Source organism: Qipengyuania sp. JB2-7 (assembly GCF_055693485.1).
Genome location: NZ_CM146335.1, coordinates 2,034,457 through 2,091,017 on the forward strand (window position 1 = coordinate 2,034,457; position 56,561 = coordinate 2,091,017).

Here is a 56,561-nt window from a genome sequence, read left to right on the forward strand (position 1 = left end):
GGAACAATGTCGCGACCAGCAAGATCGAGGGAAAGGTCGAGAACTCGACCGGTTTCGCGACGTAAAACGTCAGAAGCAGGATGGTGAAAGCGAAGCCGAAGTTCAGAATGATCGCGAAGTCCAGCATCGCCGGCGGGATTGGCGAGAACAGGATTGCCAGGATGAGGATCGTGCCGAAAACCAGCACCAGATCCTTATTCCCATCAAACATCTTACCGAGCATCTGCGATTATCCTTCGGTGGTGGCCTGCTGCGAGGCAGCAGGAGCTTTCGCCCGCTGAGCAGCGGGTGGATTGGCAAGGCGGCGATAAAGATGCGCGACCTCGTGATAATGTTGCGGCCCGATGGCCTGCCCCTTGGCGCAATCAGCAAACAATGCGCGGGCAAGCGGTGGGCTGGAAATGACCGGTACCGCGTGGAGCCGCGCCTTGCGCTTCATCAGCTGGGCGAAGTGATTTCGCCCCTTGGCGCGAACTTCTGGCGCAGACATGGTCTCCGCATCATACCTCAGCGCAACCGCATAGTGTTCCGGGTTGACCACCATCAAATCTGATCCGGGAACGGCGCCTAGCCCTTCGCTTTGCTCGCGCATCTGCTGATGGATTTCCTTTCGCTTCTGCTTGAAGCGTGGCTCACCTTCGCGGTCCTTTGTCTCGCGCGTTACTTCGCGGCGGCTCATTCGCATCTGCTTGTGAAATTCGCGGCGAACGATGATCTGGTCGATCACCATAAAAACGAACGCCAGAGCGATGAATACAAACAACAGACGTGATGCGCTTTCCTCCATCGCGCGAACCAGCCAACTGGCGTCCACCAGCCGTGTGCCCCATGTCTCCAGAGCGCCAACTCCGATGAACCAGGCGGCAGTACAATAGGCGAAGAATTTCACGATATTTTTCAGTGTCTCTTTCAGCATCCGCATGCTGAACAACTTCTTTAAACCCTTCGCAGGATTGAGTTTCTTGAAGTCAGGCTTGAGTGGTTGCGTGGTGAAGATGAACCCGCGCAATTGGATCAATTCTAGCGTGACAAGCACGATGATGATGACCGCACCAAGAATAATGAGTGGCTGAAATGCGCCCCAATAGGTCGCAGCGACCACACCGAGCGCCTCAACCGGATCGCCCTTCCCCGTTATCCCTGCGGCAAAGCTATACTGCATCATATCGGCCAATCGACCGAAGAACATCTTACCTGCAAACATTGCCACGGCGGCCAGCGCGATCAGGCTGCCCACAAAGCCGAGATCCATACCGCGCGCGACTTGCCCCTTTTCCCGCGCTTTCCTGAGCTTGAAGGGGGTTGGCTCCTCACTCTTATTCTGTTCCTGGCCCTCTTCGCTCATGGTATCACCCAGAACTTGCCTGGCTCTGTCACCGCCATCCGCATCAGGCGCAGGAACAGCGCCCCTGCAAAACCCATCGCAATAGGCAGCGTCACGACCATCACCATGGCCTTTGCCTGAAAGCCGAGGAGCAGCACGTTCATTTGCGGCAAGGTGCGGCTTAGAAATGCGATCACAATGTCAGTGAGGAAGATCGCCAGCATAGCGGCGCCGATCAGGCCAACGGCGAGGAAAAACACGCCAGCCAGGTAAGTACCGACCGCCGCCATATCCGGCTGAATAATCCCGTATCCGACTGGCAGTGTCTCTACAGAGGCAAGCCACAATGCGAGCAGATCATATTGCGCACCCGTCGCGAAGAAAATCATCGCTGCGGTGTAGGCCAGAATAGTTCCGGCCAACGGGATTTGCGCGTTCGTTGTCGGGTCAGCCAGCATGGCCAGACCAAAACCCGCCTGAATGTCGAGCGAGCGCCCTGCCCACAAAATCGCCGCGAATGCGAGTTGCAGGCCAAGCGCAATTGCGATGCCGAGAACCAGCTCACCCATTACCAGACCGGGTAAGCTTACCTCTGCAACACGAGCACTGGTCAATTCAGGGCGCGCTGCGACCAGCCAGAACGACAAACCAATCGCCAACAATACTCGCACTGTGACGGGCACCCGGAGAAACGTGAACGGGTGTGCAAACGCGAGCGCAGGAGCGATCCGCAAGGCCACCAACAGGCTGGCGATCCAGATGTTGACGATTTCGCTCACACGCCCCGCCCTGCCGCTATTGCGCTAGCGACGGGATTGTCAGGTAGAGATCACGAGCAAAGCTTGTGAGCTTGGCCACCATCCAAGGCCCCAGAATGACAAGCATCAATCCGGCTGTGACGATTTTTGGGACGTAAGAAAGTGTGATTTCCTGAATCTGGGTGGCGACCTGAAATATCGACACCGTCAGCCCAACCAGCAGCGTTGCGAGCATGACCGGTCCACCAATTACGGCGGCTGACCACAGCATGTCATTCATGAAATCGAGCGCACGATCCGGTGTCATTCGCCACCCCTCCAAGACGGCCCCCTGCCGACAGATGTCAGGTTATGCTGACACCTGGTCGTCCTTTTCAAGGAAAGTTAAGACTACCATGTGGGTATCCCTGTGGATAATGTGTTGATGTTGAATGGGCATGAACAATACTTCTTTCCGTACGATTGTATTGCAGCGACGAGATTCGATCGAACCAAGTATTTTTTGCCACTTTGTCGATCCGCCGACAGTATTTGGGCGATTCGGCATCGAAAGGGCCGTGGGCGGAACTGCCCGGGACAGTTTTCGATCGCTTCAGCTTGCTTGCGTTCACGGTTGATCACCCCATTTGGAGCATGTGAGTAAGCAAGTAACAGTCTGGTTCGATGGTGCATGTCCGCTATGTCAGAAGGAGATCGCAGTCATGCGTCGGCTGGACAGCCGAAACGCAATTGAGTTTGTCGATGTGTCCGGCGGTGCTCCGTCGGCATGCCCGATTAATCAGATAGATTTGTTGGCCCGCTTTCACGCTAGTGAAGGTGGGAAAATCCTGTCGGGAGCTGCTGCGTTCGCGGCGATGTGGCGAGCGATCCCAATGCTGCGCCCATTGGGCCTGGCGGCGCGCAATGCAACGTTTCTGTCAGTGCTGGAGCGGCTTTATGTGATTTTCCTGCGCTATCGGTAGAAATTACAGCGGATGTTGGCGCGGCGATAATAATTGGAAGAAGGTGAGGGTTTCTGTTGCTAGCTACCCTCGGAGCCCCGGAATCCGCTTCTGTTGCCCGGTGGGTCCAACCGCGCATAGGCTTTGTAAATTCAGGCCGTTAGGCCGTCACATTACGCAGCGATTGCGAGTGCTTCGTTATCGTTTGCACTTATAAAGGTGAGCCTTAAACAGCTTACTCAGGCCGGGCAAAAACACTGTCTTTCAATACACGTCGATCCTAGTTCGGCCCCTTCAAAACGTGCGCGAAAACCGCATATTATGGTGGAGCCGCCGGGTACTGCCCCCGGGTCCGTTGTATCTATTACACAGCGCAATTTATCGCCATATCCCGCAAAAACGGGCAGAGCCTATATAGACCCTGCCCGCTTAATGTGAAGTGTATGTAGTTTTGTCTTAGACCCCAACCACCCGCGCCCTCCACCGTTTCAGCCGGATAATGTCCCGGTAGACTCCGGGTGGAAGGGTGGAGGGCGCGGGTGGCTGGGCAAGCTCGGAACGAAGGTCCCGAGCACACCAGCAAAACAAACCTTTACTTTTTCAACGCATCCCGGATTTCGGTTAGCAGATCGATCTCGCTCGGGCCTGCCTCTTCCTCTTCCTTTGGTTCTTCCAGCCGTTCTTTCACCTTGTTCGCGTAACGAACCAACATAAAAATTATGAAAGCGAGGATCAGGAAATTGATAATTGATGTTACGAAAGAACCCCACGCCAGCACGTTGGCCCCGGCTTCGCGCGCCGCTTCGAGCGACATGCCTGGCTCAACCAGTTCCGCGCCTGACAGCACAGTGTATTTCGCGCTAAAATCAACGTCGCCGAAAATCATGCCGACGATTGGCATAATCATATCATCCGTTAAAGAAGCAACGATCACCGCAAACGCGCCCGCGATGATAACCGCAACGGCCAGTTCCATCACATTGCCCTTGGCAATAAAATCCTTGAATTCACTCAGCATTCTCAACTCCCACAACCCACTTGAACTCGGCGGTGTATTGCCACGCCCGCCTTGCGGTAACAACCCCTCGTTAACCTTGAAACGGGGAGTAGGCGTGCTATCTAAGTAAGACAGTTATTTGAAGGGGAAGGACCATCATGAAACCTTTTGTTGCATTTCGCACATCCATTTTAGCCGCCGCCGCGCTCGGTCTTTCCGCTTGCGGGATCAATTCTGTTCCAGCCGCTGAAGAGAACGCTAAAGCGAAATGGGCCGATGTTGAGGCGCAGTTTCAACGGCGTGCAAACCTCATCCCTAACCTGGTTGAGGTTGCGCAGGGTGCTGCTGATAATGAGCGTGCGATCCTGACCGAGGTTACCGAGGCGCGCGCCCGTGCGACCGCGATCAATGTGGACGCCTCTGATCTGGGTGATGCGGACAAAATGGCAGAGTTTGCTGCGGCACAAGGTCAGCTGGGCCAAGGGCTTGGGCGTCTGCTTGCTAGTTTTGAGGCCTATCCGCAGATCCAATCGAACCAAAACTATCTTGCGCTGCAAAGCCAGTTGGAAGGCACAGAGAACCGCATCGCCGTGGCATTGCGGGACTACAACGAGTCCGTGCGCCAATATAATACGACAATCCGGACCTTTCCCGACACGATCGGCGCAAATATCATTCACGGTGCTGAACCGCTTGCACCGTATGAAGCCGCAACCGAAGGCGCAGAGGTTGCTCCTGAAATCGATCTATCGTCTGAATAAGAGTGGCCCAACGTCTCCTTGGCTTACTGTGCTTGGCGGCGACGCTCATCGCGTCGCCTGCTTTTATTGGGCCTGCCTACGCGCAGGCATTCCCCGAACTGACCGGTCGTGTTGTTGACTAAGGCTGATATCCTCTCGCCCGCAGAGGAACAGCAGATCGAACAGAAACTGGCAGCTCTAGAGGCTCAGTCACAAAGGCAGCTAGTCGTCACAACCATTGCCGATCTTCAAGGCTATGACATTGCCGACTATGGATACCGGCTGGGTCGGGAATGGGGCATTGGCGATGCGGAGCGCAATGATGGCGCGCTGCTGATTGTTGCGCCCAATGAACGCAAGGTGCGCATCGAAGTTGGCTACGGGTTGGAGGGGTATCTGACCGATGCCCTGTCTTCGATCATTATCCAAAACCAGATCATCCCGCGCTTTCGTGAGGACGACTATCCCGGCGGGATTGTCGCCGGCACCGATGCGATTGTCGCACAGCTTTCATTGCCAGAGGATCAAGCGCGCCAGATTACGGTTGAGGCAACACAACAGCGCCAGAGCGATGGTGGCTTTCCCTTCGGTGCGTTGATTTGGCTAGGCTTCCTCTTTTTCTTCTTCATCCTTCCCATGATGCGCGGCCGCGGGCGTAAGCGGCGCTATCGCGGTGCGGGTGATACGGCGCGCGACATCATCCTTTGGGAAGTGGGCAGCGCAATCGTTCGCGGCGCTCTTTCTGATGGAGATGACTGGGGCGGTGGCGGCGGCTTCGGAGGAGGAGGCTTTGGCGGCGGCTTTTCTGGCGGCGGTGGCAGTTTCGGTGGCGGTGGCGCCTCGGGAGGGTGGTGACACATGGCGTATCTTAACGAGGCGCAGCACAAAATCGTTTCTGACGCGGTCGCGGAAGCAGAGCTAACCACCAGTGGCGAAATCGTCACCGTTTTGGCTGACCGCTCTGATGAATATAGCGACGTGGTGCTGTGGTGGGCCGTTGGCGCGGCTTTCACTGCCATGAGCGTGTTCGCGCTCGTCCCCCAGCCCTTCATGGACTTATGGGACGGTTTGATCGGCGGTTGGACCCACGAATGGACCACCGGCGAGCTGGCCAGCATGACTATCGCTCTGGGACTGCTGAAATTCATTGGGGCATGGCTGGTGCTAAGCTGGGACCCGTTGCGGTTTCTCTTCACCCCCAGCCCCGTGAAAACATCGCGCGTACATGTGCGGGCGATCAAGCATTTCAAAGTTGGCGCTGAACGCCGCACTCATGGCCGCACGGGCGTGCTGATCTATCTTTCCATGCAAGAACATCGCGCGGAGATTGTTGCGGACGAGCCAATCGCAGAACAAGTCAATGCGGAAGTCTGGGGTGAGGCGATGGCAGATATGCTGGCCGAGATAAAACAGGGTCGCATCGCCGAAGGTATGGCCGCCGGAGTGCGTGATGTTGGCAAAGTTCTGTCCGAGCACTTCCCGCGCGCGGAAGATGATCAGAACGAGCTGCCTGACAGGTTGATTGAGGTCTGATGCCTATTCCAGATGCCCACGCGCCAGAAGAAATCGTCTGGCAAGGCAAGTTCGTCGCAGCCAAAGTTCGTGGTCGCTGGGAATATGTCGGTACGAACGCGCAATATCCGCGCAGCCGTCATCCTGGCCGTGGAGGACGGGCATGTCCTTCTGGTTGAGCAATATCGCGTGCCAATGGGTAAGCCGTGCTTGGAGCTGCCGGCTGGGCTCATTGGTGATGAAGATGGCGTGGAAGACGAAGACGATCTGGCTGCTGCAGGTCGCGAGCTCGAAGAAGAGACAGGCTATCGCGCTGGTAAACTCGAAGATTGCGGTGAGTATTACTCCTCGCCTGGGATGGTGAGTGAGAGTTTTACGCTTGTGCGGGCGAGCCAACTAACAAAGATGGGTGAAGGCGGCGGGACGGAGAGCGAAAACATCACTGTTCACCGCGTCGCGTTAGACAGCCTCACAGAATTTATTGCCGAAAAGCGCGCTGAAGGTTGCGGGATTGATGTGCGCATGCTCATGCTGCTGGGAGAGAGAATTCTAGCGGGAGAGTGGAGTATGGCAGCTAGCGATAGTGGTCGTGTTGCGGGCAAAATGGCATTGGTAACCGGTGCTGCGCAGGGCCTTGGACGCGCGCATTCCATGAGGTTGGCTGAGGAAGGCGCGCGTGTTCTGTGCACTGACGTGAATGGTGCCGGTGCTGCTGAAACGGCCAAGCTGATCAATGCAGAGCTTGGCGACGGGACCGCCTATGCTATTGCGCATGACGTAACTGACCCTCTGCAGTGGGAAACCGCCATTGATGCCGCAAAAGAGCAACTTGGCGGCCTCAATGTCCTGATCAACAATGCTGGCATCGGCGTGCCTGGAAATATCGAAGACTGCAATTTCGAAGACTGGCAGCGCTGCTTTTCGATCAATGTCGATTCCATCTTCCATGGATGCCAGAAGGCACTGCCGTTAATGCGCGAGCATGCGCCCGGATCGATCGTAAACATCAGCTCTATCGCAGGTCTGATTGCAAGCGACACCATGCCCGCGTACAATGCCAGCAAGGCGGCGGTCTGGATGCTGAGCAAATCGATCGCGCTGCATTGTGCGAAGAAGAATATGCAAATCCGCTGTAATTCGGTGCACCCCACGTTCGTCGATACGCCGATCCTTGATGGAACCGCCAAGGCCGCGTCGCTCGACAAGGATGTTTTGCTGGATAAGCTTGCCCGGCAAATCCCACTGAAATTCGTCGGAGAACCTAACGACATCGCAAATGCGATTGTCTACCTCGCTAGCGATGAAAGCCGCTTTATGACCGGAGCGGAGATCAAGCTCGATGGCGGTATCAGCGCTATGTAGTTTTTGTGCGACTTGGGCATCCGCCCAGTTGTAAACCGACACAAAAAAGAGGGGCCAGATGGCCCCTCCCGGTTCTATTCATCAATGTGTGACTTGCTTAGCGCAGCGACCTAAAAACCGGGATCCGCTTTTCTTGTGCTACGCTCAATCTGCGATCAGACCGATGGCAAGGTAGATCAGTATTGGCATGCCGAAACCAAGAAGTACCGATGCAACGAAGCCAAGACGTACAACTGTCGTATCAACATCGAAGTAGCGGGCGAGACCTGAGCATACACCCATGAGCTTGCCATTGTGGCGGTCCAGCTGGAATTTGTTCGACGGCGGACCGCCCTGGTTCACTGACTTGGGGTTGGTTTTGTTCAGATTGCTCATGCGATCAATCCATTTGGGCTGGCAGGAATGATGGCTGTTGCCATGAATGCGGCAGATACGGCCAGCGAGAACGCTGCGGCGACTACCTTGCTGCTGTTGAACTCAAACGGTGACATTTCGATGTTTCCTTTCAATTATTGTGTGGTGTGGTGGCTTAAGCGATCAGGCCAGAAGGGCTTGCAGGGATGATGGCAAAGGCCATGAACATTGCTGAGATCGCGAAAGCAGAAACTGCGGCAAATGCGCGATTGTCGATCAGGTTGGTCATTTTCAAATTCCTTTATGTTTAAGTGTGGTGTTGGTGAATTATGCGATCAGGCCCGATGGGCTTGCTGGAACGATGGCGACGGCCATGAACATTGCTGAGATCGCAAAAGCAGAAACTGCTGCGAATGCGCGGTTGTCGATAAAGTTTGCCATGATAAAGTCCTTTTTTGTGTGTCTCCCCTGAGGTCATCCCCGGGTTGCCCAATACAATGCAACCAGCGTGCCAAACTCAAAAAACCTCAGGATTCAGCCATTCTTAAGCATTTCATACCTGCGGAGATTGTTCATCAATCCGAAAGGTTGGGAATTTTCACCAATATTTGGAAACATGAGTTTACAACTGGCATGGTGACGCTGGGACAGCTAACAAATCTGCGTCCATGAGCCTTTCCCGCATCACCCTGTCCAACTTCCGAAATCATGCGGAAACGAGCCTTGATGGCACGACAAAGCTCAATCTGCTGATTGGCCCGAACGGTGCGGGCAAAACCAATGTGTTGGAGGCTTTGTCGCTCTTTGCGGCCTGGTCGCGGGCTGAGACGCGCCGCATTGGCTGATATGGTGCTGGCCGATACGAATAGCGGCTTTGCCATCGGTGGATCGCTTGATGGCGATACTGATCCCGTCAGGATCGGCACCTATACGGAGGCCGCCCAGCCCGAGCCGCCGCAAGGTTCGCATCAACACTGCCGATAGCTCCGCCATCGCACTTGGGGAATGGCTCGCCTTAGGTTGGCTGACCCCGGCGATGGATGGCCTCTTTACAGGATCTGCGCAGGACAGGCGGCGCTACATGGACCGGCTGGCCCTCGCGCTCGATCCAGAGCACGCCCGCCATGCCAGCCGCTATGAAAATGCGCTGCGCGAGCGCAACCGGATATTAGCCGATGATCGCAGTCCGGATGCAAAATGGCTTGACGCCATAGAAGCGCAATTGGCTGAGCATGGCGCAAAACTGGCTGAGGGGCGCGCAGCCCTGGTTGATGCCATGATGGCGCAAATCGTTGCGCAGGAAGAGCAGCCCTTCCCTCGCCCGGCTCTCACATATGCCGCAGGTGGACCCGTGGGTTTCGAACAGTTGAGCCAGGCGTTGCATGACGGGCGCGCTCGCGATCGCGCTGCGCAAAGGACCCTGACAGGGCCGCACCGCGATGATCTGGAAGTGCTCTACGCGGCGAAACGCGCACCGAGTCGCGCAGTGTTCGACGGGTGAGCAAAAGGCGCTGCTGCTGGCTATGACCTTGGCACATGCCGCTCTGGCCGAAAAAGGGCGCGCGTCGCTACTATTGCTGGATGAGGTTGCCGCTCATCTTGATCCAGATCGCCGTGCGGCCTTGTTTGACCGGCTGCGCGCTGGGGCCGCGCAAGTATGGATGACCGGCACTGAGGCCGCCCCCTTCGAAACTATCTTGGATGAAGCCGCGATCTGGAATGTGCGGGATGGCGGAGTTAGCCCCCGCTAGGCTCAACCTCTGGCAATGCCGCAACTACCGCATCCTTGGTCGCAACAACCAGTTCCCCAAGCCCTTCGGTACGTCGGGTGAATACGATCATTCTGAAACAACTCTGGCCGTTGATAGATGGTTTCCAGCCAAAACGGGACCAAACCGACGCCATACTCTTCGGCCAGTTCTCCGTACAGCGCATCAAACTTTTGTTGAAACTCCGGCCCATAATTGGGCGGCGCGCGCATACCCATAAGGAGGACGGGAATCTCGCGCGACTTTAGTTCATCAAGCATCGCCTCAAAATTGGCCCGCGTCGCATCAGGCGATAGCCCGCGCAGCAAATCGTTGCCGCCCAGCTCCAGCAATACCAGCTCCGGCTTTGTTTCCTGCGCATCCAGTGTAAAGGCCAAACGCTGCAACCCAGCCGCCGTTGTATCGCCAGACACGCCAGCATTTATTATCTTGGCATTGATACCCCGAGCCCGCATCGCTGCCTCTAACTGAGCGGGATAGGAGTTCTCTTTACCCACACCATAGCCCGCAAACAGGCTGTTCCCGAACGCCAGAATCGTTCGTTCGGGGCCCATAATTGGCTGCGGTTCGGAACGAACTTGCTCCTCAGGCTTTGGTTGAGGGTCAGCCGCCCCACCGCATGACGCGAGCAAAAGCGCTGAAATAGGTATCGATAAACAACGTATCACCATCGGCGAGCTTCCTTGTACCACCCTTCAGCCTATGCCATCGCAGCCAAGTGACAGATTCTCAACCCGCAATTTCCGCCCGAAACCTGACGCTTACTCTGGGGACTGAAGCCGCCCCGGTAGAAATCCTCCGTGGTATCGACTTAGAAATCCAGCATGGCGAGACAGTTGCCCTGCTCGGCGCATCCGGTTCCGGCAAAAGCTCGCTTATGGCGGTCTTGTCAGGTCTCGAGCGCGCCACGAGCGGAGAATTGTTGGTGGCTGGCGCCAATTTCTCCTCAATGGACGAGGATGCGTTGGCCCGCGCTCGCAGAGGTCGTATTGGCATCGTTCTGCAAGCATTTCACTTACTGCCGACCATGACTGCGCTCGAAAATGTTGCAACGCCTATGGAGCTTTCAGGCGATACGGACGCACACCCGCGCAGCAAGAGCGAGCTCGAAGCGGTGGGATTGGGACACCGTCTTGATCACTATCCTCAACAGCTTTCCGGCGGTGAGCAGCAACGCGTTGCCATTGCCCGCGCCATCGCGCCCCGCCCCAGCCTGATCTTTGCTGACGAGCCCACAGGCAATCTCGATGCCACTACGGGCCATGAAATCGTCGAATTGTTGTTTGGACGGCGTGAGGAAACGGGTGCAACTCTGTTGGTCATCACGCACGATCCAGAACTCGCCGAGCATTGCGACCGCGTTCTACGTATGGAAGACGGCCGGATCGTGGATGACAGCTCCAAATGAGCCCTTCTGATATGACCTGGGGCGAAGCTTGGACGATTGCACGTCGCGACCTCAACACACGGTTTCGCGGCCTGCGGCTGCTATTGATCTGCCTGTTCCTCGGCACCGGCGCGCTCGCCGCCATCGGCACCCTGACGTCAGCGATTGAGCGAGAGCTCGCCAATCGAGGGCAGGAATTGCTCGGCGGTGATCTGGAGGTTGAGCTGTGGCAGAGACCCTTAAACGAAGAAGAACGCAGCGCGCTGGGCGAGTATGGCAAGCTATCCGCTGGTTACCGCTTGCAGGCAATGGCACGCAAGGGCGAACAAGCGGCACCAGTTGGCCTTAAGGCAGTCGATGACGCATACCCGCTTTATGGAGCACTGACACTCACAGATGGTCGTACGGTGGGTGCGCCAGGCACGGATGAAACTTGGATAGATCAAGGCGCAGCGGATCGTCTCGCCGTTGATGTGGGAGACACCATCTCGGTCGGCACGCTGGAACTGATTGTCGGCGGCATTATCGAGGTTGAGCCCGATAAGTTGAGCGAGGGATTTCAGCTCGGTCCCACGGTAATTGTCGCGCAGGATACGCCCGAGCGCGCCGGCCTGATTGCGCCCGGTTCAATGTATGAAAGCAAGACGCGGATCGCGTTTGATAATCCCGCGCAAGATCCGCAAGAAGTGCGCGATGCGATAGAAGAGCAGTTCCCGAGTGTTGGCTTTGATTTCCGCACGCGCGACCGGGCCTCCCCCGGCGCAGATCGTTTCGTCAGCCGTATGGGCGAGTTTCTAACGCTTGTCGGACTGGCCGCTCTGGTCATCGCGGGGATCGGTATTGGCGGCGGCGTTACCTCTTACCTTGATGCGCGGCGCAAGGCGATTGCGACGCTCAAGATACTTGGCGCGACAAGTCAGGATATCGCGAAGATCTATGCGCTTCAGATTGGCGCCGCCGCGCTAGCTGGCAGCGTGGCTGGCCTTGCTGTCGGCGTTGCTATTACTCCTCTGTTGGGTGCCGCACTGCAAGGGCTGTTACCGGTACAAGGCGGCGTGGTTGTTGATCCGGTATCGCTACTGGTTGCGCTCTCTTACGGATTGCTGGTGGCCTTGGTATTTGCCGCCCCTCCATTGATGCGCGCGCGCCATTTCCCGGCAATGGCATTGATGCGGGCACGCGTCGCTCCGTTAGCGCAAGACCGCAAAGCCTTAGCGATCGTTGGCGCGGGGTTGGCCGCAATTGTGGCGCTTGCGCTACTGACAGCCAGCCAGCCCCTGCTTTCCGGTGCATTCCTTGCCGGCGCAGCAGCAACACTTGCCGTGCTCGGCCTTATCGGCGCCGGGATACGCAAGGCGGCGGCCTCCGTGCGCAGCCCAAGCAACCCGATTGTTCGCAACGCTCTGGCCAACCTGCACCGCCCGGGGGCCTCCACCGGTGCGCTCGTGACCGCGCTGGGCTTTGGCCTCGCCGCGTTCGTCCTGCTGGCGGCCATTCAGTCGGCACTGGATGGCAATATTCAGCAGCGTGTACCCAATGAAGCTCCTGACTATTTCGTACTCGACATACCGCGCGATGGAATTGAACAGTTCGATACGCTGGTAAAAGATGTCGATAGCCAGGCGATCATCCGCACCGTGCCAGCCTTACGTGGTTCGGTGCTGGCGTTCGGCAGTGAAGGCGACATGCAGATCACCGCTGAGTTGGAAGAGATACCTGATGGCGCATGGGCGCTGCGCGGCGAGCGCGGGCTGACTTACGCCGATGAGGTGCCTCCGGGCAACGTCATCACCGAAGGCGACTGGTGGGGCGCGGATTATGCTGGCGAACCAACCGTCTCTGTCGACGAAGAGTTTGCCGAAGCCGCCGGGCTGGAGATCGGCGATATGCTGACCTTCGGTGTGTTGGGCGTGGAAAAGACTGTGCGTATTGCAAATCTGCGCCGGATCGATTGGGAAACGATGGGCTTCAATTATGTCTTCGTGCTCAGCCCCAACGCGCTGGCTGACACGCCGCATAATCTCGCGGCAACAATCGATCTGGCCGAAGGGACGCCGACAGCGCCGCTCTTGCAGGGTCTGGTACGCGAGTTTCCATCAGCGTCAGTCATTGAGGTCGGCAATGTGTTGGCACAAGCCCGCACGATCCTGGAGCAGGTTGGTCTGGCGACACTCGCTGCGGCCAGTGTTGCAGTCCTCGCGGGCCTCGCCGTCCTTTTGGGCGCGATAGCCGCCGCCCGTGCCGCGCGGACCTATGACACTGTGGTCTTGCGCGTACTTGGCGCTGATAGACGCCAGGTCTTGATGATGCAGCTAATTGAATACGCGCTGCTAGCCACTGCACTTGCGATTGTCGCGCTCGCTTTAGGTAGCGGTCTTGCATGGCTGGTCGTCACGCAAATGTTTGAATTTGATTGGCTGCCAAATTGGGGGAGGTCCTGGCCGTCCTTGGCGTAGGACTTTTGGTGGTGTTCAGCTTCGCACTTGGCGGCTCTCTGCCATTGCTGAGAGCGAAGCCAGCGCAAGCGCTCAGGGCGCTTTAGGCCGTCGCAAAAAGAAAAGGGGGCCCGAAAGCAGCCCCCTTCCCATTGTCAGTATGTGATCGATTAGATCAGAACTTGAACCGTACCACACCGCCATAAGTGCGTGGTGCGTTCGGATAGCCTGACACTGTTCCCGACTGCGCGACGCCATCGAACACTGTTGAGATGAACTGATCATCCAGCAGGTTACGAGCAAAAGCGCCAATCTCTAGGCCGTTGTTTAGAGCCAACGTGACCGATGCATTCACCAGATTCACCTCGCGACGGAAGATCTCGGTGTTGCCTAGCGCGGTATTAAAAGTCGGCAGGCCGTTGTTGATCGGCGTGTTGCTTTCATGATTGTAATCAACCCGGCTGGTCAGGCTAGCACCACTGTCAAACTCGTGCGTATATGTCGCAGAGGTCGCAATGGTAATTTCTGGAATACCACCCGGCTGTTCACCGGTAAGATCGCCCAGAACGCTGCCTGGGAAATCATCAAAGATCGGATCAAGGACCGTCGTAGCGAAGGTGAATACCAGGCCATCAGTCGGCGTAATCGTCGCATCAAACTCAAGACCCTTCACTGACTGCTCACCTGCATTACGCAGTGCAAAGCCAGTGCCGGTGAAGGCAAAGCTCTGGAAACCTTCGATTGACTGATCGAACACCGCCAGATTGAAGCCGAAGCCATCAAACTGAGCTTTCATACCGAGCTCGATAACCTTTGCCTCTTCAGGACCCGCAAAACGCGATCCTGTCACAAGGTTCGGCACTGCAAGACCTGCATCCAAAATCGGTGATGATGGAGCGAGGATTGTTGAGCCAAGGGGCCCCGCGGTAAAGTCTGTATTCAACGGTCGGCTATCGCGCGAGAGATTGACCGAACTAGCTTTAAAGCCGGTCGCATAGCTTGCGTAGACATTGATATCCGGCGTCACTTGATACGCAGCGCGGACCAAATAAGTGAATTTGTCGTCATTCGTCTCACCAGGCTCAACCGCGTTTGGAATGGTCAGGAATGGCGGTTGGAACTGGAACGCCTGGAGGCCAAGCAGTTGGTTCTGTGCAGGATCCTGAGCAGCAGCTGCGATACCAGCAAAGATCGGGGCCGTAGCCGGATCGTACCGCAAATGCCGCGATTGTTGCCGCATCGACATCACCCGGGGCCACCATCAGAGCCTGTGCAATCCCGCCAACAATAAACGCGTCGACCAGATTGATCTGACCCAGCGGATCAAAAGACTGCTGCGCAAGTGCGAAGTCTTTTGAATCGTCAGTGTAGTTGAACCCACCAGTGATGACGAGGCCATCAATCGGCTCAAAATCAACCGTACCGAAGATTGAATAGGACGTGTTGTCCATCGAAAAGGTTTCTTGGGTCAGAAGAGGCGTCGTGAAGATGCTCTCTTGCGGAAGCCCAAGACCCGCCTCGACCCCATTGAACAGGCTTGGTTGGTTTGTCAGTACAGCGACTGGATCGGCACCGGCCAGAATTTCAAAGAAATTGCGGATCTGGCTGCCGTTTTGAATGGCGCTGTCCTGCGTAATGCTTTCATCGAAATAGTAACCACCCAACAGGAAGTTGATCGGCCCATCAAAGTCAGACGCTATCCGGATTTCCTGAGTGAAGGTTTCTACTGCCTGATCGCGCGTTTCCGTCGCGATATCAGCACTGGTGTAGTCGATGTCCGACAGGAAGAAGTTTTCCAGCTCACGATATGACGTAATAGACGTCACAGAAATCGGGCCAGTGTTCCAGTCAACTTGAACTGAACCACCATAATTGTCGACGGTGTTCTCGGGTACAAAATTCAGAAACGCTTCGTAGCCAAAGCGGTCGGTGCTGAGTTGACCACCAACGGTACCGCAATGCCCGCAGCAGTTGGCCCGGCCACCAGAGTGGTGACCTGGCAGCAAACCTCGTCGATCTTCGAATAGTCGCCGATTGCCCGGATTTTGAGGTCAGGGGTTGGCTCAATCAGCAACTGAGCGCGTGCTGACCAACGATTGCGATCGTTCTGCTCTTCATCAAGGTTGACGATAGTCGCATAACCATCGCGGCGCTGATAGCTGCCATCGAGTGAGAACGCGATGCTGTCGCTGATCGGGCCAGTTACATCGCCCTTCAGCACGACGGTGTTGAAATTGCCGTAAACAGCTTCGACGCTGCCGCCGAATTCAAACTGTGGTTCGCGTGTGATAACCGAGATCACACCGGCAGACGCGTTCTTACCGAACAGTGTAGATTGCGGTCCGTTCAGAACCTCGATCCGCTGAACGTTGGGTAGATCGGACAGTGCGGCAGCTGAGCGTGAGCGGAACACGCCGTCAATGAAAACGCCAACTGACGGCTCAATACCGAAGTTGTTATCGCCATTGCCGAAACCGCGAATGATAAATGTTGAGGCTGATGACGTTTGCAGCTGGCTGACGCGCAGCGATGGCGTAACTGTTTGCAGATCGAGAACGTCGCGAATTTGCGCTTGTTCCAGTGTCTCGCCAGTAGTCACGGAAACAGAGATTGGCGTTTCTTGAAGCGTTTGCTCACGCTTCGTCGCTGTGACGATGATCGTGTTGCCTGTATCAAAATCGTCTTCGCTGAACTCAGTATCTGCGTCTGCATCCTGAGCATAAGCGACGCTTGGCACCGCAAGCGATGCTGCGCTCGCCAATAGGGAAGCGCGCACGATTGATGAACGACCGTTAGCGGTAAATCGCATGGAAAATCCTCTCTCCAGTTTTCGTTTCCGTTGGAGTTCTGCTGACCCCAATTGGTTAAAGACCTACTTTGGAGAACGAGATCTGCTCAAGGTTTGGCGAATCCCCGCCTCTGCGCGAGTCGCCGATTGTGCTTTTCTGGTAACACCTTCCCCTAGGGAACGCTTGCCTTGCTTCGCATCTCCGCCACAACCTTGGTGTGGCTCACTTAACTTGCCGCAGCGCAGCAAAACGGTTAGAGGCGCGCTCGATACAGGAACGCGACGTTCCTTCTACACTTCGAAAGCACTATTACACTATGTCTCACGCGCTCCGTAATGTCGCGATCATCGCTCACGTTGACCACGGCAAAACCACTTTGGTCGACCAGCTTTTTCGCCAATCCGGCACTTTCCGCGACAATCAGCGCGTCGAGGAACGCGCGATGGACAGCGGCGATCTGGAAAAAGAACGCGGCATCACAATTCTTGCCAAATGCACCAGCGTTGAGTGGGAGCATACCAAAGAAGATGGCACGAGCGAGACGACGCGCATCAACATCGTCGACACCCCAGGCCACGCAGACTTTGGCGCAGAGGTCGAGCGTATTTTGAGTATGGTAGATGGTGTGATCCTGTTGGTGGATGCTGCCGAAGGCCCAATGCCACAAACCAAGTTTGTGACCGGCAAGGCGCTGGCGCTGGGCCTCAAACCCATTGTGGTCGTTAACAAGATCGACCGTAGCGATGCGCGCCCCGACGAAGTGCTGGACGAGTGTTTTGAATTGTTCCTCAGTCTGGATGCCAATGACGAGCAGCTCGACTTCCCATCGCTGTGGGCCAGTGGCCGCGATGGGTATGCGAGCGAAGATGCGACTGCGCGCGAGGGGAACCTGGAGCCGCTATTTGACCTGATCGTCAATCACGTCCCCGCCCCTGGCCTCGACGCCGATGGGCCGTTCAGCTTCCTTGCGACGCTGCTTGATCGCGATAACTTTATGGGCCGCGTGCTGACTGGCCGCGTGCAGTCGGGCACAATCAATGTAAATGATCCGATCCGCGCTATCGATGCAGACGGCAATGTGATCGAAACGGGTCGCGCCACAAAGCTCCTCAGCTTTGATGGCCTAGACCGTGTGCCGGTTGAGAGCGCGCAGGCTGGCGATATCATCGCGCTTGCAGGCCTTGAGAAAGCAACGGTGGCGAACACCATCGCTGACCCCGCTGTTGCAGAAGCAATCCCCGCGCAGCCTATCGATCCACCGACACTGGCGATGCGCTTTTCAGTCAATGACAGCCCACTTGCGGGCCGCGAGGGTGACAAGGTCACCAGCCGCATGATCCGCGATCGTCTGCTGCGTGAAGCGGAAACGAACGTGGCTATCCGCATCACAGAGAGCGACGACAAGGACAGTTTTGAAGTCGCGGGCCGTGGTGAATTGCAGCTTGGCGTTCTTATCGAGACGATGCGCCGCGAAGGCTTTGAGCTGGGTATCAGCCGCCCACGCGTGCTGTTCCGCGAGGAAAATGGCGAACGTATGGAGCCATATGAAACCGTAGTGATTGACGTTGATGACGATCACTCTGGTACCGTCGTTGAGAAGATGCAGATTCGTAAAGCCGAACTGGTCGATATGCGTCCATCAGGCAGCGGCAAGACCCGCATAACCTTTTCCGCGCCATCACGTGGCTTAATAGGATACCATGGCGAATTCCTGTCCGACACGCGCGGCACCGGCATCATGAACCGTCTGTTCGAAAAGTACGGACCTTACAAAGGCGCCGTTGGTGGCCGCCAGAACGGTGTCTTGCTGTCCAACGCCGACGGCGAAGCAACTGGCTATGCCCTGTTCGCACTCGAAGAACGCGGCGAGCTGTTCGTTGGCGCTGGCGCGAAGGTTTATGAAGGGATCATCATTGGCGAGAATGCGAAGCCCGAAGATCTTGAGGTCAACCCGCTCAAATCCAAGCAGCTGACCAACTTTCGGTCGACCGGCAAGGACGATTCAATCCGCCTGACCCCACCACGTGTGATGACGCTGGAGCAAGCGATCGCTTACATCGACGATGATGAAATGGTCGAGGTAACACCGCAAAGCATCCGCCTGCGCAAAACACTCCTTTGCCCGCACGAGCGCAAGAAAGCGAAGCGCCGGGCAGACGCCGCGGCCTAAGTGCAGCCTAAATCAACAGCGGCTCAGCCGAAGAAGTTCGGCTGACCGTTGCTGGCGTTCACCCCTCCGTCGACTGGCAGATTGACTCCGTTCACGAACCCAGCATCATCGCTGGCGAGGAACAGGGTCGGTCCGGCAATCTCATCTGGCTCTGCAGCACGGCCAAGCGGCATGCGGTTAGCAAGCATCTTCATCGCGCCAGGGTTTTCAGTAACGCCGGTGGTCATGTCCGACCGGGTCATTGATGGGCAGATGCAGTTGACGCGTACGCCCTGCCCACCCAATTCCAGCGCCATCGCGCGCGTCAGGTTACAAACGCCACCCTTGCTGGCGTTGTAGACACCCAAACCCCAATCACCGCCAAGCCCGGAAACGCTTGAAATGTTGACTATGTTTCCGCGACTTTTAAGCAGATGCGGGATCGCTTCCCGGCTCATGTAGAGCAGACCCTTCAGATTGATGTCGATGATCGTGTCAATCAAGTCATCGTCCGCGTCCGCAATGCGTCCGCTGCGCCCTACCCCGGCATTGTTAACCAGCACATCGATCCCGCCAAATGCGTCGACCGTCTTGTCCATAATCTCTGTGGCGAAGGCTGACGATGAGACATCGCCCGGAACCACCAGCGCGCGTGTATTGCCAAGAGCATCGGCCACTTTCTGGCAATCCTCAGCTTTGCGAGAATTGAGCACGACATTCGCACCTTCATCATGAAAGCGCCTGGCGATGGCCTCTCCAATACCCATCGACGAGCCGGTCACAATCACGGTCTTGTCTTCGAAGCGGTTTGAAGTGGCCATTCTTATTTCTCCTGAATTGTTTGTTTTTCTGTGATGTACACAGTCGAAACGCCCTTGTCTGAAATTTGTGCCCCAACCCTGTTGCGCCCCAGACTCTGGTGGCAAAATCACGATAGTGGTCAAAGACGCCCCGCCCTGTTAGCTGCGCTGCGATGCAGACAGGCACTCTCGTAACGCTCGCCCTATATTTCATCCTGATGATCGCCATCGGGCTGTTCGCCTGGCGAAAGTCCACCGACACTAGCGAGGGCTACCTCCTTGCTGGGCGCAACCTGCCACCATCGGTCGCTGCGCTCAGCGCGGGCGCATCGGATATGTCAGGTTGGTTGCTTTTGGGTCTTCCCGGCGCACTCTATGCCAGCGGATTGGTCGAGGCGTGGATCGGCATCGGTCTATTTGCTGGCGCAGTGATCAACTGGATTGTGGTGGCCCCGCGTTTGCGCGAGCAGACCGAGGCGCGCGGCAACGCCCTGACCATTCCAGAATTTCTCGCTAACCGCTTTCCAGACAAGGCTGTCGCGCTACGGGTGATATCGGCGATTGTTATCGTCGCGTTCTTCACCGTCTACACGTACCGCCGGTCTGGTCGGTGGCGGAAAGTTGTTTGAGACAGCGTTTGCCGGTCTGCTACCCAATGCCGGAATGTCCGACTACATGCTGGGAATCTGGATCACAGCGGTGGTGGTGTTGGCATATACCATGATCGGCGGATTTCTGGCCGTAAGCCTCACAGACTTCGTCCAAGGCTGCATCATGGTGGTGGCGTTGGTGCTAATGCCGTTTGTTGTCATTTGGGGTGGCAAGGATGTTGGCGGCTTGGGCGAATTCGCCGCAGTATCCGGCATGCTGAACGAAATTGATCCCGGACTACTCGATCTGTTCGGCGGGCTGACGCTGCTCGGCTTCATCAGCGCGGTGACTTGGGGCCTTGGCTATTTCGGTCAGCCACATATCATCGTGCGTTTCATGGCGATCCGCAGCGTGGAGGAGGTCAAAACCGCCCGAAAAATCGGGTTAACATGGATGGGCATTGCCCTGGTCGGTGCAATTGGCGTTGGCATTTGCGGTCGCGCCTTTGCAGAAGCGAACGCTATCACCGTCGACGATCCCGAGACGATCTTCATCGTGTTATCCGAGCTGCTGTTCCACCCGCTCATAACAGGCTTTCTGTTTGCCGCATTGCTCGCAGCAATCATGAGCACGATCAGTTCGCAATTATTGGTCAGCTCAAGCTCACTCACGGAGGATTTTTACCGACTGTTCTTGCGTAAGGAATGCTCTGAACGCGAAGCAGTGAATGTCGGACGCGCCTGCGTCGCGCTGGTGGCATTGGCTGCGATAGCCATAGCCGCCGACCCTGAAAGCGAAGTACTGGGCCTGGTTGCCAATGCCTGGGCCGGGTTCGGAGCCGCTTTCGGGCCGCTGATTATCCTATCGCTGACATGGGGCAAGATGACGGGGGCTGCCGCAGTAGCCGGTCTGGTCACCGGAGCCGGGGTCGTCGCGCTGTGGATCGCGGCAGGCCTCAACGCCGACTTTGTGGGCGGCCAAGGCCTTTACGAAATTGTACCGGGCTTTATCGCAGCATGGATCGCAATTGTCGTTGTGAGCCGAATGACTTACGCTGAACCCGCTGAAACCGTCGCAGGAGAATAATATGCGTTTGATTGCTGCTGCAGCCATGCTGCTTGCCGGAGTATCGACCCCCGCTATAGCTCAGAACGCTGATGAGCCGCAGATGCGTCCAGTCGAGGAACAGATTGGCGCTGGCGGTCGTCCGGTTGGGGCGAAGTGGTCGCGCAGCCCGGTCATGGCCCGCAACGGTATGGCCGCCACCGCGCATCCGATCGCTACTCAGATCGCCTTGAACATCCTGCAAGGCGGCGGAAATGCAGTTGACGCGGCAATAGCGGCAAATGCAGCACTCGGCCTGATGGAGCCGACCGGTAACGGGATTGGCGGTGACCTTTATGCGATCATTTATGATCCGAAGACTGACAAGCTGTACGGAATTAATGGCTCTGGTCGCAGCCCGAAAGGGCAAACGCTTGAGCAACTTTTGGAGAAGCTTGACGGCGCAGACGCCCTCCCTCCCGTAGGTCCTTTGCCAGTCACCATTCCCGGCACCGTTGATGCCTGGTTTGAAATGCATGATCGGTTTGGCAGCGTGCCGATGGAAACGATCCTGACACCGACCATCCGTTATGCCGAGGAAGGCCACCCTATTGCTCCGATCATCGGGATGTATCTCGATCGTTCGCTACGCGCCTACGAAAGGCGGCAGGAAACCTACGATTTTGATTTCTCCAACGCACGCGCCACCTGGTTTGCAAATGGTGCGCCCAAAGCAGGCGAGATGTTCAAGAACCCTGACCTGGCCGAGACGCTGACCAAGATTGCCCGCGACGGCTCTGAAACCTTCTATGAAGGTGAACTGGCGCAGGTGATGGTCGATTACCTCCAGCGGCAGGGCAGCGCGTTTACGCTGGAGGATTTCGCCAGCCATACCAGCGATTGGGTTGAACCCGCCTGCGTTGAATACAAGGATGGCTATGAGCTGTGCGAGTTGCCGCCAAATGGCCAAGGCTTCGCCGCGCTGCAAATGGTCAACATCCTCAAAAACGTCGACTTGTCGCAGTGGGAGCGTGGCAGCCCCGAAGTCATTCACTACATCACCGAGGCAAAGCGGCTCGCCTATGCCGATGTCGCGCGGTTTTACGCAGACATTGAATTCGCGCCCTTCCCCATGGATTTGTTGAGCGAGGAGTACGGCAAGGAGCGGTTCGCGCTGATTGATCCGAGTAAGGCAACAGCCGAGTTCGCGCCCGGTGAACCTGCGCCAGAACCAAAGTTGGAGGGTCCGGGCGACACCACTTATCTGACTGTGGCCGACAAGGACGGAATGATGGTCAGCCTGATCCAGTCAAACTATCGCGGCATGGGCGGTGGTCTAACGCCGGATGGTCTGGGCTTTATGTTTCAGGATCGCGGCGAGCTGTTCAGTCTCGATCCCGCGCACCCCAATGCGTATGAACCGGGCAAGCGACCATTTCACACCATCATCCCCGCCTTCGTTAAAAAGGATGGCAAGCCGTTCATGACGCTTGGCCTGATGGGCGGCGGTATGCAGCCACAAGGGCATGTGCAGGTCCTGATTAACATCGTCGATTATGGGATGAATGTGCAGGAGGCGGGCGATGCAGCGCGTATCAATCATGATGGCGGACGTCAGCCGACCGAGGCACTTGCAGGACCGTCAAAAGATCCACTTGGCACACTCAACGTCGAACCGGGTATTCCCGCTGCGACCATCGAGGCGCTTGGGGCCATGGGCCACTCGGTGCGCGTGGTGTCGAACGGAATCATGTTCGGTGGCTATCAGGCCATCGCCCGCGACCCGGAAACCGGCGTGCTGACCGGCGCAACCGAAATGCGTAAGGACGGCCAGGCGCAGGGATATTGATCCTCAGATTCTTTGCTGCAAGCCAGCGGTCGATCAGGCAATCACGCGGTCTTTCACGAGATCGCGGGTTTCCTTGTTCCATAAGAACCGGAGCATGAGAGCATTCAGCTCTCGCCGTTCCTGCGGCACCAGGTCGCCGTCGACAAGTTGCCGCCCGAGTAGCGACGCGGCGGTCTCAACCGGCCCCTTGGGATCAACTACCTTTCCGCGATTGCCAATTCTTTTCGCGAGTTCCAGATCATCTGCAGCAATCGCTGCGACCATCAAATAGACATGCAAGAGCGGATCGGGATTGGGGTTCTGTGCGAAAATTTCCTGAATTCGCTCGACCGAGCGCAATTCCGCGATGTCACTGACTTTGCAGGCAGACGCCTCAGCCTCCATCGCTGAGACCAGCACGGGGTACGAGCTGCCTCGTCCCATGGCTCGGCGTATGAACGCTTGCGCTGCCCCGCAATCGCCCTGAGACAGTTCGACTTTGGCTGCGACAAATGCGGCAAATGCATTGAAACGATCCTGATCCAACGCCGCCTGAAGGTCATTCCACTCAGCACCGCTACGCGAAACTTCGCCACTCGACGCGATACGGCGCTGATATCCCTCAAAGCTGCGCCTTGCGAGCCAGAACGGTGAGAAATCGCTTTCGGGATACTTTGCAAGACACGCATTGACCAGAGGACCCGTTGCCTCGCCATTGGAGCGTTGATTTTCGATCGTCAGGAAGCACGCAAATGGCGACGCTTGTGGGTCGGATACCTTTGCGAGTTCCTCCGATGCAATAATGCCAGTGGGCGCGGTAAGATAAACAAGGCTACCCTCTAGCCTTGTCAAGAACGGGTCCAGATTATCGAAATCCAGCGGCTTGGTAGATGTGAAAAGTGCCCGGCTCTCCTTATCTACAAGAGACACCAGTACTGATGCCTCGCCATCCTCAATCGTCCGAAAACTCATTTGCAGAAGATAGTCAGGTTCATCCTCGGAAATCTCTTTGACATCCAGCCGAGAGACGAACGAGTTCAGCAATTGACGCCGAGCAACCTGCTGGGCGCTGGCTACTGCCGCCTCCACCCGTGCGGTGTCACTGCGCAAGCCATCATCGCGCACCACGATCTTCACCAATGGCCGGTCAATGGCAGGTTGAGAAACGATCGATTGCGACATCGTGCGCTCGGAAAATAACCAGCCACCGGCCAAAAGCAGAGCCAGCGCCGCGAGCATCATCACAGCCAGTTTAGCCACACCGCCACGTCTCATTCCATGCGAGCCATCCACGGGTTCAAGCATCTGCGGTTGAGGTTCAGCGGCAGCCTCCACAACCGCCGGGATTTCAATCATCGCCGGTCCATCGGCCTCAGTTTCTCCGCCCAGCTCCTCAATCGGCTCAAGCGACAATTCATAGAGACCGGCATCCAGGGCAACACGCATCCCATAAGCGGGCAAATTGCGCTCATAATAATTTGTGAGGTTCTTCCTCAGTCGAGAAATCTGGACCCTGGGATAACTGTCGCTGGCGATGTCATAATTCGCGGAGCGACCAAGGGCATCTACCGCAATCTCGTATTGCGTGGGCGGCGGCCCGCTCGCAAGAGTGCTCTCAAGCAGGTAGCTGAGCAGCTTGGCTTGACTTGGTGAACGCGCGAAAATGACATCATCGAGGATGCGGCCAACCTCAATGCGCAGCTGTGCTTCAAAGTTAAAGGCAGCCAAATTCGTCATTTCACGCTTTTCCAAATCCTTTCAAAATACTAATACGCTGATAACCTTTCTTAACAAAATACTAATCTACGAACATTTGTCGTTTGTTTTCAGCGATAGTGTTTTGTGTAACGTTACAGGAACCGTGAAAACGTTGTTTTAGTTCCTCAACATTGTCAAAAAGTGTCTCGGCGGGACATTAGGAGCCAAGACATGCTTCAGGCAGTGAATACATATGATGCGTTTTGTAAGAACCTGAATATTGGTGTTGAAGAGATACCGCATTCAGAACGTCGTGGCGACAAACGAGCTACGCTATCGTATCGACCATGCTGCGTTTCTAGTGGCGACACCGTTTCGCTGGGCGTGATCCGCAACCAGTCTGTTTCCGGTGCAATGATCGAGTTTGTGGACGCTGAAGAGGATGCAAAGGCCTTTCAGCCAAATGATCGCGTGTCATATTTTTGGAACAGTGAGGTGCGCGTTAAGGCGATTGTGATCTGGTCCAAAGAAGGAAAGATTGGCCTCGCCAATGTCGAGCAGGTGGATCCGTTTGAACGTAAATATCCACAGCGTTCGGTGCGCGTACCATGTCGGCTTATGGCACAATGCTGGATCGGCGACATGTCCTATGCGGCCCCTATCGAGAACATATCGCTTGGCGGCATGCAAGTGCGCGGCTTGCCAGACCTTCCTGCCGGAACTCCCATGACTGTCCGGGTTGGAAAGCTTGAGATTTGCAACGCTATCGTGGTGTGGAGCGACAAACTGAGAACCGGTATCCGCTTCGATTGCCGCATAACAAAATCTGATATCGCAGGCTTGTTGCGCCAGAACGATACTTCGCAACCAAGGCACGATGGTGCAGTAGGCGTGGCTGGGTGGCCCAATGCCACGCCTACATCCATACGAAAACGACCCACCCTTCCTCTGAGCGCGGGACCGCTGTATAAGGCGAAACACGGGAGGATTGAGGTATGTCGAGCAAATCTGAGGCCAAGGTGACGGGACTTGGCGGCGTTTTTTACGTTGCCGCTGACCCCGAGGCGACCCGCGCATGGTATCGTGACACCCTGGGCATTGATGGCGAATACGGACCACAGCTCAACTGGTCGGAGGAGACCGGGGACAAGCCGTATTCCCTCATCAGTCACTTCAAAGACGATGAGTACATCAAACCGGGCAAAGGCGGGTTTATGATCAATTTGCGGGTTAATGATCTAGATACCTTTGTTGATCAGCTCAAAGCGAAAGGCGTCGATGTTCTCGACAGCGTTGACGAGGGCTATGGGAAGTTTGCTTGGTTGCTCGATCCCAACGGCGTCAAAATTGAGCTGTGGCAACAGATGGAAGCCCCAGAGTAGGCCGCATGTTTGCGCTATCGGTTCGGGGCAGATTCATCCTGATGAGCGGATAGCAGTCGGTATGCGAAACGTGCTTACATTGATGTGTAGCGTGATCGGGTTGAGCGCCTGCGGTTCTACAGTTCCGCGATCAGATCCCGCCGAGAGACCTCAACCAGCTGCCACAGCTGCACCTTCGCTGTCTCCACAAGCCCGACAGTGCCTGACAAGATTGGGCGATAGCGGGGCACGCTATGCACCGCTACCTGATCGATATTTCGGCAATGGCTGCGCGACTAGGAATACAGTCCGACTTAGCGCACTTCGCGGAGACAACAGCGATTTCGGGCTCTCGAACCTCGGCCCAGTTGCATGCCCATTGGCGCAAACCTTTACCGCTTGGACCCGCTATGGCGTCGATCGAGCCGCGCGACAGATGTTGGGTAGCGGCCTTGAACGGATCGAAACCATGGGCAGCTATGCATGCCGCAATGTCGCAGGCACTGCGCGCCGCTCAGCACATTCACGCGCAGAGGCCATCGATGTTGGCGCGTTTGTTCTGAAGGATGGGCGCCGTGTCAGCGTCAAAAACGACTGGAACTCATCTGATCCAAACGAACGTGAATTTCTAAGAGTCGTTCACCGGAGCGCATGCAAGCGTTTTGGGACAGTATTGGGGCCGGACTATAACCGCGCGCACGAGGATCACTTCCACCTTGAACATGGCGATGGGCGCTTCTGTCGCTAAGGATGTTCACGACCTCGGGAAATCTGATCTTAGCCGATCATGATATGCGCCGGATCGAATGTTTCCTCGACGACTTGTGTAGGTGTCGGGCTACCCTGCTCCTGCGGACTTATGTGTGCTGCACTCTCAGTTGGATTGATAACCGCTCTCGCCACATCGCGTGCCATAAACGTGCCCGAAGGTGAGGTAAGTTTTGCTTCAATCGAAAACCGTACAGCCTGTGCTGAGTGGCTTGCCCCTATCTTCGCCATCATATTGGCGCGGTGAATTTCCACCGTCCGCGGACTTATACCGAGCTCGCGTGCAATCATCTTGTTGCTCCGCCCCAGTGCCAGCCAATCGAGCACTTCGCGCTCACGGGTCGTCAGCCTCGAGATACGCTTGCGCGCCTCAATAACGCGCTTGCGAACCTCACCATAAGCAGAGACTTCTTTCTCCACCTTCTCCAATGACCTTAACAGATGCTTGGAATTGAGAGGGAGTGGCAGATAATCTAACACCCCATCGTGAATCGCTGCTACGATATTCGCAGCCTTTGGTGCTTGGCTCGTCGCGATCACCGGCAGCCATCGACCGTAACGTGCAAGGAGCTTTACAATGTGCCCTGCACGACCCGGTTCTTCATCCTCGCTGATAATCACGATACCGCGTTGAGGGGGCCGCGTCATAAACTCGCTGACATCACTATAAACTTCGCAATGCCGGCCAATTTCCAGGCCTAATCGCGCATGTTCGGCGCGCGCTCTCGTCGAACTTTCAATAACGTGCAGGGTATGAGCAGGGTTCATCGGGGGTTCCTCCTTACGATGAACCCCTTAGGAACTGTCCTGAATATTCGCGCTAGTAAGAATAGAGCGAATTTCGATATTGTAGCTAGAACATCAAAAAGGAAAAATTATTTATTTTCAGCCTCTTATTTTCCTCCACAATGAACATAATAATAATATGCGTATAGGTACGTAAAGGATCGAATTATGGTGCCAAATACTTATTCTTTATTATAGAAGCTGTAGTCTGGTAGAGAGTGAAAAGCTGACTTTAGTGCATCACCCCAAGTCGACGAGATCGCTTGAAAGTAAGGGTCATCAGCATTGATCCGGCGAACATGGCTCGCCTCGAATGTGTCGCGCTCAATCACCATCAAATCCAGCGGCATGCCTACCGACAGATTGGCCTTCAATGTTGAATCGAATGACACCATGATTAACTTCACGGCGTCTTCCATACTCATAGTATGATCATAGCCGCGCAGAATAATCGGACGACCATACTTGGTCTCACCAATCTGGAAGAACGGTGTGTCATGCCCCGCCTCGATAAAGTTGCCTTCGGGATAGACCATGAACAGCCGCGGCTGCATGCCTTCAATCTGGCCTGCCACGATGATGGAAGCGGTGAACCGCCCCTTTCCCCGATCGCCATTTGCCATCTGTCGCTCTGCTATGGTCGTGCGCAGTAGCTTTCCGATTTCGGTCGCGACTTGAAACATCGTTGGTGCAGTCAACAGTGAGTTGCTGCGATCATCCGGTGCTTTGACGCGCTCCTCCAGCAGGCTGACAACCGCTTGTGTCGTAGCCAGGTTACCCGCTGTCATGACGGAAATGACGCGTTCGCCCGGAACAGTCCAATGGAACATCTTTTTGAATACAGAGATGTTATCAACGCCCGAATTTGTTCGAGTATCGCTCATCAAAACCAGGCCCTTGTCGAGCAGCATGCCTACACAATATGTCATGGAGATCGCCCTTACTGTTGCAGCGCGCGCTGCTCAACCGAAACAGCGACATCAAGAACCGTATTCCCTGAACCAAAGGTCACGCCGCTGATCGGTGCAGCTTCTGCGTAATCAAGTCCAGTTGCGACACGAACATAGCGGGGATCGGGGCTGATACCATTCGATACGTCAAATCCAACCCAACCCAGACCGTCAGTATGAGCCTCTGCCCACGCATGCGTCGCGTCCTGGTCAATGCGGTCGTTCATCATCAGATACCCGCTGACATACCGGGCGGGAATGTCGAGCAAGCGCGCCACTCCGATAAAGATATGCGCATGGTCTTGGCAGACACCTGCGCCAGCTTCTAACGCTTCTTCGGTACGTAGTTGTGACATTGGTTGCGCCAACCTGATAGTCTACCTCAGTCGCGATCAGCCGAGAAAGTTCATGCAATTGCTCAAGCACTGGGCTGTCGCTGCCGCCGATTTCACGCGAAAGGGCGCGCGCTTTTGGACCAGGCTGCGTTAATTTGGTCTGCGCGCCAAAGCTCCACAACGGCATATGGCCTGAGTGACGCCCAATCACTCCGGCATGATCATGCGTGTCGACCTCACCCGAACAGGTAATAACTACCTCCTCTGCGCCCGGCTCCGCTGCAATCAATGTCACCGTATTATGATGCTGATCCTCAAAGGAAAGCTGTTCAATCGCATTCTCATATCGCATTTCCCACGAGAGAATCTGTTGGCCCTGAGTCTGCTTTGGCGTCAGCCGCAACCGTTGCAACGCATGCGGAACGGGACCGTCAAAGCGGTACCGTGATGTGTGGGAAACCGAGAGACGCATTAGTCCAGAAACCTGTAATCAACGGCAATGGCATCAGCAATTGCGGCGTTGGTGGCGATGAAGCTCACCAAGAATTGGTGCAAGCCGCCATCAAAAATGGAATCGATAGTAAGTTCCGCTCGTTCCTGGTCCGCTTGGCGCATCAGGGCATTACACTCCCCTTCCCGCCCATGAATGCGAGCGAGCGCGGCAAGATGTTCGCGCAATGCGCTATGGCTAAATGCCAGGCTGCGTGGAAATCTATCGTCCAAGATCAGAAACTCCGCGATCCCCCGCGCGTCAATTCGGCCCGCATTGATCCAGCGATAGGCGCGGTCTCCAGAGACCGAACGTAGAAACGTATCCCATTGACTACGATCGAGACTTGAACCGATGTAAGAGGGTGCCGGAAGCAGTAGATGGTATTTGATATCCAGAATACGTGCGATGCTATCGGCGCGCTCAATGAAGGTACCAGCGCGAGCGAAATGAAAGCCGGCATCGCGCAGCATTGAACCGGCAATCGCGCCATGTACCAACATGCCGGCACGGCGGATCATGGCAACGACTTCGCCGACTTTCTGCTCCGATACCTGGCGGCTCAGCAGATCTTTCATCTCGATCCAACTGTCGTTGACCGCTTCCCAAACTTCGCCAGTGATTGAGTTGCGAGACCCGCGCGCATTGGTGCGAACCTCGCGAAACATATTCAGCACGCTTTGAGGGTTGTCACGGCCACGCAGCATGAAGTTCCAGACCTGCAACCCCGTGTAATCTTCATTATAAAGCTCATATGCGCTCTTCTGACCCGCCGTTGCGACAACAGAACGCCATTCATCGCGCGCTGTGGTTGGATCGCGTGTCAGCGCCATGCGGAGGCCCGCATCAACCAAACGTGCAGTATGCTCTGCCCGCTCAAGATAACGGAACATCCAGAATAGCGAGTTGGCTGTCCGGCCTAGCATGGCCCTGGCCTGTCAGAAATCTGGAAAGCCGCGCTCATTCCTTGAGCACCCAAGTATCTTTGGTTCCGCCGCCTTGACTGGAATTGACCACCAGAGAACCCCTCTTCAACGCCACCCGCGTCAGCCCGCCCGGCGTAATGTCAATCTTGTCTGGTGACACGAGAACGAAGGGGCGTAAGTCCACATGGCGCGGAGCAAGGCCTTCCTTCGTGAAAATCGGGCATGTCGACAAAGAGAGCGTTGGCTGAGCGATATAATTTTGCGGCTTTGCTTCCAGCTTCTTGCGAAACTTGGCGATCTCTCTCTTGCTGGAGGTCGGACCGATCAGCATCCCATACCCGCCCGATCCGTGCACTTCTTTGACCACCAATTCTTCGAGGTTATCGAGTACGTAGGCCAAGCTGTCGTCATCCGCGCAGCGCCACGTTTGAACATTGGGCAAAAGCGGCTTTTCGCCAGTATAGAATTCGACGATCTCGGGCATGAAGGAGTAAATCGCCTTATCATCGGCAACGCCTGTGCCCGGTGCATTGGCGATAGTGATGCCTCCAGCGCGGTACACATCCATAATTCCGGGGACACCCAGCACGCTGTCCGGGTTAAATGTCATGGGATCAAGAAAGTCATCATCCACGCGCCGATACAGTACATCGATAGGTTGGTAACCGCGGGTACACCGCATCTGCACGCGGCCATCAATCACGCGCAAATCACCACCTTCGACAAGTTCCGCACCCATTTGATCAGCAAGAAACGCGTGTTCAAAATAGGCAGAATTATAAATGCCCGGGGTCAGAACCGCGACGACCGGCTTTCCGTCAGTTGCCGGGGTGCGCAGGCGGCGAGACTAGCCGCCAGCTTGCGCGGGTAGTTTGAGACGCTCTCGACCCCAACCTGCATAAACAGCTCGGGGAACATCGCCATCATCGTCTCGCGGTTTTCCAGCATGTAAGAAACACCGCTGGGCGTGCGTGCATTATCTTCAAGAACATAGAATTCGTCCGGACCGGTTCGCACCAGATCAATCCCGACAATATGGGTGTAGACGCCACCCGGCGGGGTGAAACCCACCATATTCCGTAGCCAAGCCTCGTTGTTTCGAAACAGACGTTCTGGAATCTTGCCTGCCCGGATAATCTCTTGCCGGTGATAGAGATCGTGCATGAAGGCATTTAGCGCTGACACGCGCTGCTCAATTCCGCGTGAAAGCCGCCGCCATTCACCCGCGTCAATGATGCGCGGAACCATATCGAAAGGGATTAAGCGTTCTTCGGCTTGCTTCTGCCCATACACATTGAATGTAATGCCTGTACGGCGAAAAGATCTCTCTGCATCGCGGTGCTTGCGCAATAGATACCGGGTATCTTGCTCATCAAACCAGCCGTTGAAATCGCTATACGCCGGGCGGACAGCATCATCGCCGTCAAACATCTCGTCAAAGTTATTGGCGTCGCCTGCCATGTGTCCCCAGTGTGAGAGCGCATCAGTTTGCGTGCGACCCTACACGAATGAATGAACTTAGCCCCTATCAAGTTCCCGTAATACCGCAGAGAGCGCCAGAGGCGACTCTACAAATCCCATATGTGTACAACGGACTGAGATCGCTCTGTCGCGTTCTCCCGGCTTACCACATGCGCTGCGGGGCACCACAACGCCATCCATCGGGCTCCATAACGCGACGGTTTCGACCGGCGGTTTGACAGAAACTTCCGCCTCCACTTCGGGTTCATCGACCCTGTGCCCCGCAATCGCCTGATAAGCGCGCCATCCATTGTTCGCTCGGGGGGAGCCAGAGAACGGCGAACCCATCGTGATGACTTTGCAGACCTTTTCAGGGTGCTTTTTGGCAAGCTCGCGAGCCATAACCCCGCCAAGGCTCCAGCCAACCAGCACGATCGGTTCCCCAGCATCGTCAGCAATGCCGCACAATCGCTTTTCGACCCTAGCAAAACGCTCTGCGGTTGCCCCCAGATTGAACCCGCGACCCCATTGCTTTGCGGTATGGCCAGCAGCTTCCAATTGCCGCGCCATGCTGCGCATCCGCGTGGGATGTGAGCCAAAGCCGGGCAACAGCATGACCGTCTTTGGATTTTTTGCGGCGACAATTGCTGGCGGATTAAGAACCCGTTTGATCGGATCAGCGATCCAAGTAAATTCATTGAGCAACAAAGACGTACGTGGCCCGCCCGCATCGTCAGGGCGCGGCTCACTGGCCAAGGCCCAGCGCCGTACAATATCAGGCCGCGACCAAGGTTTTATGTCTGCTTTGTTGCGTGCTCGACCGGCCATAACGCTGTGTATCAGCCGGTCGAACTTAACGCCACCTTATCAAATCGCTCAGGCGCAGTCGCCAATCCGCTCGCTGACGATCTTCATGGTCATTTTGGCAGGTCCCATCCCAGGCATGTCACCTTCCATCGTCATGGTCATGTCCATGCTCGTTGAGGTCCCGGAGCCATCCATGGTCATTTTCATTTCGTTGCCTGTTGGGTCTTTGCACGTCATCTCAGCGTCGATGTCACCGCCATTCACAACGAATTTGTTGGTTGTGCACTCGCCGGTCTGCGAGCCCCTGGCCATCTCTTCGAAGCCCTTGTCAGCCTCTTCCTGAGTCAGGCATGTTTCATTAGTTTGCTCACCCATGCTACCCCGCATCATCTCGACGACGTTGTCAGGTGCACCTGGGATTTCGGCATCCACGAGCGAGACGGTGGACTTATATTTGCCGGGCTCTGGCTTTACCGCATCTTTGGCGGCCTCCGCCATCTCTTCATTCGACACCACACCGTCACCATCGACATCGGCATCAGACTCACTTGAACAAGCGGCCAATGAAAGAGCAGCAGCAGATACAGCCAGAGTAACAAAACGCATAAATTCCCTCCTAGATATTACAGTATTCAGCATGGATTCGCCCAGAAAAACACTTGAGAATCCCACTTTCCCTTTCGCGCAGCCTAGGCAAGCCATCACCACTTCACAAGCACAGTTCTGCAGCGCATATACCCCGCATGTCAGAATTGGTAATCAGACGCGGACTGGACGAGCCAGAAACCGGCGAAGAGTTTGTCCCGCATAAGCCTGCACGACCCGAAAAAAGCGACGGTGGAAGGCCTTTCGAGATCGTTTCCGACTATTCGCCAGCGGGCGACCAGCCAACCGCGATTGCAGAATTGGTGGCAGCGGCAAAGGAAGGCGAGCAAACTCAGACGCTGCTGGGTGTCACCGGCTCGGGCAAAACTTTCACCATGGCCAAAGTCATCGAGAAACTTCAGCGGCCTGCCCTGATCCTTGCGCCGAACAAGATTCTCGCCGCGCAGCTCTATGGCGAGTTCAAGAGCTTCTTCCCCAACAACTCCGTTGAGTATTTCGTATCCTATTACGACTACTACCAGCCCGAAGCTTATGTCCCACGCTCCGATACCTATATCGAGAAGGAGTCGAGCGTAAACGAGGCGATTGACCGCATGCGCCACTCGGCCACGCGCGCCCTACTCGAACGAGATGATGTGATTATCGTTGCATCCGTTTCGTGCCTCTACGGCATCGGCTCCGTTGAAACGTATTCGGCGATGATCTTCGACATAAAGAAGGATGAAACGGTCGATCAGCGCGAGCTGATCCGCAAGCTTGTTGCGCTTCAATACAAACGCAACGATGCTGCGTTCGCGCGCGGTAATTTCCGCGTTCGCGGTGATAATCTTGAGATTTTTCCGTCGCACTATGAAGATATGGCTTGGCGCATCAGCTTCTTCGGCGATGAAATCGAGGAGATCAGCGAATTCGACCCGCTGACGGGCAAAAAAGGCGCATCGCTCGACAAGGTTCGTGTCTATGCAAACTCGCACTATGTGACACCCGGCCCAACGATGAAACAGGCGACCGAGGCAATCAAATTCGAGCTGGAGCATCGCCTCAAAGAGCTGGAGGAAGAGGGCAAATTGCTTGAGCATCAACGGCTAGAGCAACGCACCAATTTTGACCTCGAGATGATTGCCGCGACGGGCAGCTGCGCGGGCATAGAGAACTATTCCCGCTTTCTTACAGGTCGTTTGCCGGGCGAGCCTCCGCCGACACTGTTCGAATATCTTCCCGAAAACGCTTTGCTTTTCGTCGATGAAAGCCACCAGACCGTGCCGCAAATCGGCGCGATGGCACGCGGGGATCATCGCCGCAAGATTACGCTGGCCGAATATGGATTTCGCCTGCCGAGCTGTATCGACAACCGTCCACTACGCTTCAACGAATGGGACGCTATGCGCCCACAAACCGTCGCGGTATCTGCCACTCCAGGCGGATGGGAGCTTGAGCAAACTGGCGGTGTCTTTGCCGAGCAGGTTATTCGCCCTACTGGACTGATCGACCCGCCCGTGGAAATCCGCCCGGTCGAGGATCAGGTGCAGGATTGCATTCAGGAGTGTCTCGCGACCGCGAAGAAAGGCTATCGTACGCTAGTCACCACATTGACCAAACGCATGGCGGAGGACCTCACGGAGTTCATGCACGAAGCGGGTGTGAAGGTCCGCTATATGCACTCAGATGTGGAGACGCTTGAGCGGATTGAGTTGATCCGCGACTTGCGGCTTGGCGTGTACGACGTGCTGATCGGCATTAACCTGCTTCGCGAAGGTCTCGACATTCCTGAGTGCGGATTGGTTGCCATTTTGGACGCAGATAAGGAGGGCTTCCTCCGCAGTGAGACCTCGCTGATCCAGACGATCGGCCGCGCCGCCAGAAACGTTGATGGTAAGGTCATTCTCTACGCCGATCGAATTACGGGCAGCATGGAACGCGCGATGGCCGAGACCGAACGGCGCCGAGAGAAACAACGTGCCTATAACGAAGAACACGGCATCACACCTACGACGATCAAACGCGAGATCGCCGACATTGTTGCGCATACCGCGTCCCAGGATGGGGTGACCGTCGATACTGGCGATGACGAGGTCAATAACCTCGTGGGCCACAATCTGCGCGCCTATATCGAGGATCTAGAAAAGCGCATGCGGGAGGCCGCGGCAAACCTCGAATTTGAGGAAGCTGGGCGCCTGCGCGACGAAATCCGGCGGCTTGAAAATGACGAACTAGGTTTGCCCGAAGGTGAGCACAAAGCACCTAAAGTGGGGCGGTCGGATGCCGGTCGTCCCGGCACGCGCAAAACCCGTTATGGCAAGACACGCTACAAACGAATGGGCGGGAAGCCTTGAGGTACATGCTGACCTTGGCGATCCTCACTCTCGCCGCCTGTAAACCGCCTGCAACCGACGCCATGGCTGAGCGTGAGCGTGCCAGCGAGGGCTCTATGCCTTCGCCGCCAATGGATTCGCCTGACCCAACGGGTGCCTTTTGGGCAGAGAGCGACGATGGCAACCGTCTGCTTTATGGCATCTCTGGCGAGCGCGCGCTATTCTCGCTCGCTTGCGTCAACGGCAAGAACTCCAAATTCATAGAGTATACTCGTATCGCGCCTGCTGACGAGAATGCGAAGGCGGTACTATCGCTGATCGGCAACAGTCATGTGGAGCGGCTTCCCATCGACGCTTTTGAGCGTGCGGATGGTTGGGTCTGGCGCGGCATGGTGTTCGCTGACAGCACTGACCTAGAGCCTTTAACCGGCACAGGCGAAGTCGAGGCAACAGTACCTGGCGCGGGGTCTCTGATCCTGAATCCCAGCCGCGCGCCGGGAATATTCATCGCGCAATGTCGCGGATTTGCAGCATCGCAATTTGATAGTGAAGCAAGCTAAGCGGGCCCGTCTTTTCATTTAGCTGACTTGGCCATCCACTCCCTCTGCCCTTTCACCCGGATCGTATCCCAATAGGCTCCGGGTGCAGGGAGCGGGTGGCTCGGCTCTATTGACTGGGCAATTCAACCAAGAGGCCCGGCGTAAGAACCTGCGGCAATTGCTGCGGCTCGCTCGCGCCTGCGGGGTACCACAGATATAGCGGAACACCGGCGGTCCGTTGTGCGGTCAAGAACCGCGTAATGGCCTCATCGCGCCGCGTCCAATCGCCGCGCATTGTGACCACAGCGGCATCGTCAAACGCTTCGCGAACCTCTGCCTGCTCAATCGCCACACTTTCGTTGACTTTGCAGGTCACGCACCAATCAGCCGTCAACCAGATAAAGACCGGCGCCCCGGATGCACGAGCCTCTGCCAGACCTTCTTCACTAAAGGGCTGAGGGTCGTGAATGGAAGCAGTCACATGCGTACTTGCTTCGGAATAACTGGCGGGTAGCGCGAAACCAGCAAACACCGCAAAGGGCGCAGCGATTAGCGCGAAAGCTGGCCACGCAAGTTTCCCACGTCGCTGCAATTTGCCGACGACGAATAGCGCCACCACAACTCCAAACACCAAAATTAGCGTGGTCAGTGCAAAACCTTGCCCGCCGATCCGCGATACCAGCCAGATCAGCGCAAGCGCGGTCAGCCCCATGGGGATCGCCATGATCCGCCGAAACCGCTCCATCCACATGCCTGGTTTGGGCAGTTTTCTGCGCAATGCCGGCACGAAACCCAAAACGAGGAATGGGAGAGCCAGTCCCAAACCAAGCGCCGCAAACAGACCCAGCGCAATTGGCGCTGGCAGTAACAGCGCCGCGCCCATCGCTGCAGCCATGAAGGGGCCGGTACACGGGGTCGCTGCGAAGGCCGCGAGCAGACCGGTGCCGAAACTGCTTGCGCCGCCAGAGCCGCCGCGAGCAAGTGTGGGAAGCTCGAATACTCCGCCAAAGTTCGCGGTAATCATGACTGCCAAGACGAGCAGGACCACCACCACGCCCGGCTCCTGCAATTGGAAGGCCCACCCAACTTGCTGTCCAGCGGCACGCAAGGCCAGCATCGCCGCACCCAGAGCCACACATGCGAGCACCACACCGAGCGTATAAAGCACCGCGTCACGCCGTGCGTCTGTTTCACTACCGCCTGCCTTGGCAAGCGACAGCGCTTTCAGGCTCAAGATCGGGAATACGCACGGCATGATGTTAAGCAGCAGCCCGCCGGCCATAGCCCCAATCAGCGCCAACCACACCGATGGCAGCTCACGCATTGATCCAGTAAGCGGCTCGCCGTCTATTGGAACGCGACCCGGCGCAGCGTCGAAGCGGACCCCCTCGCCCTGATCGCCATCGAAACTGATGATTCCGCGCAGCTGTTCAGGTGCAATTGCACCTCCTAACGGTATCTCCGCAATCAGCGCATCGTCGGTGCGGTAAAAAGACTGCGTTGCAGTGTAAGAAACCAAATCAGTGTTCTCGACAAAGATATGCGGCTCGCCCAACTCAAGGTCAGCTGGCAGAGGTATCGCAAGTCTCAGCGCGTTATCCGTGATTGTAAACGTCCCCGCCTGATCCAGCAGCGGAGCGATGTCCGCTCGCCATCGGCCAATGCGAGGGTCACCGCCGACCTGGGCAGGGTCGACCGTCAGTAACGCGTCCTGCGGGACACAAATTACGTCTGTACAGGCCAAGTATTCGGCAAACACGGTAATAGGCGCGACATTCGCAACTGCCGCATCGTCCGGGACTTTAATCGGGATCAGAACCGTATAAGAGCCCTCGTAGATATGGTTCATCAAATCCGCGATCAGCAAACGCTTGGGCACGGGATATACCGCCTCACCAACCTCCCACCCATCCGGCAATGTCCAGGTTAGCGCCATGCCTAACCCAGCATCGCCGGGATTTGACCAATAGCCATGCCATTCAGACGCAATTGGCGTGAAATGGAAAGCTAACGTCCATTCTTCGCCCGGCACCGGCGGGCCATCAGCAACCAACTCCACACTGATATTGTCATCACCAAAGCGCGCTTCCTGCGCGGCAAGATGCGTTGGCAGCAATGCATAAAACAGCACGGTAAGTGCCGCAAAAACACCGCGCATCCGTGCTGAAATCCTTGCCACCATAGTGGGTTGCGATTTAGGACCGCGCTTCTCCAAGCGCAATGAGGCATCTGTGAGTGGCAATCTGTGAGTGATAGACGCGATCTCCTAATCCTGGGCGGCGGCTTGGTCGGCATGACCTTGGCTCTTGCCGCCGCACGCAAGGGCATTTCCAGCCACGTGGTCGACCGGGCTGATCCGGCTGACCTCACGGCAGAGGGGTTTGACGGCCGCGCGACGGCCATTTCCACCGCCAGCTGGAACCTGTTTCACAATATCGGCCTTACTGACACGCTTGAGCCACATGGCTGCGCGATTGCCAGCATTGCCGTGACTGACCAGATGAAGCCCGGCCAGATTGATTTCCAGCCTGAGCCGCATGAGGGCACTCTTGGTCGTATGTTCGCCAATCGAACGCTGCGGGTTACGTTGTTCGATGCGGCTCGCGAGGAAAAGCTGATTGATTGGCATTCGAGCGCGGAGATTGTTAGCCGTCACCGTGACGAGTTCGGCGTGTCTGCGAAGCTCGCTGATGGACGCGAATTGCGCGGCGACTTGATGATCGCAGCGGAAGGTCGACAATCACCGACGCGGGCTGAGGCCGGGATCACCATCGCCAATTGGCAATATGACCATCGCGCAATTATCGCTGGGCTAGAACACGAGAAACCGCATGACGACGTCGCGTGGGAGATTTTCTATCCCGATGGTCCGTTCGCGCTGCTGCCACTGCTCGACAAGGATGAAGGTACGCATCGTAGCGCGCTGGTCTGGACTGTCGAAGAAGCGGATGCTGCCGGTACGCTAAAACTGTCGGATCGCGCATTTCTGGCAGAGGTCGAGCGTCTGATGGATGGTATGTTCGGCGAAGTCACAGCGGTCGGCACGCGTAGTTCCTATCCCTTAGGCTTCCACCATACTGCCAAGATAACGGACCAGCGGCTTGCCCTTGTCGGCGATGCGGCGCACGGCATTCACCCGATAGCGGGACAAGGTCTCAATCTGGGGCTGCGCGATGTCGGGGCGTTGGTTGAGGTTCTGACCGATGGAATGCGGCTGGGTCTCGACCTTGGCGATACGCAATTGCTGACCCGCTATGAGCGATGGCGCGGCCTCGACAGCTTTATGGTTGCGCTGGCCACAGATGGCCTTACCCGCCTGTTCGGCGTGCCGGGACCCGCAGCATCTGCGGTCAGGCGTTTCGGGATGGGCGCGGTCCAGCGAACCCCAATGCTCAAGCGCTGGTTCATGGATGAGGCACGCGGCGTCACGGGCGACCTGCCAGAACTACTCCGCGCCTAGGGCACTGGTACCAGCTATTGCTCTAGCCGCCTCTGGGTCTTCAGCCGGGCTAGGCTGCTCGATCCGCGTGCCAGTACCATCGCGCAACATGCGTGGTTCAAGCACTGCGGATGTCTCAATCAAGTCCAGCGCACGCTGAGAGGCTGCGTAACGCTCTGCATCACCAAGCCACGTCGTTGCATTGTCTGCACCGGGAAGCTTTTTGACTTCTTCAATCGCGGCATCAACTCGACCACTTTGCAAAAACAGTCGCGCGCGCTCTAACCGGCGCTCTGGTTGAGGAGACGGCGTACTCTCGCGGCGCACCACAAACAGGTTCGCCAGTTCGCTGCGGAATGAGTCCCAAGAAAACTCCCGATCCGCCTCTGACAGGGTCGGGGCAAGGCCATTCAGGCGCGCAACCAGTTCGTCCATAGTCACAGGCTCGCGACTAAAGTCGATTATCGTACGGACGGCATTGGGCAACGCATCGCCAAAGCGCAGACGCAATTGATCAGCAAGAAAGCCCAGCTCTGCCCCACGATCAAGCGCACGCCTAGTGGCAAATGCAATCAACAGGCCTTCTGCACGTGCGGTGTTCCCCGCCGCCGCCTGTGCTTGTAAATCGAGCCGTGCCAGCCTTTGCTCCGCAGCAGCAAGCCGCGAATCCAGTCCACCCTGCTGCTCTTCCACGCGTTCGACAACCACTTGCGCGGCTTGCTCTGCTGCTTCCTGAGCGGCATCCTGCGTGGCTTCGGTGGCCTCTGCATCCGCTGCGGATACTTCACCCTCTAAAGATGGCAGGAGCGACGTGTCGTCAGCCTCGTCCACGACTGCGACCGCCGCTGTCTCCTGCGATCCGAGATATTGATACACCGCGAACCCGGCAACGACTCCGCCGAACAAAAACGATGTCGCGACCGCACCGATAACCGGTTTCATCGAAGAGGCTTTGCGGCTTTGAGGACTATAACTACTCATAAAATTCCGAATTGCATGGCTACTGAGCAGCCACCGCTTGCGTCCTTAGACGAATTTACATTTCCCCGTTAGCGCGGCTTGCGTGCTTTGCCCAGATCAACTCGACAAAAGTGAGGATACAAGCTCTAAAAGCGCGTCATCATTGGGCGCGCTTGCGACCTCAACAGCACGCCAGCCATTGCCCGCAGCAGCGGCTATGCGCGGACCCAATGCGATGAGGGTAATAATGGTCTTGTCCAATCCCAAACGGTCACATTCAGCGCGAAAGTGTGACGCAGCCTTCGCAGAATGGCAGGCGATGAAACACGGATGTCCGAGCCGCTTAGTCAGTTTTTGAGGCACCGGTAACGTCTTCACCCGGTACACTATCCGCTCCGTAATCGTGGCATGATCGGCCAAGCGTAGCGAAATCCGATCTTCCCCGGCGAGACGCAAAAGCCGCTTTGGAGCAGGGCCGAGATTGTCGAGCACCGACTGCAATCCACCCTTGCCGACCTGCGCAATTGAGAAACCCAAATCTTTCGCCGCAGCGGCAGTGGCGGCGCCGACGGCATAGATCGGAAGGCCGTGAAGAGCGGTCAGTTGGTCGCCCGCATGCCGCAATGCGTTGGCACTACCGATGAGCAAACCATCAAAGCCGGCAATTTCTTCAGGGCACTCCCACGCAACCGGCTCGACCAAAAAGAGCGGAAAAGAGTGCGCGGGAATGTCGCGTTGCTTTGCCGCGTCGAGCGATGCAGATGCCCCCGGTTCCGGACGGATCAGAATGAGTTCTTTCACTCAGGCGGCACCAAAGGTTGCTCTGACAATCGTCGGCGCATCGGACAATAACTGCTTTGCGAGTGCACGTGCACCATCCAAATCATGCCGCGCAAATGTGGCGACCTTTTCGATCCTAACGCTGCCGTCGGGGCTATAGATTGCGGCGCGCATCGTGATCTGCCCCTCTGCGAGAGTGCTCAAGACTGCTACTGGGCTGTGACAGGACCCGCCAAGACCCTCCAGCAAAGCGCGCTCTGCCATCACCTCGGCAAAGCTGGGTTCGTCATTGATCGCGCTAAAGATCGATTTAGCCTCAGTATCATCGCGGCGACATTCGATCCCGATCGCCGCCTGTGCTGGCGCAGGCAGCCACTCCTCGGGATCTAGCCGTGTGCCAACGCCGCTTTCGCCCAACCGTTCGAGCCCGGCAGCAGCCAAAAAAGTCGCCTGAACATCGCCAGCCGCCAGTTTCGCCATCCGTGTTGCGACATTGCCGCGAATGGAAACGACTTCGCAGTCAGAGCGCGCGTTGAGCAACTGCGCTGCGCGTCGCGGCGCGCTCGTACCGACAATCGATCCGGGTTCCAGTTCGCCAATCGACGCGGCCCCCAAAAGCCTGTCTGCCTTGTCCTGACGCGGCAATATGGCGGCTATCTCGAACTCTGGCGGACGCAACGTCTCGACATCTTTCATAGAGTGGACGGATGCATCGATCCGTCCCTCGCCCAGCCATTGATCAAGCTCTCGCGTCCACAGTGCCTTTCCACCAATGTCAGCAAGCGGGCGGTCCTGAATTTTGTCTCCGCTAGCAACGACCGGCACCAGTTCTACTGCGCCTTCACCCCAGCCATGCGCAGCACATAACCGATCGCGAGTCTCGATCGCCTGCGCCATTGCGAGGGGTGATTGCCGCGTTCCCAGTCTGATTTTCGGCGTGTTCGTCATAGGGCGACGCTTGCCCTAGCCGGTCAATTTGTTCAGGGGAAGCGCCATGAGCCTCGTCCTTGGCATAGAATCAAGCTGCGATGAAACGGCAGTCGCTTTGGTAACCTCCACAAGAGAGATTATCGCAGAGCGTATTGCGTCACAGGATGATGCCCATGCGCCGTATGGCGGGGTCGTGCCGGAAATCGCCGCGCGCGCGCATGCAGATCGACTAGCGCCGATGATCGAAGCGGTACTCAATGAGGCTGATGTATCGTTATCCGACTGCGATGCGATCGCCGCAACTGCCGGACCGGGTTTGATCGGTGGCGTCATGGTTGGGCTTGTCTCGGCAAAGGCATTAGCGATGGCGAGCGACAAGCCTTTACTGGCAATCAACCATTTGGAAGGGCATGCGCTAAGCCCCCGACTGGCCGATGCGGAGTTGTCGTTCCCTTACGATTTGCTGCTTGTCTCGGGTGGACATTGCCAGATCCTGCGCGTCGAAGGGGTTGGAAAGTATCGCCGCCTGGCGACCACGATTGATGACGCGTTGGGTGAGGCGTTCGATAAGACGGCGAAGATTCTTGGCCTTGGCTTTCCCGGTGGTCCGGCAGTTGAAAAGCTGGCATTGGAAGGCGATGCACAAGCGGTACCGTTGCCCCGTCCGCTGGTCGGTAGCGGTGAACCGCATTTCTCCTTTGCGGGTTTGAAAAGCGCTGTGTTGCGCGCGCACCAAAGCGGTGAATACAAACCCGAAGACATAGCCGCCAGTTTCCAGCAGGCTGCGCTTGATTGTGTGGTTGATCGCCTCCGCGTGGCATTTGACGCCGCTCCACCAACTGACGCGCTTGTAGTCGCGGGCGGGGTTGCTGCAAACACAGCAATCCGCGGGGCTTTAGAGAGCTTGTCGGGCGAGCTCGGAATGCGCTTCGTCGCCCCACCCTTGCGACTTTGCACTGACAATGCCGCAATGATCGCGTGGGCGGGCTGCGAACGGTTGGCATTGGGCGACAACCATTCAGATCCACTCGACTTTGTGGCGAAGCCGCGTTGGCCGCTTGACCCGACTGCAGAGCCAGCGCGCGGCGCAGGAGTGAAAGCATGAGCAATATCGGCGTTCTCGGTGCTGGCGCGTGGGGCACTGCCCTTGCGCAAATGCTTGCCAGCGATGGTCGTGATGTGTTGCTTTGGGCTCGCGAGGCGGAACTGGTTGCCGAAATCAACGCACAGCACCGCAACTCGCTGTTCCTGCAAAGTGCGCAATTGCACCCCACAATCGAGGCCACAAACGACTTGTCGATGATGGCCTCGCTCGACATTGTGCTGGTCGTGACACCGGCGCAACATATGGGCAGTGTTTTGGGATCAATGCCTAGCCATCCGCGCGATCTCGTCCTCTGCTCTAAAGGCATTGAGGCAGATACCGGGCGGCTGATGAATGATGTCGCGAAAGATGTCGCGCCTTACAGCGATGTCGCCGTTCTCTCAGGGCCAACTTTCGCACATGAAGTAGCTGCTGGCATGCCGACTGCTGTTACACTGGCTTGCGGAGGCAAAGAAGCCCAATGGCAAAGGTTGGCGCCTGAACTCGCCCGCCCCGCCTTCCGGCCCTACTACACGGCAGATGTTGCTGGCGCCGAAATTGGCGGTGCCGTGAAAAATGTGCTGGCGATCGCGTGCGGCGTTGTCGACGGCCTTGGCCTTGGTCAGAATGCCCGCGCGGCATTGATCGCGCGCGGATATGCCGAGATGCTGCGATTTGGCGAGGCGCTGGACGCGAAGGCTGAAACACTGGCTGGGCTATGCGGTCTGGGTGATCTTGTGCTGACATGCTCGTCCACGTCCAGCCGAAATTTCTCGCTCGGCAAAGCGCTGGGCGAAGGCGCATCGGCGAAGGAGTTGATGGCTGACCGCATGACTGTGGCAGAGGGCGCCCACACCGCACCTGCCTTGGCAAAGCTCGCACGCGACAAGCAGATCGCGATGCCTATCGTTGCTGCGGTCGAGCGGTTGCTTGATGGCGATCCAGCACGGGACGTTGTTTCCAGCCTGCTCAAACGCCCCCTCAAAGCAGAGACCGGGATCTGAGTTTTGGCGCACAGCCCTGACACCAATCCTGAACAGCCTGACGGCGATATCGCAGCGTTGGCGAAAGGCGGACGAACTAACTTTCTCGGCTTTCTGTTACGATTGCTCGCGCGCTTGCCATTCCTGTTCATCGCCAGCCGCCTTTATGGAGCCGAAGCACTAGGACGCTTCGCCTCCGCACTGGTCGTTGTCGAACTGGTCGCACTACTTTGCTCCATGGGCGAGAAGCGTGGGCTTGCGCAGAGGCTGACCGAAGGAGAAACCGAGCACACCAATCTGGTGTTTGATGGATTGCTCGTTGCGCTGATCTTTTCCAGCTTTGCCGCGCTGTTTTTCTGGTTTGTGCCCGCGCCGCTTTTCCCATCTGGCGAATACACTCAGCTGGATCGGTTGGTTGTTCTCGCCATACCCGGATATGCCCTGACCGAGATTGTGCTGGCAGCACAGGCCTATCGCTATGACATCGCCACCACTGTTCGTGCCCGTGCGGTCATCGAACCCTGGACGATCTCCATTATGGCGGGGGCGCTGTATTTCATTCCAGAGACGCAAGACTCCGGTCTGGCACTAGCCTATCTGATTTCGATCTATGCCGGATTGGCTGTTGGCGTGGCCGCTTTCTTGCGCAGCTATGGGCTGCCGAGAGGATGGCGTCCGCATCCCGTGACCATGAGCAAAATGACGATCAAGGCGCTGCCGCTGGCAACGGCGGACGCCATTGAATGGGGCACGCGCCGCGTCGACATTTTCGTGCTCGGCCTGTTTGCTAGCCCCGCCATTGTCGGCGTGTATTATTTTGCGCAGCAGGTCGCGAGTCTGCCGCAAAAACTCAAAACCAGCTTTGAACCGATCCTTGGCCCGGTCATCACCAAGAAGTTGAAAGAAAATGACTATGCCGCGATCGCCAAACAGGTGTGTCAGGTAGGCTTCTGGATCATCGCTGCGCAAACCGGCATCGCGCTGGCTCTTGGTGTTCCGGGCGAAGCGGTCATGGGCCTTGGTGGGCCTGACTATGTCAGCGGCACGGCAGCGCTGGCATTCCTGCTTGCTGCCGAAGCGATTGCAGCAACAGCGGTCGTGTCAGAGGCTGCACTGATCTACACTGCGCGTGTCAAGAACTTATGGATTTCCGTCGCCACAATTACCTTCCAAGGGCTATTGACCGTTGTGCTTATTATGGTGGTTCAGAACCTTGGATATGGGGAACCGTTCAAAGGCGCGATGGCTGCACTTGCGCTATTGGTCGCGCTTGCTTTCTCTAGCCTCATCAAAGCGAAACTGCTCGCCCGCATTCTCGGCCACCCGATCAACACATGGCGCTGGGCACTTATCTGGGCGACAGCAGCTGGCGTAGTGGTAGGTATTGGCGCAACCTACCTACCCGAATGGGCGGAACTGGTGTTCGGGGTACCCGCAATTCTGGCAGCATATGGCTGGGTGATCTGGACGCGCGGTTTCGGTCCAGAGGACCGTGTGCTGTTTAAGAAGAACAAAAGCACCTGACATGATCACTTAAGGCGCTGCGGACCGCCAACCTTTCATCGTCGATACAAAACGTTCAGTCGCAGTTCACGGTAAGATGAGATTTTTGCTTGCATCGCTTTTTGGGATGGAGGACTGAGTGATGCGGACTATCAAGACAGGTTTGATCGTGTGTGCTGCTGTAGCTGTATTGGCGGGCTGCTCTTCGAATGAGAATGCTGAGATTGGCACTGTCGCCAACGCACCACCACCTCCGCCACCACCACCACAGCCTTCTGCGCCAGTGGCAGATTCTGTATCACGAGAGATTATTGTTACCGGCGCAACACGCGGAGCGCCCTCAGCTCTGGCTCGCAACTCGGTAATTTCCGTCCAGTCAATGCAAGACAAGACAACAGTTGCCGGCCCAAATATCGACCGCGAATATCGCTATTTCCCGCCGATTTTTGTCCCGCAACCACCAAGCCGCGATCAATATGATGGGGAGGAGATTTCCCCTGTTAAGGTCGTTGGCACTGAGCCGGTGTCAACCTTCTCGGTCGATGTCGACACGGGTGCTTACGCCAATGCACGCCGCTTTCTGAAAGAGGGAGGCATGCCACCAAAAGCGTACCGTGCGGACCGAAGAGTTTATCAATTACTTTCGCTATGATTACGACCTGCCCGATACGCGTGAACGCCCCTTTGCGGTGCATACAGATGTGGCCGCGAGCCCTTGGAATGAAAACAGCCGATTGGTTCGCATTGGTCTTGCAGGGTATGATTTGCCGAAGGAAAATCGTCCAGCTGCCAATCTCGTCTTCCTGCTCGACGTATCTGGCTCCATGGGCAGCCCTGACAAATTGCCGCTGGTCAAAACGGCCATGCGTGGTCTCGCCAACAAATTGACCGACAAGGATCGCGTATCCATTGTTGTGTACGCAGGTGCGGCTGGACTGGTCCTAGAACCAACCAGCAACGCGGCGGAAATTCGCGCGGCGCTGGATGAATTGCGATCAGGCGGCTCGACTGCTGGCGGTGCGGGAATTGAACTTGCCTATCGTATCGCTGAAGCGAACCGGATCGAAGGTGGGGTAAACCGCGTCATTCTGGCCACCGATGGTGACTTCAATGTCGGCACTTCTGATCGTGAATCCCTGATTGAGCTTATCGAGAAGAAACGCGAAACCGGCACCACTCTGACGGTACTTGGTTTCGGTCGAGGCAATCTCAACGATGCGATGATGGAGCAAATCGCCGATCACGGGAATGGCAATTACGCATATATCGACAGCGCCTTAGAGGCTCGCAAAGTTCTAGGCGATGAGATGGGCGCAACACTCTTCACCATCGCCAAGGATGTGAAAATCCAGGTTGAATTCAATCCAGCTGTGGTGAGTCAATATCGACTGATCGGGTATGAGAACCGGGCCCTGCGCGAGGAAGACTTCGACAATGACGCAGTTGACGCAGGTGATATCGGTGCCGGACACCAGGTTACGGCTCTCTACGAGGTTGTACCCGCCGGCCAGAAAGGCTGGATTGGCAATCGCCGGTATGAAGACAAGTTCGATAAACGTGCTCAGCAGCTCGTGGCAGAAGCGGCCTATATCAAACTGCGTTACAAAATGCCCGGCGGCGACACGTCAAAGCTGATTGAATATAAGTTGCCTGCCAGCGCGTTACGAACCACGCGTAAGCCAACTGGCGACTTTGCCTTTGCCAGCGCAGTTGCCGCCTTTGGGCAGAAGCTGCGCGGCGACAATCTGATGGGCGAATTCACGTATGCTGACATCGCGGGCATGGCCGGTGACCCCCGTGATTTCTGGAGACAGGAGTTTATCCAGCTCGTGAAAACCGCCGAGAACCAAAGCTAAACACTTTCGTCCACGTCGGAGGGCGGTTAGAGGCATTTCATAATGCCCATCCGCCCCTCCCTCGCCATGTTTGCTGGCGGCGCGCTCGTCGCCGCATCGGGTTTCGTCGCGGGCGGCAAATATGGTGAGGCATTTCATACCACCGCCAAACAACGCGCTGCCGGAGCGATTGAAGCGAGTGGTGGTGAAGGCATCAGCGCCGATTTCACCAACAGGTTCGGATCCATAACACGGCACCCAGTCCTTAGCGGAGGGGATGGTCTTGATGAGCAGACCCGTGCCAATGTCGCTCAGGCGGTGGCGAATATCGAGGGCATTGGTGGCGTTTTCTGGGCCGATGGCACCATTATGGCGGAAAGCGCTGACCCGCGTTTCAACACCCTCGTTTGTCAAGATGATGTCGAGGCATTGCTGAGGACACGCACGATCCGTTTTGAGGGTGGCTCATCGGAGCTGGAATCTGGCAGCCAGATGCTGCTCGACGAGGTCGCAGCGGCGCTGCGTCCATGCTTGGGATCGACAATCGCGATCACCGGTCACACTGACAACTCCGGCCCAGAGCCCGGCAATCTAGCATTGAGCCGGGAGCGCGCGATCGCCGTTCGCGATGCGCTGACATCTCGCGGCATCCCGCGAGATGGCTTGCGGGCGCTCGGCGTAGGATCGAGCGCACCAGTGGAGGGGCTGGACCCTGCCGACCCCGCCAATCGCCGCATCGAGTTTTCAGTCATAGCAACGGAACCGCTCGTTCCGACGCCTGTTGATACTCCAGGACCCAGATGATGTTGAGGATCTACTAATGCCGGTATGGTTCGAACTGATGGCTGTTTTGCTTGCCGCCTACGGATTGGGATTGGGCATTGGATGGCTAGTTTGGGGGTCATCCGCCATCACGGCGAATAGCCCCGACAGAAACGGAGCGGACACGGACGTCAAAGGAGAAAACAAACGATGATGGAAATGATTGAGGCGAATTGGCCACTAGTCGTCGCCGCACTGCTAATCGGACTGCTGATTGCATGGTTTGTCTTCAATGTGTCGCGCACGACAAGCGTCACCAGCACGAAGGAAGATGTGCTTGACGAGGGTGCCGCGCCAGCTGCCCGCAATCAGGCCCTGATCGATAGCGCGCCATCGGCGACTACTGATCCTGTGGTCCCGGTCGCGCCGCCGATCGTTGCAGGCGCTGGCGAAGCCGCGGCACTTGCCGCAACTGCCGAAGCCAACAGCGCTGAGACCAGCCCGGCTCCGGCGCCTGCTCAACCGCCCGCTCCTGCTGGGGCTACAAACGGCAGCGATGATCTCACAAGGATCAAGGGCGTGGGTCCAAAACTTGCCGCAATGTTGCGCGACATGGGAGTCACTGGCTTTGCCCAGATTGCGGATTGGGATGCCGCAGAGATTGCCAAAGTGGACGCGCAGCTCGGTACCGGTTTCAAGGGCGGATCGAACGTGACAATTGGGTTGAGCAGGCCAAGTTCCTCGCGGCGGATGATCGCGCCGGGTATGAAGGCAAGTTCGGCAACCTCGACTAAAGCTGTAGATTTCCCTGCTCTCTCGGCAATCTCGTGGGGTTGCCTCGACTCGCGAAGAATGCCATCCGGCAAACAAGTAACATCGGAGACTATATGGCCAATATGGTGCCATTTTCCTGGGACGATCCGTTTAATCTGGATGCGCAGCTGACCGAGGAAGAGCGGATGATCCGCGACTCCGCGAACGCATTTGCGCAAAGCGAACTTCAACCGCGCGTAATTGACGCGTTCTCAAACGAAATAGATGCGCCGGAGCTGTTCCCATTGATGGGCCAGGCAGGTTTGCTGGGGGCGACCGTGCCTGAACAATATGGCGGCGCTGGCGCAAGCTATGTCGCTTATGGTCTGATTGCGCGCGAGATTGAGCGTGTCGACAGCGGATATCGCTCTATGGCGAGCGTGCAATCAAGCCTCGTGATGTATCCGATCCAGGCGTTTGGATCGGAGGAACAGCGCCAAAAGTATTTGCCCGGTCTCGCCTCTGGAGAGCTGATTGGCTGCTTCGGCTTGACCGAGCCCGATGCGGGGTCTGATCCTGGTGGTATGAAAACCGTCGCGCGGCAGAATGGCGATGGATACATTCTCAACGGTTCGAAGACGTGGATTTCGAACTCACCATTCGCGGATGTCTTTGTCGTATGGGCGAAGAGCGAAGCCCATGGCGGTGGTATTCGAGGCTTTGTGCTGGAGAAAGGCATGGAGGGTCTCTCTGCCCCGAAGATCGAAGGCAAGATTTCGCTACGCGCCAGCACGACCGGCATGATCGTCATGGACGATGTGAAGGTCGGTGCCGACGCTCTGTTACCGGACGTTCAAGGCCTGAAAGGTCCATTCAGCTGCCTCAATCGCGCGCGTTACGGCATCAGTTGGGGCAGCATGGGTGCGGCGGAATTCTGCATGCACGCCGCTCGGCAATATGGTCTCGACAGGCACCAGTTTGGCGTGCCTCTCGCCAGCAAGCAGCTCTATCAGCTCAAGCTCGCCGATATGATGAGTGAGATTGCGCTTGGCCTGCAAAGCTCGCTGCGCGTCGGCTAGATTGATGGACGAAGGCCAATATGCGCCTGAGATGATTTCCATCGTCAAGCGCAATAACGTCGGCAAAGCGCTCAATATCGCTCGCGCCGCCCGCGATATGCATGGCGGCAATGGCATTAGCGAAGAGTATCAAGTGATCCGACACATGGTGAACCTCGAAACGGTCAACACTTATGAAGGCACGCATGATGTCCATGCGCTGATCCTGGGCCGAGCAGTCACAGGGATCGCTGCATTTTAGTGTTAGGAGCCTCGCCACCCGCACCCTCCACCCTTCCACGCGGAGCCTACTGGGATACCATCCGGGTGGAAGGGTGGAGGGTGCGGGTGGCCACGGCACTTCCGAAAGTGAGCTCATGAAACTCTACGGCTATTATCGCAGCTCAACCTCTTATCGGTTGCGTATTGCGCTGGAGCTGAAGGGCCTTAACTATGAAAACGTCCCCGTAAATCTGCTGAAAGCAGAACAGAAGGGCGAGGCCTATTCCAATCGTAATCCCTTTGCGAGTGTTCCGATGCTGGAGGCGGACGGGGTGGATCGCGCACAAAGCATGGCGATGATTGAGTGGCTGGATGAAGCATACCCAGAGCAGCCATTGCTGCCAGCAGACTTAGAGCAACGCTATCTTGCACGCGAGCTTGGGATGGCGATTGCGACCGAACTGCATGCGCCGCTGAATCTTCCGGTGCTCAAATGGCTCAAGGACGAATACGGCAAATCGCAGGACGAGATTGACGTCTGGTATCGCCACTGGCTGGCGCGAACTCTGAAGCCGGTCGAAGCGCGACTGGCGCAATTGGGCAGCAGAGATTTCCTGTTTGACGCGCCCGGATACTTTGAAGTCATCCTGCTGCCCCAAGTCTATAATGCGCGGCGGTTTGCGTTTGATATCGATGCTCTGCCGCGTATCGCTCAGATCGAAGCCGCATGTCTCGCGCTGGATGCGTTCAAGCGCGCGCACCCTGACAATCAGCCTGATAACCCTGATAACACCTAGGCCGGAGAACACCCCATGAAACTCGCCACACTCAATGACGGAAGCCGTGACGGAAAACTGGTTGTCGTTTCAAGGGATCTGACCCGCTATTGCGCGGTAGACAATATCGCGCCGACCTTGCAAGCGGCTCTGGATGATTGGGCAAATATCGCTCCGAAGCTTGAGGCGCTTTATACCGATGTCGAGCATCAGGCGGTGCCCTGCGAACGTTTTCACGAGCGTGAAGCACACTCGCCCCTGCCCCGCGCGTACCAATGGGCCGATGGCAGTGCCTATATCAATCATGTAGAGTTGGTCCGTCAGGCGCGCGGCGCGGAAGTTCCTGACAGCTTCTATCACGACCCGCTAATGTATCAGGGCGGTTCCGACACATTTCTAGCGCCGCGCCAAGACATTCCATTGGGCGACCCGACTTGGGGCTGTGATATGGAGGGCGAAGTCGCTGTTATCACAGATGACGTAACCATGGGTGTGTCAGCCGAGGATGCGGCTGATCACATCAAGCTGGTAATGTTGGTAAACGATGTTTCCTTGCGCGGACTAATTCCAGGAGAGCTCGCCAAGGGTTTTGGATTTTTCCAATCGAAGCCATCAAGCGCATTTTCACCGGTTGCGGTAACACCCGACGAGCTGGGCGATAGCTGGAAAGACAACCTGATCCATCTACCGCTGATGGTCGATTACAATGGTGAGGCGTTTGGTCGTGCACAGGCAGCGGACGACGCCACATTCAACATGGCGCAACTTGTCGCGCATGCGGCTAAGACGCGCGCACTCGGAGCAGGCGCAATAATAGGGTCAGGAACAGTATCGAACAAGGGGGCCGATGACGGCCCGGGCAAGCCGGTGTCAGAGGGCGGCCTTGGCTATAGCTGCATCGCCGAAATCCGCATGATCGAGACGATTGCAAATGGCGAACCCAGCACGGGTTTCATGCAGGCCGGTGACACCGTTAAGATCGAAATGCGCGATGTTGACAATCACTCAATCTTCGGCGCCATCGAGCAAACGGTGGTCGCAGTCTAGTCAGCGCCCAACTTGCGACGTTTGTCGCGGCTTCCGTCTTTTCGTTCGTCCAGCAGATCCACCATACAGTGATTTACGTCGCGATGCTCAGCCTCGTCGGCGCGCACCACAATGATGACGTCGCGTAGTGTGGCGTCGTCTGGTAGCTGCCAATATTCCTTGGCGATCCTGGGAGCTGGCACATTGGGTGAACGACCGGCATCAACCTCTGCCAGATAGCCAGTGTAGCTGATGACCGCTTCTTCTTCGAAATAACCTACAACCCTGTGTGCAGTTCTCGGCGCGATCAGGTACAGTACGAAATAGAAATTGAAGAATATGCCTTGGACAGCGAGTATCAGAAACCGCTCGAAAAGGTTGGGTTCTGCAATCTCGATGAAAGTCATCAGATGCATTCGCTCATTTTCCGCTTCATCAAGCAGAGTGCGTATCCATCCCTCATCATCGCGCATACGGCGCAGCGCGCTAAGGTGCTGCAGCATACCGCCCACCATGCCCGGAACAGCCGCGACCGTTTCTAGAACAACGGCTCTGTGACCATAGCGTTTCGCGAAGAACGTGTCGGCGAAAAACCTGAGGAACTTCACAAACGCGAAAGCAACCTTGTCACTAGCCGTCTTCGGCTCGACATGAACTGACAAATCAGCGTTTTCGTTGACTTGGCGGATTAGCGGTTTGATGTCTAAATGATCCATCACTCACCTCAGAAAATTACGTTCATTCCACCGGCGCTTAGCCATCAGTTCACGTCAAAGCTCACTTATCAAATGTAGCAACAAACTATCGCAATTACCCGAGATAACGCAACATCGTCCGTTCACTTTTTTGCAAGCAATATTTTCTCACATTCCCCTCGCGATGAGCATCTTCATCACCTCGTTCGAGCCGCCAAAAATACGGGTGATGCGCGCGTCGCGATACATCTTTGCGATAGGGTATTCGTTGATATAGCCCGCGCCGCCATGCAGCTGCAGACATTTGTCAACGACTTCGCTTTGCAATTCAGTCACCCAGTACTTCGCCATGGCGGCTGTCGATACATCAAGTTCGCCCTTAAGCAGCTTGGCGATGCAGTCATTCACGAACACGCGCGCCGCCGTACCACGTGCCTTAAGGTCGGCGAGAACGAATTGCGTGTTCTGAAAATCCCAGATCGTCTGTCCGAACGCCTTACGCTCCTTGACGTACTCGACCGTCACTTCGAGCGCTTTCTCGATCGAAGTTGCAGCTCCCATCGCAATTACCAGACGTTCCTGTGCAAGCTCACCCATCAATTGGTAGAAGCCCTTGCCTTCAACTCCGCCCAGCACATTCTCTGCTGGGACGAACACATTGTCGAAAAACAGCTCTGAAGTGTCCGCTGCATCCATCCCGATCTTGTCGAGCTTCTTGCCTCGCTGGAAGCCTTCCGCGCCTTCGGTTTCAAGCAGCATCAGCGAGATGCCCTTGGCGCGCTCGTTCGGGTCTGTCTTCGCCACAACCACGATAAAGTCGGCGGTCTGACCGTTTGAGATATAGGTCTTGGCGCCATTGATGCGGTAGCCATTGCCGTCTTTCAGCGCGGTCGTGGTGATCGACTGAAGATCGCTGCCAACACCAGGTTCGGTCATGGCAATCGCGCTGACTAGCTCGCCTGTCACTAGCTTAGGCAGATATTTCTGTTTCTGATCTTCGGTGCCGTGACGCACCAGATATGGCAGAATAATCGTGTTATGCAGGCTCGCAGCAAAACCATCGACTTCGTGTTTGGATTGCTGGTCGATCACCACCATTTCGTGGCGAAAATCGCCGCCATGGCCGCCATACTCCTCAGGCACGGACGCACCAAGAAGCCCCGCTGCCCCTGCCTCGTTCCAAAACTCGCGCTCGACCTGGCCATCTTCGCGCCATTTCGCAACGCGCTTCTCCGGCGCGTGCTGTTGGTAAAATTTACCTACAGCATCGGCGAAGATCGAGATTTCCTCATCTTCCATGAATGCAGGTTGGGGAACTTCAATAACGGGCATTATTCTCTCTCCTAGGTGCCGGGCCGCCTGGTCTCTCAAACCAAAATTCCTATTTTCCCTTCCAATTTGGTGCGCGCTTTTCAGCAAAGGCAAGCGAGCCTTCGCGGGCGTCTTCTGAAACGAAAACCGGCCCCATCAGCTTGCCCTGTTCGGTCCAGCGCTCCGCATCGCCCCAAAGGCGCGACTCATTGATGATCTGCTTGGAAACCTTGACCGCAAGCGGTCCGTTGGCGGTAATTTTGTTCGCAAGCTCGATAGCCGCATCCAGCGCTGGGCCATCAGTGACGTGATTGAGCAGACCGAGTTCATACGCGCGTTCTGTGCCGATAAAATCGCCTGTCAGCGCCAGTTCCATGGCAATTTTTGATGGGATCAGGTTCGGCAGCTTCATCAATCCGCCCGCCGCGGCCACCAGTCCGCGCTTTGCCTCTGGAATGCCAAATTTGGCATCTTTGTTGGCGACAATCAGGTCGCACGAAATCATCAGCTCCATGCCGCCCGCCAGTGCGTAGCCCTCTACCGCCGCGATCAATGGTTTCTCGGGACCTTTCTCAGTCAGACCGCCAAAGCCGCGACCGGGCACGCTGGGTGTTTCGCCGCGCAAAAAGCCTTTCAGGTCCATGCCAGAGCAGAATGTGCCGCCCGCGCCAGTGATGATGCCAACGCGCAAGGAGTCCTCTGTGTCGAGCCGATCCAGCGCCGCCGCGATTGCTTCTGATGCGGCTTTCGTCATGGCATTTTTCGCCTCGGGACGATTGATTGTGATGATCAACACGCCATCGCGCTCTTCGGTCAGGACTTCTTCGCTCATCGTGTTCTCTCTCCAATTGCAATATGAAACTTGACTTGCAGGTAAGCTGGCCAAGGTTTACGCAAACGTCAACTAAGATTCGAAAGTAAATGGGAGAGAGTCATGGGCGAAGCATATATTATCGATGCGGTCCGCACGCCGCGCGGAATTGGCAAGCAAGGCAAAGGCGCCTTGGCCGCTGAACACCCTCAGCATCTCGCCGCAACCGTGCTCAAGGCGATTGCGGAGCGTAATTCGCTCGACACCAGCACCGTCGACGACGTGATCTGGTCCACCAGCACGCAAGACGGGATGCAGGCGGGCGATCTTGGCCGGATGGCCGCGCTTGACGCTGGGTATGACATCACTTCCAGCGGTACCACTCTTGACCGCTTCTGCGGCGGCGGCATTACCTCGGTGAGCCTTGCGGCTGCTCAGGTTATGAGCGGTATGGAAGATTGCGTCGTCGCTGGCGGCACAGAAATGATGAGCCTCACCGCGGCCATGTCAAAAGAGAAGATGCAGGCCGGCATGAAGCCGCCGATGATGGGCAGCTATAATGAGCGCTTGCAACGCGTTCATCCGCAATCGCATCAGGGCATTTGCGGCGATGCCATTGCAACGATGGAAGGGTTCACCCGCGAAGAATTGGACGAGGTTGGCTACCGCTCTCAGCAACGCGCCGCACAAGCCATCGGTGAGGGACGCTTTGACAAGTCGGTTGTTCCAGTGGTCGGCGATGACGGAGCAGTGATCCTCGATCGGGAGGAGTATCCCCGCCCGCAAACTACGCTTGAAGGGCTTGGAGAGCTAGAGCCTGCTTTTACCAAGATCGCTGACGTCCCGCTCGATGCCAATGGCACCACTTTTAGGGGCCTGATCAATCAGAAATATCCTGACCTCGACATTCAGCACTTCCACCATGCAGGGAACAGCTCCGGCGTGGTCGATGGTGCTGCCGCAGTGCTCGTTGCCAGCAAAGACTATGCGCAAAAGAACGGCCTGAAACCGCGCGCGCGGATCGTTGCCACCGCCAATATGGGCGATGATCCCACGCTGATGCTGAACGCCCCTGTGCCAGCAGCGAAGAAAGTGCTCGAAAAGGCCGGGTTGACGCTTGATGATATCGATCTGTTCGAAATCAACGAGGCGTTTGCCGTCGTCGCTGCAAAGTTCGTGCGCGATCTTGAGCTCGATTGGGACAAGGTGAATGTCAATGGCGGCTCCATCGCACTCGGCCACCCTATTGGCGCGACCGGCTCGATCCTGATTGGTACCATCGTCGATGAGCTGGAGCGGCGCGACTTAAAACGCGGTCTGGTTACCATGTGTGCGGCGGGCGGCATGGCCCCGGCCATCATCGTGGAGCGTGTCGAAGATTTTGTCGATTAGTATTTGGTGTATTTGATCTGACCACCCGCGCCCCCCACCCTTCCACCCGGAGCCTACCGGGATACCGTCAGGGTTGAAGGTACGTGTGGCATGGCTTTCATGAGAACATCAAATCGCTTGCTGCGCTGGGGATTGTCCCTAAAAACTGCGGCGATGCAGGTCGTAGGCAATTGAGCAAAACAAATGCATGGCGCTTTGCCGTGGATCGCGGCGGGACGTTCACCGATGTGGTGGCCGTGACACCTGAAGGTGTGCTGGTAACGGACAAGCTTCTTTCGGAAAATCCAGGCCGATATCAAGACGCTGCAAGCGAGGCGGTGCGCAGGCTCATGGCGCAGCATGGTGAGGCCCCGATCGCTGAAATGCGTGTCGGAACCACGGTCGCAACCAATGCGCTTTTGGAGCGTAAGGGAGAGCGTGTT

At 56.6% G+C, this 56,561-nt stretch carries 52 protein-coding genes, 1 other RNA gene and 8 pseudogenes (2 of these 61 only partly in view); 30 read left to right on the forward strand and 31 right to left on the reverse strand.

The window, feature by feature from the left end:
* The 4 genes in view from ACZ1GM_RS10170 to fliQ are tightly spaced (at most 16 nt apart) and all read right to left on the reverse strand, a layout consistent with a single transcriptional unit that may run on beyond the window.
* Positions 1–223, reverse strand: the start of a protein-coding gene (locus tag ACZ1GM_RS10170) for a flagellar biosynthesis protein FlhA (protein WP_472676357.1). It extends 1,829 nt beyond the left edge of the window; only the first 223 of its 2,052 coding nucleotides appear in the window; its start codon is at positions 221–223; its stop codon lies off the left edge, out of view.
* Between the two features lie 6 nt (positions 224–229).
* Complete coding sequence (locus ACZ1GM_RS10175; RefSeq protein WP_472676358.1) at positions 230–1,345, reverse strand: EscU/YscU/HrcU family type III secretion system export apparatus switch protein; 1,116 nt, start codon at positions 1,343–1,345, stop codon at positions 230–232.
* On the reverse strand, positions 1,342–2,103 hold the full coding sequence (locus ACZ1GM_RS10180; protein WP_472676359.1) for a flagellar biosynthetic protein FliR: 762 nt from the start codon (positions 2,101–2,103) through the stop codon (positions 1,342–1,344). Before ACZ1GM_RS10180 ends, ACZ1GM_RS10175 begins: the two co-directional genes overlap by 4 nt.
* Positions 2,104–2,119: 16 nt before the next feature.
* Positions 2,120–2,389 (reverse strand): flagellar biosynthesis protein FliQ, encoded by a 270-nt coding sequence (fliQ, locus tag ACZ1GM_RS10185; RefSeq protein WP_472676360.1) that lies wholly within the window; start codon positions 2,387–2,389, stop codon positions 2,120–2,122.
* A gap of 328 nt (positions 2,390–2,717) precedes the next feature.
* On the opposite strand from fliQ, the gene ACZ1GM_RS10190 reads away from it, so the two are divergent.
* Positions 2,718–3,044: a thiol-disulfide oxidoreductase DCC family protein gene (locus ACZ1GM_RS10190; protein WP_472676361.1), complete on the forward strand. Its 327-nt coding sequence runs from the start codon at positions 2,718–2,720 to the stop codon at positions 3,042–3,044.
* 79 nt (positions 3,045–3,123) lie between these two features.
* Here ACZ1GM_RS10190 and ssrA read toward each other — a convergent pair.
* Positions 3,124–3,466, reverse strand: a transfer-messenger RNA (tmRNA) gene (gene ssrA, locus ACZ1GM_RS10195).
* A gap of 149 nt (positions 3,467–3,615) precedes the next feature.
* Entirely contained in the window at positions 3,616–4,041 is a 426-nt protein-coding gene (gene mscL / locus ACZ1GM_RS10200) for a large conductance mechanosensitive channel protein MscL (RefSeq protein WP_472676362.1), read from the reverse strand.
* Between the two features lie 137 nt (positions 4,042–4,178).
* Here mscL and ACZ1GM_RS10205 point away from each other — a divergent pair, with 137 nt between their 5' ends.
* The 5 genes and pseudogenes from ACZ1GM_RS10205 to ACZ1GM_RS10225 all read left to right on the forward strand — a co-directional run bounded on the left by ACZ1GM_RS10205 (position 4,179) and on the right by ACZ1GM_RS10225 (position 7,634).
* On the forward strand, positions 4,179–4,781 hold the full coding sequence (locus ACZ1GM_RS10205; protein WP_472676363.1) for a LemA family protein: 603 nt from the start codon (positions 4,179–4,181) through the stop codon (positions 4,779–4,781).
* Between the two features lie 114 nt (positions 4,782–4,895).
* Entirely contained in the window at positions 4,896–5,615 is a 720-nt protein-coding gene (locus ACZ1GM_RS10210) for a TPM domain-containing protein (protein WP_472676364.1), read from the forward strand.
* 3 nt (positions 5,616–5,618) lie between these two features.
* Positions 5,619–6,293: a TPM domain-containing protein gene (locus tag ACZ1GM_RS10215; protein ID WP_472676365.1), complete on the forward strand. Its 675-nt coding sequence runs from the start codon at positions 5,619–5,621 to the stop codon at positions 6,291–6,293.
* Positions 6,293–6,824 (forward strand): annotated as a pseudogene (locus tag ACZ1GM_RS10220) (NUDIX hydrolase); the annotation flags it as partial. The gene ACZ1GM_RS10215 and the pseudogene ACZ1GM_RS10220, both read left to right, overlap by 1 nt.
* 15 nt (positions 6,825–6,839) lie before the next feature.
* A complete protein-coding gene (locus ACZ1GM_RS10225) occupies positions 6,840–7,634 on the forward strand; it encodes an SDR family oxidoreductase (protein ID WP_472678545.1) in 795 nt (264 codons plus the stop codon).
* A gap of 144 nt (positions 7,635–7,778) precedes the next feature.
* Here the strand turns inward: ACZ1GM_RS10225 and ACZ1GM_RS10230 are convergent, their stop codons facing one another.
* From ACZ1GM_RS10230 to ACZ1GM_RS10245, 4 genes are read right to left on the reverse strand one after another with little or no spacing between them, the layout of a single operon-like run.
* A complete protein-coding gene (locus ACZ1GM_RS10230; RefSeq protein WP_472676366.1) occupies positions 7,779–8,009 on the reverse strand; it encodes a PspC domain-containing protein in 231 nt (76 codons plus the stop codon).
* Positions 8,006–8,125 carry a recombination protein F gene (locus ACZ1GM_RS10235; RefSeq protein ID WP_472676367.1) on the reverse strand — a complete coding sequence of 40 codons (120 nt, stop codon included), beginning with the start codon at positions 8,123–8,125 and terminating at the stop codon, positions 8,006–8,008. Before ACZ1GM_RS10235 ends, ACZ1GM_RS10230 begins: the two co-directional genes overlap by 4 nt.
* A gap of 38 nt (positions 8,126–8,163) precedes the next feature.
* On the reverse strand, positions 8,164–8,277 hold the full coding sequence (locus ACZ1GM_RS10240; protein WP_472676368.1) for a recombination protein F: 114 nt from the start codon (positions 8,275–8,277) through the stop codon (positions 8,164–8,166).
* Positions 8,278–8,315: 38 nt separating this feature from the next.
* Positions 8,316–8,429, reverse strand: a complete 114-nt coding sequence (locus ACZ1GM_RS10245) for a recombination protein F (protein WP_472676369.1) — start codon at positions 8,427–8,429, stop codon at positions 8,316–8,318.
* A gap of 227 nt (positions 8,430–8,656) precedes the next feature.
* Here ACZ1GM_RS10245 and recF point away from each other — a divergent pair.
* Positions 8,657–9,739: pseudogene (gene recF / locus ACZ1GM_RS10250) on the forward strand (DNA replication/repair protein RecF).
* A 2-nt stretch (positions 9,740–9,741) separates the two neighbouring features.
* On the opposite strand, the gene ACZ1GM_RS10255 reads toward recF, so the two are convergent.
* Positions 9,742–10,311: an arylesterase gene (locus ACZ1GM_RS10255; protein WP_472676370.1), complete on the reverse strand. Its 570-nt coding sequence runs from the start codon at positions 10,309–10,311 to the stop codon at positions 9,742–9,744.
* A 164-nt stretch (positions 10,312–10,475) separates the two neighbouring features.
* Between ACZ1GM_RS10255 and ACZ1GM_RS10260 the strand changes: the two genes are divergently transcribed.
* Both ACZ1GM_RS10260 and ACZ1GM_RS10265 read left to right on the forward strand, forming a co-directional pair.
* Positions 10,476–11,165 (forward strand): ABC transporter ATP-binding protein, encoded by a 690-nt coding sequence (locus ACZ1GM_RS10260; RefSeq protein WP_472676371.1) that lies wholly within the window; start codon positions 10,476–10,478, stop codon positions 11,163–11,165.
* 11 nt (positions 11,166–11,176) lie between these two features.
* Positions 11,177–13,686: pseudogene (locus ACZ1GM_RS10265) on the forward strand (ABC transporter permease).
* Positions 13,687–13,754: 68 nt separating this feature from the next.
* On the opposite strand, the gene ACZ1GM_RS10270 reads toward ACZ1GM_RS10265, so the two are convergent.
* The 3 genes from ACZ1GM_RS10270 to ACZ1GM_RS10280 form a co-directional block, all read right to left on the reverse strand.
* The gene (locus tag ACZ1GM_RS10270; protein WP_472678546.1) at positions 13,755–14,771 is read right to left on the reverse strand and encodes a TonB-dependent receptor domain-containing protein; all 1,017 of its coding nucleotides are present in this window, start codon (positions 14,769–14,771) and stop codon (positions 13,755–13,757) included.
* Positions 14,662–15,405 carry a hypothetical protein gene (locus tag ACZ1GM_RS10275; protein WP_472676372.1) on the reverse strand — a complete coding sequence of 248 codons (744 nt, stop codon included), beginning with the start codon at positions 15,403–15,405 and terminating at the stop codon, positions 14,662–14,664. Before ACZ1GM_RS10275 ends, ACZ1GM_RS10270 begins: the two co-directional genes overlap by 110 nt.
* Positions 15,406–15,479: 74 nt before the next feature.
* Positions 15,480–16,388: a TonB-dependent receptor gene (locus tag ACZ1GM_RS10280; protein WP_472676373.1), complete on the reverse strand. Its 909-nt coding sequence runs from the start codon at positions 16,386–16,388 to the stop codon at positions 15,480–15,482.
* A gap of 296 nt (positions 16,389–16,684) precedes the next feature.
* Here ACZ1GM_RS10280 and typA point away from each other — a divergent pair, with 296 nt between their 5' ends.
* Complete coding sequence (typA, locus tag ACZ1GM_RS10285) at positions 16,685–18,538, forward strand: translational GTPase TypA (protein WP_472676374.1); 1,854 nt, start codon at positions 16,685–16,687, stop codon at positions 18,536–18,538.
* Positions 18,539–18,561: 23 nt separating this feature from the next.
* Here the strand turns inward: typA and budC are convergent, their stop codons facing one another.
* On the reverse strand, positions 18,562–19,338 hold the full coding sequence (budC, locus tag ACZ1GM_RS10290) for a meso-2,3-butanediol dehydrogenase (RefSeq protein ID WP_472676375.1): 777 nt from the start codon (positions 19,336–19,338) through the stop codon (positions 18,562–18,564).
* A gap of 152 nt (positions 19,339–19,490) precedes the next feature.
* Between budC and putP the strand changes: the two are divergent.
* Positions 19,491–20,994: pseudogene (putP, locus tag ACZ1GM_RS10295) on the forward strand (sodium/proline symporter PutP).
* A gap of 1 nt (position 20,995) precedes the next feature.
* Positions 20,996–22,801 carry a gamma-glutamyltransferase gene (ggt, locus tag ACZ1GM_RS10300; protein ID WP_472676376.1) on the forward strand — a complete coding sequence of 602 codons (1,806 nt, stop codon included), beginning with the start codon at positions 20,996–20,998 and terminating at the stop codon, positions 22,799–22,801.
* 33 nt (positions 22,802–22,834) lie between these two features.
* Here ggt and ACZ1GM_RS10305 read toward each other — a convergent pair whose 3' ends face one another.
* Entirely contained in the window at positions 22,835–24,517 is a 1,683-nt protein-coding gene (locus ACZ1GM_RS10305; RefSeq protein WP_472676377.1) for a hypothetical protein, read from the reverse strand.
* Positions 24,518–24,709: 192 nt separating this feature from the next.
* Here ACZ1GM_RS10305 and ACZ1GM_RS10310 point away from each other — a divergent pair, with 192 nt between their 5' ends.
* The 3 genes from ACZ1GM_RS10310 (at position 24,710) to ACZ1GM_RS10320 (ending at position 26,587) form a co-directional block, all read left to right on the forward strand.
* On the forward strand, positions 24,710–25,501 hold the full coding sequence (locus ACZ1GM_RS10310; RefSeq protein WP_472676378.1) for a PilZ domain-containing protein: 792 nt from the start codon (positions 24,710–24,712) through the stop codon (positions 25,499–25,501).
* On the forward strand, positions 25,474–25,860 hold the full coding sequence (locus tag ACZ1GM_RS10315) for a VOC family protein (protein WP_472676379.1): 387 nt from the start codon (positions 25,474–25,476) through the stop codon (positions 25,858–25,860). Before ACZ1GM_RS10310 ends, ACZ1GM_RS10315 begins: the two co-directional genes overlap by 28 nt.
* 82 nt (positions 25,861–25,942) lie before the next feature.
* Positions 25,943–26,587 (forward strand): extensin family protein, encoded by a 645-nt coding sequence (locus ACZ1GM_RS10320; RefSeq protein WP_472678547.1) that lies wholly within the window; start codon positions 25,943–25,945, stop codon positions 26,585–26,587.
* 29 nt (positions 26,588–26,616) lie between these two features.
* Here ACZ1GM_RS10320 and ACZ1GM_RS10325 read toward each other — a convergent pair whose 3' ends face one another.
* The 8 genes and pseudogenes from ACZ1GM_RS10325 to ACZ1GM_RS10360 form a co-directional block, all read right to left on the reverse strand.
* Positions 26,617–27,375, reverse strand: coding sequence for a response regulator transcription factor (locus tag ACZ1GM_RS10325; RefSeq protein WP_472676380.1), 759 nt, complete (start codon positions 27,373–27,375; stop codon positions 26,617–26,619).
* A gap of 200 nt (positions 27,376–27,575) precedes the next feature.
* A complete protein-coding gene (locus ACZ1GM_RS10330) occupies positions 27,576–28,322 on the reverse strand; it encodes a proteasome-type protease (protein ID WP_472676381.1) in 747 nt (248 codons plus the stop codon).
* An 11-nt stretch (positions 28,323–28,333) separates the two neighbouring features.
* Positions 28,334–28,699 (reverse strand): transglutaminase-like domain-containing protein, encoded by a 366-nt coding sequence (locus tag ACZ1GM_RS10335; protein ID WP_472676382.1) that lies wholly within the window; start codon positions 28,697–28,699, stop codon positions 28,334–28,336.
* Between the two features lie 268 nt (positions 28,700–28,967).
* Positions 28,968–29,150, reverse strand: a pseudogene (locus ACZ1GM_RS10340) (transglutaminase N-terminal domain-containing protein); the annotation flags it as partial.
* Positions 29,150–30,094: an alpha-E domain-containing protein gene (locus ACZ1GM_RS10345; RefSeq protein ID WP_472676383.1), complete on the reverse strand. Its 945-nt coding sequence runs from the start codon at positions 30,092–30,094 to the stop codon at positions 29,150–29,152. The gene ACZ1GM_RS10345 and the pseudogene ACZ1GM_RS10340, both read right to left, overlap by 1 nt.
* A gap of 34 nt (positions 30,095–30,128) precedes the next feature.
* A pseudogene (locus ACZ1GM_RS10350) lies at positions 30,129–31,555 on the reverse strand (circularly permuted type 2 ATP-grasp protein).
* A gap of 57 nt (positions 31,556–31,612) precedes the next feature.
* A complete protein-coding gene (locus ACZ1GM_RS10355; RefSeq protein ID WP_472676384.1) occupies positions 31,613–32,383 on the reverse strand; it encodes an esterase/lipase family protein in 771 nt (256 codons plus the stop codon).
* 48 nt (positions 32,384–32,431) lie between these two features.
* Positions 32,432–33,064 carry a DUF3617 domain-containing protein gene (locus ACZ1GM_RS10360; protein ID WP_472676385.1) on the reverse strand — a complete coding sequence of 211 codons (633 nt, stop codon included), beginning with the start codon at positions 33,062–33,064 and terminating at the stop codon, positions 32,432–32,434.
* A gap of 41 nt (positions 33,065–33,105) precedes the next feature.
* Between ACZ1GM_RS10360 and uvrB the strand changes: the two genes are divergently transcribed.
* Positions 33,106–35,301, forward strand: coding sequence for an excinuclease ABC subunit UvrB (uvrB, locus tag ACZ1GM_RS10365; protein ID WP_472676386.1), 2,196 nt, complete (start codon positions 33,106–33,108; stop codon positions 35,299–35,301).
* A complete protein-coding gene (locus ACZ1GM_RS10370; protein WP_472676387.1) occupies positions 35,298–35,840 on the forward strand; it encodes a hypothetical protein in 543 nt (180 codons plus the stop codon). The genes uvrB and ACZ1GM_RS10370 overlap by 4 nt, the downstream gene beginning before the upstream one ends.
* A gap of 106 nt (positions 35,841–35,946) precedes the next feature.
* Here ACZ1GM_RS10370 and ACZ1GM_RS10375 read toward each other — a convergent pair whose 3' ends face one another.
* A complete protein-coding gene (locus tag ACZ1GM_RS10375) occupies positions 35,947–38,001 on the reverse strand; it encodes a protein-disulfide reductase DsbD family protein (protein ID WP_472676388.1) in 2,055 nt (684 codons plus the stop codon).
* Between the two features lie 63 nt (positions 38,002–38,064).
* On the opposite strand from ACZ1GM_RS10375, the gene ACZ1GM_RS10380 reads away from it, so the two are divergent.
* Positions 38,065–39,279 carry an FAD-dependent monooxygenase gene (locus ACZ1GM_RS10380; RefSeq protein ID WP_472676389.1) on the forward strand — a complete coding sequence of 405 codons (1,215 nt, stop codon included), beginning with the start codon at positions 38,065–38,067 and terminating at the stop codon, positions 39,277–39,279.
* Here ACZ1GM_RS10380 and ACZ1GM_RS10385 read toward each other — a convergent pair.
* From ACZ1GM_RS10385 to hemC, 3 genes are all read right to left on the reverse strand, one after another.
* On the reverse strand, positions 39,265–40,239 hold the full coding sequence (locus ACZ1GM_RS10385; RefSeq protein WP_472676390.1) for a hypothetical protein: 975 nt from the start codon (positions 40,237–40,239) through the stop codon (positions 39,265–39,267). The two genes, ACZ1GM_RS10380 and ACZ1GM_RS10385, sit on opposite strands and share 15 nt — an antisense overlap.
* 96 nt (positions 40,240–40,335) lie before the next feature.
* Positions 40,336–41,019 carry a uroporphyrinogen-III synthase gene (locus ACZ1GM_RS10390; protein WP_472676391.1) on the reverse strand — a complete coding sequence of 228 codons (684 nt, stop codon included), beginning with the start codon at positions 41,017–41,019 and terminating at the stop codon, positions 40,336–40,338.
* Positions 41,020–41,946, reverse strand: a complete 927-nt coding sequence (gene hemC / locus ACZ1GM_RS10395) for a hydroxymethylbilane synthase (RefSeq protein ID WP_472676392.1) — start codon at positions 41,944–41,946, stop codon at positions 41,020–41,022.
* 46 nt (positions 41,947–41,992) lie between these two features.
* Between hemC and tsaD the strand changes: the two genes are divergently transcribed.
* The 10 genes and pseudogenes from tsaD to ACZ1GM_RS10445 all read left to right on the forward strand — a co-directional run bounded on the left by tsaD (position 41,993) and on the right by ACZ1GM_RS10445 (position 51,951).
* Positions 41,993–43,033 (forward strand): tRNA (adenosine(37)-N6)-threonylcarbamoyltransferase complex transferase subunit TsaD, encoded by a 1,041-nt coding sequence (gene tsaD / locus ACZ1GM_RS10400; RefSeq protein WP_472676393.1) that lies wholly within the window; start codon positions 41,993–41,995, stop codon positions 43,031–43,033.
* Positions 43,030–44,016 (forward strand): NAD(P)H-dependent glycerol-3-phosphate dehydrogenase, encoded by a 987-nt coding sequence (locus ACZ1GM_RS10405; protein WP_472676394.1) that lies wholly within the window; start codon positions 43,030–43,032, stop codon positions 44,014–44,016. The genes tsaD and ACZ1GM_RS10405 overlap by 4 nt, the downstream gene beginning before the upstream one ends.
* Before the next feature lie 3 nt (positions 44,017–44,019).
* A complete protein-coding gene (locus ACZ1GM_RS10410) occupies positions 44,020–45,519 on the forward strand; it encodes a lipopolysaccharide biosynthesis protein (protein ID WP_472676395.1) in 1,500 nt (499 codons plus the stop codon).
* 121 nt (positions 45,520–45,640) lie between these two features.
* Complete coding sequence (locus ACZ1GM_RS10415) at positions 45,641–46,150, forward strand: VWA domain-containing protein (RefSeq protein ID WP_472676396.1); 510 nt, start codon at positions 45,641–45,643, stop codon at positions 46,148–46,150.
* Entirely contained in the window at positions 46,113–47,354 is a 1,242-nt protein-coding gene (locus ACZ1GM_RS10420) for a vWA domain-containing protein (RefSeq protein ID WP_472676397.1), read from the forward strand. Before ACZ1GM_RS10415 ends, ACZ1GM_RS10420 begins: the two co-directional genes overlap by 38 nt.
* Before the next feature lie 42 nt (positions 47,355–47,396).
* The gene (locus tag ACZ1GM_RS10425) at positions 47,397–48,137 is read left to right on the forward strand and encodes an OmpA family protein (protein ID WP_472676398.1); all 741 of its coding nucleotides are present in this window, start codon (positions 47,397–47,399) and stop codon (positions 48,135–48,137) included.
* 168 nt (positions 48,138–48,305) lie between these two features.
* Positions 48,306–49,040, forward strand: coding sequence for a hypothetical protein (locus tag ACZ1GM_RS10430; RefSeq protein WP_472676399.1), 735 nt, complete (start codon positions 48,306–48,308; stop codon positions 49,038–49,040).
* A pseudogene (locus ACZ1GM_RS10435) lies at positions 48,983–50,168 on the forward strand (acyl-CoA dehydrogenase). Before ACZ1GM_RS10430 ends, ACZ1GM_RS10435 begins: the two are co-directional and overlap by 58 nt.
* A gap of 115 nt (positions 50,169–50,283) precedes the next feature.
* A complete protein-coding gene (gene maiA / locus ACZ1GM_RS10440; RefSeq protein ID WP_472676400.1) occupies positions 50,284–50,925 on the forward strand; it encodes a maleylacetoacetate isomerase in 642 nt (213 codons plus the stop codon).
* A 15-nt stretch (positions 50,926–50,940) separates the two neighbouring features.
* Positions 50,941–51,951: a fumarylacetoacetate hydrolase family protein gene (locus ACZ1GM_RS10445; RefSeq protein WP_472676401.1), complete on the forward strand. Its 1,011-nt coding sequence runs from the start codon at positions 50,941–50,943 to the stop codon at positions 51,949–51,951.
* Here the strand turns inward: ACZ1GM_RS10445 and ACZ1GM_RS10450 are convergent.
* The 3 genes from ACZ1GM_RS10450 to ACZ1GM_RS10460 form a co-directional block, all read right to left on the reverse strand.
* Positions 51,948–52,646 carry an alternative oxidase gene (locus ACZ1GM_RS10450; protein ID WP_472676402.1) on the reverse strand — a complete coding sequence of 233 codons (699 nt, stop codon included), beginning with the start codon at positions 52,644–52,646 and terminating at the stop codon, positions 51,948–51,950. The genes ACZ1GM_RS10445 and ACZ1GM_RS10450 overlap by 4 nt on opposite strands.
* A 147-nt stretch (positions 52,647–52,793) precedes the next feature.
* On the reverse strand, positions 52,794–53,957 hold the full coding sequence (locus ACZ1GM_RS10455; protein WP_472676403.1) for an acyl-CoA dehydrogenase family protein: 1,164 nt from the start codon (positions 53,955–53,957) through the stop codon (positions 52,794–52,796).
* Between the two features lie 49 nt (positions 53,958–54,006).
* Entirely contained in the window at positions 54,007–54,768 is a 762-nt protein-coding gene (locus ACZ1GM_RS10460) for a crotonase/enoyl-CoA hydratase family protein (RefSeq protein ID WP_472676404.1), read from the reverse strand.
* A gap of 102 nt (positions 54,769–54,870) precedes the next feature.
* Between ACZ1GM_RS10460 and ACZ1GM_RS10465 the strand changes: the two genes are divergently transcribed.
* Together ACZ1GM_RS10465 and ACZ1GM_RS10470 are read left to right on the forward strand one after the other, a co-directional pair.
* The gene (locus tag ACZ1GM_RS10465) at positions 54,871–56,139 is read left to right on the forward strand and encodes an acetyl-CoA C-acetyltransferase (RefSeq protein WP_472676405.1); all 1,269 of its coding nucleotides are present in this window, start codon (positions 54,871–54,873) and stop codon (positions 56,137–56,139) included.
* Positions 56,140–56,390: 251 nt separating this feature from the next.
* Positions 56,391–56,561, forward strand: a pseudogene (locus ACZ1GM_RS10470) (hydantoinase/oxoprolinase N-terminal domain-containing protein) (its annotated part continues 648 nt past the right edge of the window); the annotation flags it as partial.

Coding starts and splice junctions, on each gene's coding strand:
- uvrB (WP_472676386.1), top strand. CDS start 33,106: ATGTCAGAATTGGTAATCAGACGCGGACTGGACGAGCCAGAAACCGGC.
- ACZ1GM_RS10445 (WP_472676401.1), top strand. CDS start 50,941: ATGAAACTCGCCACACTCAATGACGGAAGCCGTGACGGAAAACTGGTT.
- typA (WP_472676374.1), top strand. CDS start 16,685: ATGTCTCACGCGCTCCGTAATGTCGCGATCATCGCTCACGTTGACCAC.
- ACZ1GM_RS10335 (WP_472676382.1), bottom strand. CDS start 28,699: ATGTCACAACTACGTACCGAAGAAGCGTTAGAAGCTGGCGCAGGTGTC.
- ACZ1GM_RS10280 (WP_472676373.1), bottom strand. CDS start 16,388: ATGCGATTTACCGCTAACGGTCGTTCATCAATCGTGCGCGCTTCCCTA.
- ACZ1GM_RS10465 (WP_472676405.1), top strand. CDS start 54,871: ATGGGCGAAGCATATATTATCGATGCGGTCCGCACGCCGCGCGGAATT.
- ACZ1GM_RS10375 (WP_472676388.1), bottom strand. CDS start 38,001: ATGGTGGCAAGGATTTCAGCACGGATGCGCGGTGTTTTTGCGGCACTT.
- ACZ1GM_RS10175 (WP_472676358.1), bottom strand. CDS start 1,345: ATGAGCGAAGAGGGCCAGGAACAGAATAAGAGTGAGGAGCCAACCCCC.
- ACZ1GM_RS10215 (WP_472676365.1), top strand. CDS start 5,619: ATGGCGTATCTTAACGAGGCGCAGCACAAAATCGTTTCTGACGCGGTC.
- ACZ1GM_RS10255 (WP_472676370.1), bottom strand. CDS start 10,311: ATGGGCCCCGAACGAACGATTCTGGCGTTCGGGAACAGCCTGTTTGCG.
- ACZ1GM_RS10425 (WP_472676398.1), top strand. CDS start 47,397: ATGCCCATCCGCCCCTCCCTCGCCATGTTTGCTGGCGGCGCGCTCGTC.
- ACZ1GM_RS10235 (WP_472676367.1), bottom strand. CDS start 8,125: ATGTCACCGTTTGAGTTCAACAGCAGCAAGGTAGTCGCCGCAGCGTTC.
- ggt (WP_472676376.1), top strand. CDS start 20,996: ATGCGTTTGATTGCTGCTGCAGCCATGCTGCTTGCCGGAGTATCGACC.
- ACZ1GM_RS10415 (WP_472676396.1), top strand. CDS start 45,641: ATGCGGACTATCAAGACAGGTTTGATCGTGTGTGCTGCTGTAGCTGTA.
- ACZ1GM_RS10385 (WP_472676390.1), bottom strand. CDS start 40,239: ATGAGTAGTTATAGTCCTCAAAGCCGCAAAGCCTCTTCGATGAAACCG.
- ACZ1GM_RS10455 (WP_472676403.1), bottom strand. CDS start 53,957: ATGCCCGTTATTGAAGTTCCCCAACCTGCATTCATGGAAGATGAGGAA.
- ACZ1GM_RS10460 (WP_472676404.1), bottom strand. CDS start 54,768: ATGAGCGAAGAAGTCCTGACCGAAGAGCGCGATGGCGTGTTGATCATC.
- ACZ1GM_RS10205 (WP_472676363.1), top strand. CDS start 4,179: ATGAAACCTTTTGTTGCATTTCGCACATCCATTTTAGCCGCCGCCGCG.
- ACZ1GM_RS10345 (WP_472676383.1), bottom strand. CDS start 30,094: ATGCTAGGCCGGACAGCCAACTCGCTATTCTGGATGTTCCGTTATCTT.
- ACZ1GM_RS10315 (WP_472676379.1), top strand. CDS start 25,474: ATGTCGAGCAAATCTGAGGCCAAGGTGACGGGACTTGGCGGCGTTTTT.
- tsaD (WP_472676393.1), top strand. CDS start 41,993: ATGAGCCTCGTCCTTGGCATAGAATCAAGCTGCGATGAAACGGCAGTC.
- ACZ1GM_RS10360 (WP_472676385.1), bottom strand. CDS start 33,064: ATGGCTTGCCTAGGCTGCGCGAAAGGGAAAGTGGGATTCTCAAGTGTT.
- ACZ1GM_RS10225 (WP_472678545.1), top strand. CDS start 6,840: ATGGCAGCTAGCGATAGTGGTCGTGTTGCGGGCAAAATGGCATTGGTA.
- budC (WP_472676375.1), bottom strand. CDS start 19,338: ATGGCCACTTCAAACCGCTTCGAAGACAAGACCGTGATTGTGACCGGC.
- ACZ1GM_RS10230 (WP_472676366.1), bottom strand. CDS start 8,009: ATGAGCAATCTGAACAAAACCAACCCCAAGTCAGTGAACCAGGGCGGT.
- ACZ1GM_RS10310 (WP_472676378.1), top strand. CDS start 24,710: ATGCTTCAGGCAGTGAATACATATGATGCGTTTTGTAAGAACCTGAAT.
- ACZ1GM_RS10305 (WP_472676377.1), bottom strand. CDS start 24,517: ATGACGAATTTGGCTGCCTTTAACTTTGAAGCACAGCTGCGCATTGAG.
- fliQ (WP_472676360.1), bottom strand. CDS start 2,389: ATGACACCGGATCGTGCGCTCGATTTCATGAATGACATGCTGTGGTCA.
- ACZ1GM_RS10320 (WP_472678547.1), top strand. CDS start 25,943: ATGTGTAGCGTGATCGGGTTGAGCGCCTGCGGTTCTACAGTTCCGCGA.
- ACZ1GM_RS10405 (WP_472676394.1), top strand. CDS start 43,030: ATGAGCAATATCGGCGTTCTCGGTGCTGGCGCGTGGGGCACTGCCCTT.
- maiA (WP_472676400.1), top strand. CDS start 50,284: ATGAAACTCTACGGCTATTATCGCAGCTCAACCTCTTATCGGTTGCGT.
- ACZ1GM_RS10240 (WP_472676368.1), bottom strand. CDS start 8,277: ATGACCAACCTGATCGACAATCGCGCATTTGCCGCAGTTTCTGCTTTC.
- hemC (WP_472676392.1), bottom strand. CDS start 41,946: ATGACGAACACGCCGAAAATCAGACTGGGAACGCGGCAATCACCCCTC.
- ACZ1GM_RS10330 (WP_472676381.1), bottom strand. CDS start 28,322: ATGACATATTGTGTAGGCATGCTGCTCGACAAGGGCCTGGTTTTGATG.
- ACZ1GM_RS10325 (WP_472676380.1), bottom strand. CDS start 27,375: ATGAACCCTGCTCATACCCTGCACGTTATTGAAAGTTCGACGAGAGCG.
- ACZ1GM_RS10245 (WP_472676369.1), bottom strand. CDS start 8,429: ATGGCAAACTTTATCGACAACCGCGCATTCGCAGCAGTTTCTGCTTTT.
- ACZ1GM_RS10430 (WP_472676399.1), top strand. CDS start 48,306: ATGATGGAAATGATTGAGGCGAATTGGCCACTAGTCGTCGCCGCACTG.
- ACZ1GM_RS10450 (WP_472676402.1), bottom strand. CDS start 52,646: ATGGATCATTTAGACATCAAACCGCTAATCCGCCAAGTCAACGAAAAC.
- mscL (WP_472676362.1), bottom strand. CDS start 4,041: ATGCTGAGTGAATTCAAGGATTTTATTGCCAAGGGCAATGTGATGGAA.
- ACZ1GM_RS10355 (WP_472676384.1), bottom strand. CDS start 32,383: ATGGCCGGTCGAGCACGCAACAAAGCAGACATAAAACCTTGGTCGCGG.